The sequence below is a fragment of the Vreelandella boliviensis LC1 genome (assembly GCF_000236035.1).
Classification (GTDB): Bacteria; Pseudomonadota; Gammaproteobacteria; order Pseudomonadales; family Halomonadaceae; genus Vreelandella; species Vreelandella boliviensis.
On sequence record NZ_JH393257.1, the window covers coordinates 392,706 to 450,376 of the forward strand.

General features: G+C 53.7%; 48 protein-coding genes and 1 pseudogene (2 of these 49 cut by a window edge). 16 read left to right on the forward strand and 33 right to left on the reverse strand.

Features of this window, described 5'->3' with window-relative positions:
- From KUC_RS01705 to KUC_RS01720, 5 genes and pseudogenes are all read right to left on the reverse strand, one after another.
- On the reverse strand, positions 1–640 hold the 5' portion of the coding sequence (locus tag KUC_RS01705; protein ID WP_007111338.1) for a metallophosphoesterase. Its footprint begins 122 nt before the window's first position; only the first 640 of its 762 coding nucleotides appear in the window; its start codon is at positions 638–640; its stop codon lies off the left edge, out of view.
- 56 nt (positions 641–696) lie between these two features.
- Positions 697–1,047: pseudogene (locus KUC_RS19840) on the reverse strand (thiamine pyrophosphate-dependent enzyme).
- Positions 998–1,384, reverse strand: coding sequence for a thiamine pyrophosphate-binding protein (locus KUC_RS19845; protein WP_007111341.1), 387 nt, complete (start codon positions 1,382–1,384; stop codon positions 998–1,000). The pseudogene KUC_RS19840 and the gene KUC_RS19845 overlap by 50 nt, the downstream one beginning before the upstream one ends.
- A gap of 796 nt (positions 1,385–2,180) precedes the next feature.
- Positions 2,181–2,732, reverse strand: coding sequence for a spermidine N1-acetyltransferase (gene speG / locus KUC_RS01715; protein WP_007111343.1), 552 nt, complete (start codon positions 2,730–2,732; stop codon positions 2,181–2,183).
- Positions 2,733–2,808: 76 nt separating this feature from the next.
- Entirely contained in the window at positions 2,809–4,029 is a 1,221-nt protein-coding gene (locus KUC_RS01720; RefSeq protein ID WP_007111344.1) for an NAD(P)/FAD-dependent oxidoreductase, read from the reverse strand.
- A 114-nt stretch (positions 4,030–4,143) separates the two neighbouring features.
- Between KUC_RS01720 and ltaE the strand changes: the two genes are divergently transcribed.
- Entirely contained in the window at positions 4,144–5,151 is a 1,008-nt protein-coding gene (gene ltaE, locus KUC_RS01725) for a low-specificity L-threonine aldolase (RefSeq protein ID WP_007111345.1), read from the forward strand.
- A gap of 3 nt (positions 5,152–5,154) precedes the next feature.
- Here ltaE and KUC_RS01730 read toward each other — a convergent pair whose 3' ends face one another.
- The 13 genes from KUC_RS01730 to KUC_RS01790 form a co-directional block, all read right to left on the reverse strand.
- Positions 5,155–5,760 carry a LysE/ArgO family amino acid transporter gene (locus KUC_RS01730; RefSeq protein WP_007111346.1) on the reverse strand — a complete coding sequence of 202 codons (606 nt, stop codon included), beginning with the start codon at positions 5,758–5,760 and terminating at the stop codon, positions 5,155–5,157.
- A 154-nt stretch (positions 5,761–5,914) separates the two neighbouring features.
- Positions 5,915–6,799: an ABC transporter substrate-binding protein gene (locus KUC_RS01735; protein ID WP_007111347.1), complete on the reverse strand. Its 885-nt coding sequence runs from the start codon at positions 6,797–6,799 to the stop codon at positions 5,915–5,917.
- 63 nt (positions 6,800–6,862) lie between these two features.
- On the reverse strand, positions 6,863–9,325 hold the full coding sequence (locus tag KUC_RS01740) for a TonB-dependent siderophore receptor (RefSeq protein ID WP_007111348.1): 2,463 nt from the start codon (positions 9,323–9,325) through the stop codon (positions 6,863–6,865).
- Between the two features lie 94 nt (positions 9,326–9,419).
- Positions 9,420–10,424 (reverse strand): FecR domain-containing protein, encoded by a 1,005-nt coding sequence (locus tag KUC_RS01745; RefSeq protein WP_244264718.1) that lies wholly within the window; start codon positions 10,422–10,424, stop codon positions 9,420–9,422.
- A gap of 15 nt (positions 10,425–10,439) precedes the next feature.
- Positions 10,440–10,958: a sigma-70 family RNA polymerase sigma factor gene (locus KUC_RS01750; RefSeq protein ID WP_007111350.1), complete on the reverse strand. Its 519-nt coding sequence runs from the start codon at positions 10,956–10,958 to the stop codon at positions 10,440–10,442.
- 134 nt (positions 10,959–11,092) lie between these two features.
- Positions 11,093–11,980 (reverse strand): ABC transporter substrate-binding protein, encoded by an 888-nt coding sequence (locus KUC_RS01755; RefSeq protein ID WP_007111351.1) that lies wholly within the window; start codon positions 11,978–11,980, stop codon positions 11,093–11,095.
- A gap of 84 nt (positions 11,981–12,064) precedes the next feature.
- A complete protein-coding gene (locus KUC_RS01760; protein ID WP_007111352.1) occupies positions 12,065–14,476 on the reverse strand; it encodes a TonB-dependent siderophore receptor in 2,412 nt (803 codons plus the stop codon).
- Between the two features lie 87 nt (positions 14,477–14,563).
- A complete protein-coding gene (locus KUC_RS01765; protein ID WP_007111353.1) occupies positions 14,564–15,547 on the reverse strand; it encodes a FecR domain-containing protein in 984 nt (327 codons plus the stop codon).
- A 3-nt stretch (positions 15,548–15,550) separates the two neighbouring features.
- Positions 15,551–16,081: a sigma-70 family RNA polymerase sigma factor gene (locus tag KUC_RS01770; RefSeq protein ID WP_007111354.1), complete on the reverse strand. Its 531-nt coding sequence runs from the start codon at positions 16,079–16,081 to the stop codon at positions 15,551–15,553.
- Positions 16,082–16,328: 247 nt separating this feature from the next.
- Positions 16,329–17,243: an ABC transporter substrate-binding protein gene (locus KUC_RS01775; protein ID WP_007111356.1), complete on the reverse strand. Its 915-nt coding sequence runs from the start codon at positions 17,241–17,243 to the stop codon at positions 16,329–16,331.
- Between the two features lie 147 nt (positions 17,244–17,390).
- Entirely contained in the window at positions 17,391–19,820 is a 2,430-nt protein-coding gene (locus tag KUC_RS01780) for a TonB-dependent siderophore receptor (RefSeq protein ID WP_141243395.1), read from the reverse strand.
- Between the two features lie 109 nt (positions 19,821–19,929).
- On the reverse strand, positions 19,930–20,949 hold the full coding sequence (locus KUC_RS01785; RefSeq protein ID WP_007111358.1) for a FecR domain-containing protein: 1,020 nt from the start codon (positions 20,947–20,949) through the stop codon (positions 19,930–19,932).
- Positions 20,950–21,504: a sigma-70 family RNA polymerase sigma factor gene (locus KUC_RS01790; RefSeq protein WP_040479203.1), complete on the reverse strand. Its 555-nt coding sequence runs from the start codon at positions 21,502–21,504 to the stop codon at positions 20,950–20,952.
- Between the two features lie 364 nt (positions 21,505–21,868).
- On the opposite strand from KUC_RS01790, the gene gad reads away from it, so the two are divergent.
- Both gad and KUC_RS01800 read left to right on the forward strand, forming a co-directional pair.
- Positions 21,869–23,251 carry a glutamate decarboxylase gene (gene gad, locus KUC_RS01795; protein ID WP_007111360.1) on the forward strand — a complete coding sequence of 461 codons (1,383 nt, stop codon included), beginning with the start codon at positions 21,869–21,871 and terminating at the stop codon, positions 23,249–23,251.
- Entirely contained in the window at positions 23,244–25,142 is a 1,899-nt protein-coding gene (locus tag KUC_RS01800; protein WP_141243394.1) for an aspartate:alanine exchanger family transporter, read from the forward strand. Before gad ends, KUC_RS01800 begins: the two co-directional genes overlap by 8 nt.
- A gap of 29 nt (positions 25,143–25,171) precedes the next feature.
- Here the strand turns inward: KUC_RS01800 and KUC_RS01805 are convergent, their stop codons facing one another.
- The 3 genes from KUC_RS01805 to fhuB are packed head-to-tail and all read right to left on the reverse strand — an operon-like array spanning position 25,172 to position 29,643.
- Positions 25,172–26,830, reverse strand: coding sequence for a multidrug ABC transporter permease/ATP-binding protein (locus tag KUC_RS01805; RefSeq protein ID WP_007111362.1), 1,659 nt, complete (start codon positions 26,828–26,830; stop codon positions 25,172–25,174).
- A gap of 27 nt (positions 26,831–26,857) precedes the next feature.
- Positions 26,858–27,646 (reverse strand): siderophore-iron reductase FhuF, encoded by a 789-nt coding sequence (fhuF, locus tag KUC_RS01810; RefSeq protein ID WP_007111363.1) that lies wholly within the window; start codon positions 27,644–27,646, stop codon positions 26,858–26,860.
- Positions 27,643–29,643, reverse strand: a complete 2,001-nt coding sequence (gene fhuB, locus KUC_RS01815) for a Fe(3+)-hydroxamate ABC transporter permease FhuB (protein WP_007111364.1) — start codon at positions 29,641–29,643, stop codon at positions 27,643–27,645. Before fhuB ends, fhuF begins: the two co-directional genes overlap by 4 nt.
- A gap of 188 nt (positions 29,644–29,831) precedes the next feature.
- Here fhuB and KUC_RS01820 point away from each other — a divergent pair, with 188 nt between their 5' ends.
- From KUC_RS01820 to KUC_RS01840, 5 genes are all read left to right on the forward strand, one after another.
- Positions 29,832–30,776 carry a siderophore-interacting protein gene (locus tag KUC_RS01820; RefSeq protein ID WP_040479205.1) on the forward strand — a complete coding sequence of 315 codons (945 nt, stop codon included), beginning with the start codon at positions 29,832–29,834 and terminating at the stop codon, positions 30,774–30,776.
- Positions 30,769–31,386 carry a cytochrome b gene (locus KUC_RS01825; RefSeq protein WP_007111366.1) on the forward strand — a complete coding sequence of 206 codons (618 nt, stop codon included), beginning with the start codon at positions 30,769–30,771 and terminating at the stop codon, positions 31,384–31,386. The genes KUC_RS01820 and KUC_RS01825 overlap by 8 nt, the downstream gene beginning before the upstream one ends.
- Before the next feature lie 309 nt (positions 31,387–31,695).
- Positions 31,696–32,058, forward strand: coding sequence for an alpha/beta hydrolase fold domain-containing protein (locus KUC_RS01830; RefSeq protein ID WP_338036214.1), 363 nt, complete (start codon positions 31,696–31,698; stop codon positions 32,056–32,058).
- A gap of 160 nt (positions 32,059–32,218) precedes the next feature.
- Entirely contained in the window at positions 32,219–34,423 is a 2,205-nt protein-coding gene (locus KUC_RS01835; RefSeq protein WP_007111369.1) for a TonB-dependent siderophore receptor, read from the forward strand.
- A 200-nt stretch (positions 34,424–34,623) separates the two neighbouring features.
- On the forward strand, positions 34,624–35,472 hold the full coding sequence (locus tag KUC_RS01840; protein WP_083825732.1) for an ABC transporter substrate-binding protein: 849 nt from the start codon (positions 34,624–34,626) through the stop codon (positions 35,470–35,472).
- A 65-nt stretch (positions 35,473–35,537) separates the two neighbouring features.
- On the opposite strand, the gene KUC_RS01845 is transcribed toward KUC_RS01840, so the two are convergent.
- Positions 35,538–36,176 carry a thioesterase domain-containing protein gene (locus KUC_RS01845; protein WP_083825733.1) on the reverse strand — a complete coding sequence of 213 codons (639 nt, stop codon included), beginning with the start codon at positions 36,174–36,176 and terminating at the stop codon, positions 35,538–35,540.
- Positions 36,177–36,314: 138 nt separating this feature from the next.
- Here KUC_RS01845 and KUC_RS01850 point away from each other — a divergent pair, with 138 nt between their 5' ends.
- The 4 genes from KUC_RS01850 (at position 36,315) to KUC_RS01865 (ending at position 42,120) form a co-directional block, all read left to right on the forward strand.
- Complete coding sequence (locus KUC_RS01850; RefSeq protein WP_007111372.1) at positions 36,315–38,495, forward strand: TonB-dependent siderophore receptor; 2,181 nt, start codon at positions 36,315–36,317, stop codon at positions 38,493–38,495.
- Positions 38,495–39,499, forward strand: a complete 1,005-nt coding sequence (locus KUC_RS01855; RefSeq protein WP_244264771.1) for an ABC transporter substrate-binding protein — start codon at positions 38,495–38,497, stop codon at positions 39,497–39,499. Before KUC_RS01850 ends, KUC_RS01855 begins: the two co-directional genes overlap by 1 nt.
- Before the next feature lie 143 nt (positions 39,500–39,642).
- Positions 39,643–41,214 carry a PD-(D/E)XK nuclease domain-containing ATP-binding protein gene (locus KUC_RS01860; protein WP_007111375.1) on the forward strand — a complete coding sequence of 524 codons (1,572 nt, stop codon included), beginning with the start codon at positions 39,643–39,645 and terminating at the stop codon, positions 41,212–41,214.
- Positions 41,215–41,322: 108 nt separating this feature from the next.
- The gene (locus KUC_RS01865) at positions 41,323–42,120 is read left to right on the forward strand and encodes an inositol monophosphatase family protein (RefSeq protein ID WP_007111376.1); all 798 of its coding nucleotides are present in this window, start codon (positions 41,323–41,325) and stop codon (positions 42,118–42,120) included.
- A 75-nt stretch (positions 42,121–42,195) separates the two neighbouring features.
- Here KUC_RS01865 and ykgO read toward each other — a convergent pair whose 3' ends face one another.
- Together ykgO and KUC_RS01870 are read right to left on the reverse strand one after the other, a co-directional pair.
- The gene (ykgO, locus tag KUC_RS19195; RefSeq protein ID WP_007111377.1) at positions 42,196–42,336 is read right to left on the reverse strand and encodes a type B 50S ribosomal protein L36; all 141 of its coding nucleotides are present in this window, start codon (positions 42,334–42,336) and stop codon (positions 42,196–42,198) included.
- 11 nt (positions 42,337–42,347) lie between these two features.
- Positions 42,348–42,617 carry a type B 50S ribosomal protein L31 gene (locus KUC_RS01870; protein ID WP_007111378.1) on the reverse strand — a complete coding sequence of 90 codons (270 nt, stop codon included), beginning with the start codon at positions 42,615–42,617 and terminating at the stop codon, positions 42,348–42,350.
- A gap of 257 nt (positions 42,618–42,874) precedes the next feature.
- On the opposite strand from KUC_RS01870, the gene KUC_RS01875 reads away from it, so the two are divergent.
- Positions 42,875–43,642, forward strand: a complete 768-nt coding sequence (locus tag KUC_RS01875) for an ABC transporter ATP-binding protein (protein ID WP_007111379.1) — start codon at positions 42,875–42,877, stop codon at positions 43,640–43,642.
- A 123-nt stretch (positions 43,643–43,765) separates the two neighbouring features.
- On the opposite strand, the gene KUC_RS01880 is transcribed toward KUC_RS01875, so the two are convergent.
- The 5 genes from KUC_RS01880 to KUC_RS01900 form a co-directional block, all read right to left on the reverse strand.
- Positions 43,766–45,418 carry a multidrug ABC transporter permease/ATP-binding protein gene (locus KUC_RS01880; protein ID WP_007111380.1) on the reverse strand — a complete coding sequence of 551 codons (1,653 nt, stop codon included), beginning with the start codon at positions 45,416–45,418 and terminating at the stop codon, positions 43,766–43,768.
- Positions 45,419–45,573: 155 nt separating this feature from the next.
- Positions 45,574–46,662 carry a DUF1513 domain-containing protein gene (locus tag KUC_RS01885; protein ID WP_007111381.1) on the reverse strand — a complete coding sequence of 363 codons (1,089 nt, stop codon included), beginning with the start codon at positions 46,660–46,662 and terminating at the stop codon, positions 45,574–45,576.
- A 3-nt stretch (positions 46,663–46,665) separates the two neighbouring features.
- Entirely contained in the window at positions 46,666–47,691 is a 1,026-nt protein-coding gene (locus KUC_RS01890) for an imelysin family protein (protein WP_007111382.1), read from the reverse strand.
- 23 nt (positions 47,692–47,714) lie between these two features.
- Positions 47,715–49,169, reverse strand: a complete 1,455-nt coding sequence (locus tag KUC_RS01895; protein ID WP_040479209.1) for a di-heme oxidoreductase family protein — start codon at positions 49,167–49,169, stop codon at positions 47,715–47,717.
- 93 nt (positions 49,170–49,262) lie between these two features.
- The gene (locus tag KUC_RS01900) at positions 49,263–50,573 is read right to left on the reverse strand and encodes an imelysin family protein (RefSeq protein ID WP_007111384.1); all 1,311 of its coding nucleotides are present in this window, start codon (positions 50,571–50,573) and stop codon (positions 49,263–49,265) included.
- 206 nt (positions 50,574–50,779) lie between these two features.
- Here KUC_RS01900 and KUC_RS01905 point away from each other — a divergent pair, with 206 nt between their 5' ends.
- Both KUC_RS01905 and KUC_RS01910 read left to right on the forward strand, forming a co-directional pair.
- Entirely contained in the window at positions 50,780–51,646 is an 867-nt protein-coding gene (locus tag KUC_RS01905) for a LysR family transcriptional regulator ArgP (protein WP_007111385.1), read from the forward strand.
- A 204-nt stretch (positions 51,647–51,850) separates the two neighbouring features.
- A complete protein-coding gene (locus tag KUC_RS01910; protein WP_007111386.1) occupies positions 51,851–53,656 on the forward strand; it encodes a diguanylate cyclase in 1,806 nt (601 codons plus the stop codon).
- A gap of 22 nt (positions 53,657–53,678) precedes the next feature.
- Here the strand turns inward: KUC_RS01910 and KUC_RS01915 are convergent, their stop codons facing one another.
- The 3 genes from KUC_RS01915 to KUC_RS01925 all read right to left on the reverse strand — a co-directional run bounded on the left by KUC_RS01915 (position 53,679) and on the right by KUC_RS01925 (position 55,432).
- Entirely contained in the window at positions 53,679–54,236 is a 558-nt protein-coding gene (locus KUC_RS01915; RefSeq protein WP_040479212.1) for a cytochrome b, read from the reverse strand.
- A 98-nt stretch (positions 54,237–54,334) separates the two neighbouring features.
- A complete protein-coding gene (locus KUC_RS01920) occupies positions 54,335–54,529 on the reverse strand; it encodes a tautomerase family protein (RefSeq protein WP_007111388.1) in 195 nt (64 codons plus the stop codon).
- Between the two features lie 30 nt (positions 54,530–54,559).
- Positions 54,560–55,432 (reverse strand): LysR substrate-binding domain-containing protein, encoded by an 873-nt coding sequence (locus KUC_RS01925; protein ID WP_007111389.1) that lies wholly within the window; start codon positions 55,430–55,432, stop codon positions 54,560–54,562.
- Positions 55,433–55,533: 101 nt separating this feature from the next.
- Here KUC_RS01925 and KUC_RS01930 point away from each other — a divergent pair, with 101 nt between their 5' ends.
- Positions 55,534–56,412, forward strand: coding sequence for a DMT family transporter (locus KUC_RS01930; RefSeq protein WP_040479215.1), 879 nt, complete (start codon positions 55,534–55,536; stop codon positions 56,410–56,412).
- A 130-nt stretch (positions 56,413–56,542) separates the two neighbouring features.
- On the opposite strand, the gene KUC_RS01935 is transcribed toward KUC_RS01930, so the two are convergent.
- On the reverse strand, positions 56,543–57,671 hold the 3' portion of the coding sequence (locus tag KUC_RS01935; protein ID WP_007111391.1) for a hypothetical protein. The gene runs 317 nt beyond the window's last position; 1,129 of the gene's 1,446 nt are visible here — the last part of the coding sequence; the start codon falls outside the window, past its right edge — the gene reads right to left on this strand; it ends in the stop codon at positions 56,543–56,545.

Here is a 57,671-nt window from a genome sequence, read left to right on the forward strand (position 1 = left end):
CGTGCACCCATATATTCATCTTGCCCATTAAATGGGGCAAATGGGAGGCAAACGCGGGGGATAACGCGTCGCCCAGGTATTGGCCAGGAATACAGTCGTGCAGCGGAGCATGATGACTAACCACCACCTTAGGGCCATCAAACGGCTGGGAAAGCTCGTTTTCAAGCCAAGCGAGTGCTTCAGCGTGCACTTGCTGGCTCGCCTGTGGTGTAAACGTAACGCCAGGCGAGGTTTGAACGATTTTAAAGTCGGGCATGTAGCGCAGCGCCTTAGACTCAGTATCGGCGGGGTTTTGGGTCGGGTCACCGGCGTACAGCGCAAAGTCAGTCCATAGCGTAGTGCCGTAGAAGCGCACGCCATTGAGGGTCACGGCACGATTATCCAAAAGCTCAATGTCGAGCCGCTCGGCTTCGAGCGCCAGCTCATCACGTAGCAGCGGCATGCAGGTACCGTAGAATTCATGGTTGCCTGGCACATAGATAATCGGCGTGCTCGGAAAGCGGTGACGCGCCCAGGCAAGGCCTTCGCACTTTCGGTGTATATCTCCCGCTAGAACTAATACATCGGCATCCCTCTCAGGCAGCTCGCGGTTACCGTCGAAAAACTCCAGGTGCAGGTCAGACAAAATACGCAGACGCATAGGACTCCTCGTAGAGACATTACTAAACCGCGATCTAATCAAACCCCGTCGCAGCGTCAACCCAAGCAGGGGCCGGGGAAGGCCAGCCAGTCGTCAATAGCATCTTCAAGCCGATCTTCGCGCTCCACGCGCTTTCCCCATAACCCCATGGCTTGTGCCACACAGCCAAGATCAGGATTTTCCAACTTCGTGTAAGTATCCAGTAACCCTTCTACTTTCTGTTCCAACTCTACAAAACTCAATGGGCTATTTTTATACACCATGATTTTAAGCGGAATGCGCCGCTACACCAGAGTGAGTAAGTCGCCCATTAACATGGTAAGGCCACCGTCGCCGCACATAGCAATGACCTGGCGTTTAGGATAAGCCAGTTGAATTCCCATTGCCTGGGGATAGGCGTTCGCCATGGTGCAAACTTGCTAAGGTACGCCGCTGCCCCAGAGAGCGAATGTGTCGCAACATCCATACGTTCACACTGCCTGTGTCAGCAGTAAAAATGGTGATATTGCCGCCCTTATTAAGCTGATGTACGGCGGGCACCAACGCTAACCCCTGGGTGAGGTAAGCTTCTCCTCCAGCCGCAAACCCACCGACTTCCTCATGTCGAACGCCTATCCACTCTGGGTCACTTTGTCGCAGGGCATCCGTGAAGTGGTTCAGCGTATCTCCCACCACTTCATAACAGCGCTTTGCGCCAGCGTTCTGGAGAGTTTCTACCATAATTTCAGCAACATTCGTGCTCATTAGCGATTCCTTTCGCAAGCGCGTAAAAAGTGATTAGTCACCCTGTAGCCTAGCTGGTTAATGCCAAGAGTGCGCTCCAATCGCCCCCAAACCGCGACGCCTCACCACAATTATGCTGCACTGCAACAAAAATAGACTACAATGATAATGTAGTCCCAATAGGAGGACCGCATAATGACTTGTTTAATTCCCCCCCCTGCACACGATAATGAAGTTCTAGAGTTCTGGAGCTTGAATGCTCAGTGGCATCGTGCCGCAGCTGAAGCGCTGAAAGCCTACCTAGGCTAAATCAGGTGCTTTTCTACCCTCAAGACCAAAAACAAATCACCGAAGCCGGAATATTTTCCGGCTTTTTATGCTTATGAAAACCTTTTCCATTCAAAGACCTAATATTGTTCTACAGGCATATGTAAGCCATAGCTTACAAAAAATGGCAAATCACCTACATCGTTAGTACTAGCCCTGGCCGTCGAAAGCTCTTAATATCTCACAACAGCTAAATTGCTGCTTTGCACAACACAGGCTGTGTAAAATATAAGCTTTTACAACATTAGTATTTTAAACAGGTCTCAACGAATACCCTGACCCCCTGAAAGAGGAGTAGATGCCATGCAACACTTAGTCACCCCAACACAAGCGTTGGAAGTAGATGTTATGGAAGTATGGGCGCAGCGTGCACGCCAGCAGCGTGCGGCACTTGACGCTATCAAGGCTTACCTGAGTTAAGCATAGAACCGGCTTGCTGTTTCTGTCCTATCCAACGCCTCGTCTCACCGAGGCGTTTTTTTAGTTAGTTTTACAGCCAGTTGGTTTCGGGGGCTTCGGTGGTGTCTAACTGGCCAAGATAGGTGTCTTGCAAGATATACATCCGCTTTACATCGCGGTATTTACCATTGATAAAGAACTCCTGCACCAAATGGCCCTCTTCAATAAAACGACTCTCCTCGTAAAGATGAATCGCTTTGACATTCTCTACCGCCACAATGAGGTATACCTTATGCAGGTTTAGGATTGTGAACGAATAGTGCAGCGCTTGGCGGATTAAGGAGCGGGCAAATCCTTTACCTTGGTGATCTGGGGTAATAATGATTTGAAACTCGGCACTGCGATGGATGTAGTCGATCTCAATCAGTTCTACCAGACCAATCGCATTACCATGGCTATCTTCGGCGACAAAGCGCCGTTCGGCGTTGTCATGGATATGTTTGTTATACAGTTCCTCCAGCTCATCAAATGACTCGTAAGGCTCTTCAAACCAGTACGACATAATGCTCTGGTTATTGTTTAGTTCATGAACAAAGCGCAAGTCGTTGCGCTCCAATGCACGCAAATAAAGTTGGTGGCCCATTACCCGCTATCCTTATGAATATCCGTTAAGATATACGCGTTTTAAGCTTGTCCGCTACCCAATTCTTACATTTAGGTTAGGACATTTTGGCCAGGCGTCTAAATGAAAACAGCTCAGCCAAGGGGTGCTCTCTCCCCTCAATAAGCGCTCGCAGCAGTTTGGCGCCTATCATGCTATAGCTGATCCCGTTGCCGCCATAGGCCATAGCAAAATGTACGCGTGGGCTCTGAGCTTCATAAGGGCCGAAAAAAGGCAATCCATCGCTGGTTTCAGCAAAGGTGCCGCCCCAGGAGAAGGTAGGGTTGATATCGAGTTTAGGCCACAGCGCCTCTACCTTGCGTGCCAGCCCTTCGGCTTTCTCCTCTACCCGAGCGTCGCGGCGCTTGGGAATATCTTCATCGTCATCGTCGCCACCCACGAGAAGGCGTCTATCGCGGGTAGTACGCATATAAAGGTAAGGCCGCGCTGACTCCCACACCATGGTGCTGCGAAGCTTACCTAGGGATTCTGGCGGTAACGGGTCAGTGATAAGCGCATAACTACTGCGATTGAATGCCACCGGTTCGGGCAGCCAAGTTTGCGACTCATACCCTGCGGCCATCACCACATACTGGCAACGTAGCTTGGCACCATTGGCTAGCGTGAGCGTGACGCCCTGATCGTCCGGCGTCATCGCCTTCATTTGCGTGCGGTCATATACTTCTCCCCCACGTTCGACAACTCTGGAAAACAGCTGATAAGCCATGCGATAAGGGTCAATAGTGGCGGCTAGCTGAGTAAGAATAGCGCCAGGTGCCTCAAAACCGTACTCCGCCAAAATAGCCTCGTGCTCAAGCCATTCGGCTTCAAACCCGTGTTTTTGGCGCAGTGCTAACTCCTCCTTAAGCGGCGCGACATCCTCTTCGCTACTGGCGTAGTAAAGGCTTTGCTGACGCTCAAAATCCACATCACCCATGCTGGCTGCTAAGGTTTCAAGCTCGCCGATGGCATCTGCGCAAGCACGGTAGGCGAGTACTGCATCAGCCTCCCCGTAGCGCTTAGCCAAGTCGGTCATATGGGTATCAATTTCGTATTGCAACAAAGCCGTGCTAGCGGCTGAGCTTCCCCAGCCCACATCCCTCCGTTCAAGCACTACCACATGATGGTCATGCTTGCTTAGTTCATCAGCAATCAACGCACCCGTGATGCCGCCACCGATCACAACAACCTCGCATTGGTGATCACGAGTCAGTTGAGGAAAAGTTTTCAACAGACCATTTTTGACCGCCCAAAAGGGATAACCACTTTTCAGATCCATCTGTTTGCCTTTGTTTGAGAGACTTGCAGTATGCTGTTAACCATAGATGGTTCCCCAGAACTTGCTTGAGAAAACGCTTCTGAGTGACTGCCCCACACAATAAAGGAGATGTGCATGATTGATTTACGCAGTGATACGGTGACCCGTCCGACCTCTGCAATGAAAGACGCCATGATGGCCGCCCCGGTTGGCGATGATGTGTGGGGCGATGATCCAACGGTCAACGCGTTTCAAAACAATTTAGCCGAGCAGGCAGGTAAACAAGCGGCGCTGCTGTTTCCTAGCGGCACGCAAAGTAACTTAGTGGCGCTAATGGCCCACTGCGAGCGTGGCGATGAGTACATCGTTGGGCAGTCGGCCCATACCTATCGTTATGAAGGCGGTGGCGCGGCGGTGTTAGGCAGCATTCAGCCACAACCTATTGAAAACGCCGCCGATGGCAGCTTGCCGCTGGAGAAAATCAGCGCTGCGATTAAAGCCGTTGATTTTCACTTTGCGCGCACCAAGTTGTTGGCACTGGAGAACACCATTGGCGGCAAAGTCCTGCCCGCAGACTACGTATTGAAAGCCACCGAACTGGCCCGGGAACGGGGATTGGCAACGCACTTGGACGGCGCGCGGCTATTCAATGCCGCTGTTGCTACCGACACCTCACTCAAGCAACTGTGCCTGCCGTTTGACAGCGTGTCGCTATGCTTTTCAAAAGGCATGGGCTCGCCTATTGGCTCGGCCCTGGTGGGCTCTCAAGCATTGATCGACCGTGCACGACGCTGGCGTAAAGTGGTGGGTGGCGGCATGCGCCAATCCGGTATTATCGCCGCCGCCTGCCAGTATGCGTTGGACCATCACGTGGCGGACTTAGCCGACGATCACCGTCGTGCAGCGCGACTGGCAGAAGGCTTGGCTAAGTTGCCCGGTGTCGAGATCACCTCTCAAGCAACCAACATGGTATTTGCCCACTTCCCCGACGAACATATTCAGCCCCTCTCTTCATGGCTCAAAGAGCACGGCATTTTGATCGAGCTACTCTACGCCACGCGTTTTGTTACCCATCGCGATATTAATGATGCGGATATCGACAAGGTTATCGCGGTGATGGAAGCCTACTTTAGTCGCCACTGACGACTAGCTGGCACTGAGCGCGAGATGCACAGCGATGCCGGCCATCATCAAACCAATCAAGCCGTCGATAATGCGCCACGCGATGGGCTTCGAGAGCCAAGGTGATAGCGCAGCACCGCCCCAGGCCAGCAGGCTAAACCACAGTATGGAAGCAGTAGAGGCCCCCGCCACGAACACACCGGCGCTCTCCTGCTGAGCGCCAACGGCGGGTATCAGCAGCAGCGTGTCCAGGTACACCTGTGGGTTGAGTATGGTGACCGCAAGGGTGGCGAAAATCACTTTGCTTAAACTGCGCGCTTTGCCCGCTTCCGCACTTAGCCCCTGCCGACCGCTGAAGGCCCTAAACAACGCCTGGGCCGCCAGCCAGCTTAAAAACACCACGCCCACCCAACGCATGACTTCCAACGCGCTGGGCATCGTCAGCAGAAAAGCACTCACCCCAAACATACCCGCCGTAAGCAGGATAATATCCGCGCTCATGCAAAGCCCCGCCGACCACCAGTGGTACTCCCGGCGAATCGCCAAGCCTAATATGTAGGCGTTCTGCGCCCCAATCGCCATGATAATACCGCCACACACCACCAGACCGGTGATATAACTCTCCCACATTGCCCAGCTCCCAGTGCCAGAATAAGCGTCGTGTTGATCAAACGTGGCACTAAGGTAACGGGCAGTGTGGATAACTAAAAATCCTCCTACTAATGGGGTATTAGTTTTTCTTATTCTGAAACCATTTATCAATGTCGTAAAAGCGCATTTCGTATCAGCGTTGCGATGAAGCAGTGGGTTGAGGCTCAGCCGGTGTTTCCAGTGCCTCAACAAGTGACTCGGCGAAGCGGAGGGCGGAGGGAAGAGCCCCTATTGGCCAATAATTAGCTGGTAGGTAGCTAATTTTTTCTTCTCGTTGACTAATTAGTATTTGCCAGATAGCACTGCTCTCCAAGCGTTCGCCAATCCTCTCTTGATAAGCAGGACTCTCAATGATAACTAAATGTCCTTCTGATCTAGCTAACACATCAATAGTTACGACTGAAAGCCCGATGTCACTCGTGGGCTGATCCCAAGCGTTAGTTAACCCCAGTTGATCAATAACGCCTTGTAATAAACTGTTCTTCCCATAAACCCAGGCATGGCGGTCATCTCTGAATTGAGCAATAATAATTGGAGTTTCATTTTCATCTACCTTACCCCTCATTATAGCTATTTTTCTGTTTGCCTGAGTCGTCGCATTTAAGGCTTCTGTGTGTAAATTGAGTTGTTCCGCAATCTCAAACGTAAAATCGATAGTTGATTGCCATGGATCATTCTCAAGAGGGTAAAGAGAAATATTCATCGTGGGTGCTAGCGATGATATATGCTGCATTAAAATCGGATTACCTCCCACAATAAGTGTTGGATTATAGTCTGCAATTAGCTCTAGGTTTGGCATAGGTTTTAAACCAACTTCAATGGCATCTCCTATTATAACCTCGTTTCCAGTCCAGGCTTGATAGTTTCTGAGCTGAGCAATTGCTATAGGCGTCACGCCCAGCATATCAAGAGTTTCAGCGACAGCCCAGTCAGAGGCAACAACTGATGGCTTTTCATAACTTAATGCGAATTCTGAAAAAAAATAAAAAACAAATATAAATATGATTTTTTCTACCATAATATTCTTAAAACTCGAAATATTAACTAAAAAGCCCCGAAATTAAATTTCCGGGGCTTCGCTTTACCAAGCGTAAGATATCGTTCCTATAACATTCCTTCCAACACCGTACTTACATGAGTCTCCGAAATACCCACAGTCACTTATATACTCTTTGTCGGTGACGTTGTTTGCGTTAATCTGCACATGCCAGCCATCAAAGCTAGCATCGACTCGTGAAAAGTCATAGTTCAATGATGCGTCAAAAAGTGTCGTAGAGGGAAGTGAGTTTTCATTAGCGCTATCATAGTAACTAGAGCCTATATAGCGCACTCCAGCACCAAGCCCTAAGCCGTTTAAAATGCCGTCGTTGAACTGATAATTAGCCCATAAGTTTGCCATATTTTCAGGCGTTCCTGTTGGTCTTTTTCCTAGATCATCTTCGTTGCTTTCAGTGACTTCTTGATCGAGATAGGTATAGCTGGCTACGAGGTCAACGCCAACGGGTAGACTCGCTCTTGCCTCAAGCTCAAGACCTCTGGAGCGCCATTCGCCTGTCTGCTGATTAAAGCCAGGATTATCTAAGTCAGCCGTTGTAACATTCTGGCGAGTAAGGTCAAAAATTGAACCTGTAATAGAAAAATTGCCATCGTTAGAGAGATATTTTATACCAGTCTCATATTGCTGGGCTGTTTCTGGCTCGAAAGTCACACCATCAGCACCTTGGCCTACAATTGGCAAGAATGATGTAGAGTAACTAATGTAGGGTGTTAGACCATTTTCTGCGATGTAAGCAAGCCCTGCTCGATATGTAAACTCGTTGTCGTTTGCTTTATTTTCAGTATTTTCGACTCGATCACGATTAGTTTGACTGCTCCAATCATGACGACCAGCAAGCGTCACAGCCCAACGATCATTAATTTTTATTTGATCTTGCAGATATACACCTGTTTGCTCTAGCTCTTGTGAAGCGCTAGCTGAGGCTGACTTTTCTGGAGCGTCCGTTCCATAAACAGGATTAAATATATCCAAAGAATTAAGGCCCTGGACTGAGTAGTAAGTAAGGTCGTTATTGGCTCTTTGCCAGTCCACACCTACTAATATTTTCTGATCAAATCCTTGAGACCCGACATCAAATTGTATTTGGCTATCAGTTGTAATAGCGTCAATTTTTTCATCGCGTGCTAGCCCAAACCGGGGAATCGTGCGTAGGTCATCCATTATTTGACCAGCATAAATGTTTGTAATATCTGTTTCTGCTTCTCTATAACGTGTGTTTTGTCGAATTGTTACTATGTCGTTAAGCTCATGCTCAAATAAGCTAGCTACCGAAAAATAATTTTGTTCGAAGTTGTCAGTATCAGGCTCACCGACATAACGTGAACGTGGAATTTGACCATTAGGGTTGCTGTCTAGTGTGCCAAGCCTAGGAAGTACGATATAAGAACCAATCGTATCAATTTCTTTATATTCAGCTAGTAGAGTGAGAGATGTTTTATCATTTGGTGTCCAAGAGAGACTAGGTGCGAGATAAGTGCGATCATTTTTTGTATAGTCGATCTCTGCATTCGCATCTCTTAGCAAACCAACAAAACGATATTTTAAATTTCCCTGTTCATCTAATGGACCGCTTACATCAGTATTGACCTGATGGTAGTCGTTACTACCTGCAGATACTCGTACTTCACCTTGAGGGGCGTCGGTGGGTTTTTTACTGACTAGATTGACAATCCCGCCAGGGCCGCCTTGTCCATAAAGAACTGAGGATGGCCCCTTCAAGACTTCAATACGTTCTAGCCCATAGGGCTCTGAGACGGTTCGACCCTGGTTATTAAACCCTGTTAGCCTTAAACCATCGTGAAAAAAGTACTCTGTTCCGCCAAAACCACGTATGGAGATAAAGTCACGTCGAGGATCTAGTCCATTAGAGTGGCCAATAACGCCCGCTGTATAGCTCAGCGTATCTCCGATTGATTGCGCGCCCCGTGCTTCGACTTCATCTCGAGTAATAACAGATATTGATTGCGGTACTTCGTTAAGAGGTGTATCGGTTTTAGTGCCTGTCGCGCTGCGCGTTGCCACGTAGCCATCTACTGGCCCTGTGGCCGTCTCACGCATCCAATCCGCTTCCACACGCACCGTCGACAGCTCTACATCCGTGGGCCGCTCTTCCAACTGATAACTACCATCGCCACGGCGCACTGCGCGCAAGCCGGTGCCAGCCAACAGGCGCTGCAAGCCGTCATTTACTCCATATTGACCCTGAATTCCGCTGGTTTGTTTACCAGCGGTCAAGGTAGCATCGAAGGCAATCTCAATACCTGCACTCACCGCAAAGCGATTAAGGGCGGTGTCGAGGCGCCCTGCTTCGATTGAATAGGTTTGCTGGGCGGCGACGCCCTGCCCTGTGGCTTGTTGGGCAAGCGCCGTGGCGGGCAATCCGCCTGCCAGGGCGCTTGCCAGCAGGCTGTATTTAATAACTTGCGGAATGGCTCGCGCCAGAGGCGTACGGATAAAAAAGTGAGAGTGCGCTTGCTGCGTCGTCATGAAGATCCCCGTTGAGTGATGCATTTTTTATGTCTACATCACCTCTTCCGAACGAGAACGAGAATCCCTCAATATTTTGCAGACAATTTTTCTTTTAACTTTTATCATCACGGCGAGACTTCACGGTCACCCATAGCGGCGTGCGGTAAACCACTTCCAGCGACAAGGCATCGGCCAGGCTGGCCAGGGCGCGGTCGGTGTCTTGCAGCGAGAACACGCCGCTTACCCGCCGGTTGGCCACCTCAGGCGCGCAGCGCACCACCCCATGGCGATAGCGAGCCAACACCTCGACCACCTCGATAACCCGCATGCTCTCAGCCACTAACCGCCCCTGAAAGCGGGCGATTTCGGTAGGGTCGAGCGGCTCCGGTGGCATCACCCGACTTGCACTCATCTCGGCCTGCTGGCCAGCATCCAGCGTTGTCCGTTCGTCGCTTCCCCGCCGCTCCAGAGCCACCCGCCCCTCGTAAACCGCCACGTGGGTGCTGCCTGCCTGTTGTTGCACGCTGAAGCGGGTGCCCAGCGGATAGGAAAGTCCCTCACGCGTCAACACGCTGAATACACGGGCATCTGTGGTTTTGGCCGTGGTAATCAGCACGCCACCACGCACAAGGTGAATGCGCCGTTGATCAGCGTCGAAGCTGATATTGATGGCGGTATCAGTATCCAGGTGCAGTTGGGTGCCGTCGCTCAACGTCACATCGCGCATCTCGCCAATGCCGGTCGCGTAGTCGGCGAACTGACGCTGCCATTGAGGCGTACGCGGCAGACCAAACCCCAGGCCGCCCGCGAGCAGTGCAACGCCGCCCCATTGGACCAAATGACGCCTGGAGAGCGGCGAGGAAACCTCGAATAACTCACTGCGGGCCGCATGGCTCGGCAGTGTTCCCAGACGACCATCGATTGCCTGCAACTGCTGCCAAGCACGCTCGTGTTCCGGAGCGGCTTGGCGCCATTGCAAGCAAGCATCGCGCTGGTCGTCGGTGGCGTCGTCGCTCCATAGCCGTGCCATCCACAGGCTGGCTTGCTCCAAAACGGCGGGATCTATGGTTTCTCGAGAAGGAAGCTCTTTGGATACATCGGTGGACGGGCGGCTCATGGCATTCACTTACGATTAAGGTTCATGCATGGCGTGATGGCATACCAGCAGCGCCTTGGCGATGTACTTTTCGACCGAGGAGACCGAAACGCCCAAGGTGTCGGCAATTTGTTGATAGCTCTGCCCATCTAGGCGGCACATTAAAAAGGCTCGGCGTGGCTTTTCAGACAGCCCATGCAGAAGTACATCGATCTCGACCAATGCCTCGATAGTGATCGCTTGCTCCTCTGGAGAAGGCGATAACGTCTCCGGGAGCTGGCTGAGAGTTTCCAGATAGGCGGTTTCGATCCGCCGACGGCGGTAATGATCGACCATCAGGCCTTTGGCGATCTGGGTCAGAAAACGCCGCGACTGATCCGGCGCTGGCGTGGTGCCCCTCGCCAGTATGCGTAGGTAGGTATCGTGAGCAAGATCCGCAGCGGTATGGGAACAGCCCAGCTTGGCGCTCAACCAGCGCCGCAGCCAACTGTGATGATTGTGATAGAGCGCGTCGAAAGGAGCCTCGCGCCTAGCCTGCTGCTTTATCGATACCATCGCCCGTTGCCATTGATTGCCTGTGAAAAATGCCCCTCAAAAAGAGAGGGCAAAACCAGACGCAAACAATAAGTGATAATACGTATCATTACAAACGTATTAGTGGTATCGAGTTACTTCAGGAACCGGTGATATTAGGGCTCAGCGGGCGCTTCCAGTGCCTCGACCAGAAGCTCGGCGAACCGGAGGGCTGAGAAGAACCCTCCCCATGGCCAATAATTTGCTTCTATACTGACCGGCGTATCATTCAGCCAATGTTGCCATAGCCCCGACGTTGGCAATGCTGAATCAGTGAGATATTTAGAGTAAGCCGGGCGGAGCAGGATAAACCTTCCCTCTAATTGAAATGCCTCTGAGATGGTTAATATACTGAAACCCCATTCGTTAGTAGGCCCTTGCCAAGCATTCTCCAAGCCAAGCCGAGTGAGAACCATATCTTCCAGGCTCCCAGCCCCATAGAGTCGCAGATGACGGTCGTCTAAAATTTCTGCGACAAATAGAGACTTATCAGACCTTTCAATCTGTGCCGCAATTTCTGACATTCTGGCTTCTACAGAGTCAATTAATTCTTCGGCCTGCTGTTGCTGACCGCTAAGTTCCCCCACTTCTTTAGTCAACTGTTCAAGGTTCTGCCAAATATTTAAGTTTTCACCAAATAAGGGGATTTTTATTACATCAGCAATGTGGGAAAGCTTACCCTCTAGATTCAAGTGGGCCGGAGGCGAGATTAGAATTGCATCGGGCTCCAATGACGCTAGGTATTCAAAGTTGGGCTGAAACCTTTGCCCGAGTTCTCGAGTGTAAGGCAATAAGGGCTCCCGGTAGAAGCGCCTATATTGTGCCAAGCCCGCCATTGCTAAAGGCGGCTGATGCAAAGCCGAAAGTGTATCAGCAATAGCATAGTCAAAAACGACTAGCTTTTTGGACTCTTCAGCATTAGCGAATGAAACGAATAGTGGTGAAAGCATAACCAGGAAGAAAATTATACGGCCTGATGGTAGTAAATTACCCATATAGATCATCAATATACTTTCTTTCTATTTTGGCTTTTATAATACGAAGGCAGGCGGTGAGGCCGCCTGCCTTTGTCTCTCTTGGTAATGACATTACCACTGATAACTTACTGAGCCTACAATGCTTCTCGGCTCGCCATAGTAGCAGCCATAAGTGCAGGACTCGATATAGGTTTTGTCAGTGAGATTGGTGGCATTCAATGCATACACCCAGGATCCAGTTTCATAACTCACGCGCGTATCGACAAGTGTGAACGACGGCACTTCTCCCTCTAACCAGGTCGCTCGGGTTGGGCCAACGTAACGAACGCCAACTCCTACCTTCAGCCCTGGCAGACCGAAATCGCCAAAACGATAGTCGCCCCATAAAGAGAACTGATTATAGGGCGTATTAGCTGTTCTCTTGCCCACCTGATCTGGCGTAACAGGGCTGCTTTTCGTTGTACGCGCATCAGTGTAAGCATAGGCCGCGACCAAGTTGGTATTGGGGCCGATCGCTGTCTTCGCTTCCAACTCAACACCGCGTGAACGCACTTCGCCTATCTGTGTCTGGAAGCTAGTGTTCACCGGGTCGGTGACGCTAACGTTTTCCTGTGTCAGCTCGTAAGCGGTGGCGGTAAGCATGGTATCCCAGCCATCCGGCTGAAAGCGAACGCCCAATTCATATTGTTCGCCTCGCGTGGGCTCGAACCGATTGCCATTACGGTCTGTGCCGCTGGTGGGTTCAAACGACTGGCTGTAGCTGATAAAGGGCGCTAAACCGTTATCGGCAAGATAGACGCCCCCTACACGGCCGGTGAAGGCATTGTTCGTACTGCGGGTCCACTCGGTGGGGCCGAAATAGGGAGAGTACTCGCTCTCAGTCCAGTCTTGACGTCCTCCCAACATGAGAACCCACTTGTCGGCGATTTTCATCTGATTTTGAGCATACAAGCCAACCTGCTCGCTGCGTTGCTTGGATGACCATGCAAAAGGCACTCGATCACCTAGCTCACCGCTACCGTAAACAGGATCAAAGAGATCAAGCGGTGGCGCTGTGCGGTTGTAGCGCTCGGTTTCGTGCCGTTGTCGTATGTAGTCTATTCCGATCAAACTGGTGTTGGTGGTATTGCCAGCCTCCCAGTCATATTGCAAGGAGGTATCTGAGGTCAAGCCTGATGACGCATCGCGTCGATCTTGAGCGCTCCTTGCATAAATCCGCTGATCGATACTTTGACCGAGACCCATCTGAGGAAAATCTCGATCGGATCGGAAAGTACGCAGACTATGACGGAGGTGGAGGCTGTTAGAGAGATCGTGCTCAAACAAGTAGCCGATCGAATAGCGCTCGTTATCGTACTCATCATAGCCGGGCTCCCCAGTAAATCGCTCCCGGGGAATTTGACCATTCGGGTTAGGAAGAATAGTGCCGCTGGTGGGTAGCCCATAAACATAGGCCGTTTGATCGCGCTGATACTCGCTCAGCAGAGTGAGCGAGGTATCTTCGTTTGGCTGCCACTTAAGGGCTGGGGCAATATAGGTGCGATCATCCGGCACATGGTCGATAAAAGTATTGCTATCCCGGTGCAGCATGGTTAAGCGGTATGACCACACGCCATCCTCATCTAGAGCATCAGAGAAATCAGCAGAGATCTGGCGACGATCGAAACTGCCCGCCTCGATATTTACCTCGCGCAGGGGCTCGATGGTCGGGCGTTTACTCACAGCATTGAGCATACCACCAGGAGAAGCCACTCCATAAAGAATAGAGGACGGGCCCTTTAATACTTCCAATCGTTCCAGACCATAAAGCTCTTGCTGGCCATCATAAAGATTCGCTTGGTACTTACTGCCGTCACGGTAGGATCTATCAACGGTGAACCCGCGGACTCTTAGTGATTCAGTGCTACGGTCGGCGCCTTCCTGCCTTGATATACCAGGAGTATAGCTCAGGGCTTCAGTGAAATTCCGAGCCCCATAGTTTTGAAACTCCTCACTACTTACAATCGAGATGGACTGCGGCGTTTCAATAATCGGTGTATCGGTTTTGGTGCCTGTTGCGCTCCGGGTGGCAGCGATACCCTGCACTGGCCCGTAGGCTGTCTCCTGCATCCAGTCGGCTTCCACCCGTAACAGTGCGAGATCCACATCATCAGGCCGCTCCACTAACCGATAACTACCATCGGCTTCCTTAACCAGAGACAAACCACTCCCGCTGAGCAGTGCCCGCAATCCACCTTCGACATTGTAGTCACCAGATAGCCCGCGGGTTTGCTTACCCTGGGTCAGGCTGGCATCAAAGTAGATAACCACGCCGGAATCGGCGGCGAAACGACTGAGGGCGTTGCCCAAGTCACCGGCAGGCACTTCAAAATGCTGCGCACTTTGCTGGGCTGGTTGCTGCGATGGCTGCTGGGCGTGGGCGGTCAGTGGCAGCAGCACGCCGGGCAGTGATAGCGCGGTACACAGCATTGCACCGCTAACCGCATTGGCGAGCCGGGATTTTGTAAACTTAGTGTTGTGCATGGGTTCCCCTCTGGTTAGCAACAAAAAAGTGCCTCTTTAACCAGTAAGTCGAACGGGGAAACCAAAAGGTACCGCCATGGACAAAAATTATTTTTCCTCGTCCACCGTCACCCAGTAACGCGTGCGGAAATTGACCGATACCGGGAAGGATTTACCCAGCGCATGCAATGCCTGATCGGTATCGTCTACCCTGAAAGCGCCGGTAATACGGAAATTAGCCACGCTGGGGGCGCAGCGTAAAACGCCTGTGCGGTAGCGGCCCAGCTCGGCAAGAAATGCATCCAGAGGCATGTTTTGCACCACCAGCATCTGGTTAGTCCAGGCGTCATCGGTGGGTGCCAGGCTTGTCAGTGGGGACGCCGTGTCGGCGGTAAAGGTGAGCTGATGGCCAGCAGGGCACTGGTTTTGAGCCCCCGAGTGAGTAGTCACTTCCACACTGTGCTCGAACACAGCGACCTGGGTTTCCGCTTCTAACATCCGCACCGAGAACCGCGTGCCTAAGGCGCGCACCCTACCCTGCGGCGTTTGCACAATGAAGGGCCGCGGGTTCTCGTTACTATCGCTGGCGGTGGTTATCATGATTTCGCCTCCGCGTAATATCACCAGGCGCTCGTTGGCACTAAAGTGGATATCCACAGCCGAAGCGGTGTTCAGTATCAGGGTGGTGCCATCCGCCAGCGTTAGCTGTTTGATCTCGCCAGTGGCGGGGGGGGGGTCCGCCAGCCATTGCTCTACGGTGGTGTGGCGGTAGGCGGCCACGCCCAGAGTTCCCGTGCCCAGCACCAGTGCCAGACCTTTCAACACACTACGACGGCTCACACTGAAGTGCTGTTCGGCACGCTCCAGTGTGTTTAGTGCCAGGTGGCCCGGCACTCTACCAAGCCGGGCCTGCAGTTGGTCTACCCGCTGCCAGGCCCACTGATGCATTGGGTCGCTGTCTAGCCACTGCTGCAGGGCCTGCTCGTCTGCTGGCCCTGCCTCTTCTGAACACAAGCGTGCATACCATTGCGCGGCCGCTTGCAGTGCCTCCCGCCGAGACTGTGCCAGTTCATGGGGGGCTGTGACAGTCAAAGGTTACAGCTCCGCTTCCAGCGCATAGAGCAAACAAGACTCGGTGGCCTTGGCCATGTATTTTTTGACTGAACTGAGCGATACACCCAGCTCCTGGGCAATATCCACGTAACGCATACCCTGTAACTGCGATAACAAGAAGGCTCGCCGTACGTTACTCCCCAGGCCGCTGAGCATGGCATCCAGCTCGTGCAGGGTTTCCAACATGATGGCCTGCTCTTCTGGCGAAATGGCAACCGGTTCCGGCTGATGGGCCAGACTTTCCCAATAAGCTTTTTCCAATGCGTGGCGGCGGAAATGATCGATTAAAACCCGATTGGCGATGGTCGTCAGAAAACTGCGTGGCTCTCGGATAGCTTCAACCTGGCGTTCGGCATCGCTGCGCCCCAGAATGCGCACAAAGGTATCCTGGGCAAAATCCGCCGCCTGCTGCGAACAGCCCAAACGACCACGCAGCCAGCCAAGAAGCCAGCGGTAATGCTCGGAATAGAGGGTATGTACCTGCTCGCGCAGTGGGTAATTCCCAGACGACATGGCTACCTTCTGGCCTCAATATGATGTAAATGATAATTATTGCCATCATATTGGGTGCCCCAGGAGGATACAAGCCCTTGATATTGATTCCTGGCGTTACGGATATGAAAGATTGCGAGGCAGCCTACTCCCCTTCCCACGCTAAAAATGCTCTAGAAAAGCGAAAAGCAGGCACCTCCGGCAAGTGATAGCGTTCATCACAATATACGTATTAGCAGTATCAAATTCCTGAAGAGAAACCGCCGCGTTAGGGGGCAGCGGGTGTTTCCAGTGCTTCAACCAGAGCCTCGGCGAAGCGGAGGGCTGAGGGGTGAACGCCGGCTATCCAAAAAGTCGATGGCAAAACGACATTATCACCCCGCTGAACGCTGGGAAGATAACGCCACATACCACTCGTTTCGATATTGTTTTCTATGCCTGCGGGGAATGCACTTTCCATCACGACCAGTCTCGCGTCTTCGAGATGAACCTTGAAGAGTTCCCTGATACTTACCAGTGAGCGTCCCCACTGGTCGGTCTCTCCTGTCCATGCATTGCGAAGGCCCAACCGATCTAGCACTCCCTGAAATATACTGTTATCACCGTATACGCGAACATATTGCTCAGTTATTAACTGGACGACTAATAAAGGAGGCTGAGGAGTCAACTCATGTTTAAGGGATTCCAAGTTAGATTGAGTATCCATAATCAACTTTTCTGCTGCAGCTCTTCGCCCTGAAAGCTGACCCAGCTCAAGAACAAAAGCATCGAATCTTGACCATATATCCTCGCCAGTATTTCTAGTGTAAGGGTAAAATTTAATTAAGCTTGAAGTTGAAATATTATCTAGTACGGTTTTCATCCGAGTATGACGAGGTGCAAGAAGCATTCGATGGGGATTAATACTACTAAGCAGCTCTAGGTTGGGAAATGATGGTGTTCCAATATCAGTGATGTCAGCATGTGCATATTCATTGCCGGTCCATGTGTGAAACACCGCAATATTACCCATAAGAACAGAACCAGGAGGTCTGAGTGCGATAAGTGCTTCCGCAGTAGTCCAATCGAAAACCGCAATGGATGATGGTGCTGAAGCAGCCAGTGATGAACTAGTGTTCAAGGAAAGTAACAGCACGAAAGGAAGAGTACGCAAGAATCTAGGAATAGATTGGATAAGAAGCATAGCAAACTCCTTTAATGAAATATAGTGGAAGATATATTGGCAACCGGCACTTTCATAACCTTATTTGTTGAATAAACTCAGCCCCACTAAGGTGAGGCTGAGTAAAATGCTTGCTCAGAAACATGTTGAGCACTGCTATGCTGGCTTTTAGAAGTCATACTTCATTGTTATCATGAAGTTGCGTGGAGTACCGTAATAGTTGTGCCTAGTAATTCCTCGAACTGAAGAGTAATACTCTTTATCAGTCAGGTTGTTGCCATTTAGAGAGATGTCCAAGTTCTCATTGACGCGATAACCAGCCATGGCTGAAACAGTGGTATAGCCCCCTTGTTCGATACGAAAACCTAAGCTTTCGGCATAAACACTGCTTACCGTATTTATCCCGGCACCCACGCGCCAGCCCTGATTAGGATCATCGCTAAAGCGGTAGCGTGACCACAGGTTGAAGTTATGTTCCGGCGTATCCGGCGAAAGTGTAAGGCCCTCTGAGTTAGCATCTCTTACGTATTCAGTTTGTGTATAGGCATAACCCGCACTCAGATCCCAACGGGGCATTAGCTGACCGCTGACCTCCAGCTCAAGGCCCTCACTCTTGGCTTCGCCAATCGGAATTGAAAAACCTGGGTTATTAGGGTCCGTATAGGCACGATTGGTGTCTTCAATACGAAAAACTGCAGCATGCCAGTTTAAGTCGCCCCCAGCATGGGAACCCTTAATGCCGAACTCGTACTGCTCTCCTTCTCTTGGATCGATCGGTTCGCCATTGCTGTCTGCCGCCGTTTGTGGCTCAAAAATACCCGTATAACTGGTGTAAAGGTTGAGCTCTTCGTTAAGCCGATAGATCAAGCCAGCGTAGGGAATAAATTCGGTACCACTATCTCCTTCAATAATAAAATTATCCGTTTCCCACCAATTGACTCGACCACCAAGTGCAATAGTGAAATCATCGATAACATTGAAGCGCGCTTGGCCATAAGTAGCGTATTGTTTTGTACTGAACTTCGATCTTCCTGGGGTTGTTTCAAAGCTTGGTTCCGCGCGACCATATTCTGGATCAAACAGATTCTGGGGAAGGTATTTTGGATCGCCGTAGGCCCATTCACTATCCCGATCACTATTCTGGTAACTCGCACCCAACACTGCTTCATGGGTAACTCCAGCCAGTTGAAATGGCGTTCTAACCTGAGCTTGAATGTGATCAGCCTGTTGGACTGTATCCCAAATAATCTGCCGAACCATAAAATCACCGCTATCTCTTTCGACGGTGGTGAGATCCCCCTCGCTGCTTTTCTTCAAACTTGCATCGCGATCCAGCCGGTTGGCCTGAAATGTAATTTCACCGCCGTTTTCGAGGCGATGCTCAAGTTCAAGAAAGTAGCGCTGCGCGTCTCCTGCCTGCTTATCCCAGTCGGACCCGAGGTAGGTAGAGCGGTCTACATTGGGTAATGTGCCATCACCATAGATAGGCAGTCCTGAGTGAGGGCGGAACTCTTCATCTTGTAAAGTGACGCCCACCGACAGTGTCGTGTCGGGGGATAAGTCGAACTCAAGCGTGCCATAGCCTATCTGGTTTTCTGAGTAAACGTGGTCAATAAAAGAGTTCCTATCATCGTAGACACCGACGAAACGACCGCGAACTCGTCCTTCGCTATCTAGTGCGCCGGTAACATCGATAACACTCCGGTAAGCATCATCCGAGCCAGCAGAAAGGGAAACCGAGGCCTGACTTTCTCCTAAGGCGCGCTTGCGCACTAAGTTGATGGTACCGCTGGGTTGGCCAGAGCCATGAAGGATGCCTGCGGGCCCACGAAGCACTTCTATACGATCTAGCAGAGCTGTATCAAATACGCCGGCACTTTGCCAAGCGGAACCGACACTCTGAACTGGGCTACCATCCATAAGAAAGGAGTCGATATTATAGCCACGCGCCTTGATTGTGTACTGGTTACCCCCGTATTCGTTCACAGTGATGCCCGTAACGTTACGCATGGCCTCAGCCAGCGAGGTAGTCCCTTGATCATCCAGACGTTCTCGCGTCACGACGCTGATGGACTGAGGCGTTTCCTTAACTGACTGTGAAAACAATCCGATGCTAGCACTTTCACTTGTATAGGAATCGATGTTCTCGGTCATGCCGTAGGGCAGACGCGCTCCAGTCACCTCAACCGTCGACAAAGCCACCCCATCTGGCCGTTCCTCCAGCCGATAACTGCCATCCCCCTGCCGTACGGCCCTAAGGCTGGTGCCATTCAGCAGCCGTTCGAGCCCTTCGTCTACCCCATACTGGCCCTGCAGGCCAGGGCTCTGGCGCCCTTGTCCCAACTCACCCGCGCCGCTGATAAAAACACCTGCCTCAGAGGCAAAGCGATTAAGTGCCGAACTAACAGGGCCCGCGGGGATATCGTACTGGCGTGTTTGCTGCTGGCTGGTTTGCGCCATGGCGGGTGGTGACAGCAGCGGCGCGGCTAACAAACCAACGGCGGCGAGATGAACCGCCAGCGCGAGGGCGCGGCGGCGCCGTGGGAGCTGACGGGTAACGGCTAACGATGAAGGTAATACAGAGCGTTGTTGCGGCATATCGGTTCCCCTTGCAGATGGTTTTTGGCTGCTTATATAGGGGAATCGAACCCGCACGAAAAAAGGGAACCAGGAAAATTAATTTTTTCCTTTTATTCTTGGCACGTTTTTATTCGCGCCCTGACCCGGCCGCCTCGATCTTGATCCACCAGGGCATCACTTGCCGCACCGTCACCGGCAGCGTGGTCTCGACCATGTGCAAGGTACGCTCCAGGTCATCAAGCGGGAAAGCGCCGAGCAGCGTGAGATCCGCCACCGCCGGGTCGATCTCAAGACGGCCGCGGTGATGCTGGCTCAGCTCCGCGGCGAACGTTTTCAGCGACATATTTTCTGCCAGCAAAACACCGTTGGCCCAGGCAGCCCGGCTACCGTCGGCGGGGTTGAGTTCGCCAATGCCGTTAACGGCGTAGCTGGCCTGTTGCCCCGCGTCGACCACCTGGCGCTGGCTAGCATGGTCGGCATCGCCAAGAGTCTGGATAGCCACCGCGCCCTCAAACACCGCCAGCAGTTCATCGGTTTGGCGTTGGCGCACGCTAAAGCGAGTGCCCAAGGGCGTTAGCCGAGCACTTCGGGTATCTACATAAAAGGGGCGTTCGGGGTCTTTGCCGGTCGTAATCAGCACCTCGCCCGCCACTAGTTGCAGTCGGCGCCGCTGGTGGTCGTAGTCTACGTCCAGCGCCGAGGCGCTGCTTAGCCAAACTTGGGTGCCATCCTCTAATTCAATGCGGGTGATGTCGCCGGTAGCGGTGCGGTAGTCGGCGCCCCAGTACGCGACCCATTTGGGCAATGGTGTCCACTGCCAGGAAAGCCCGATCAACACGGCCGCAAATGCCAGGGTAGAGAGCCCACTCAGCAGGTGCCACCGCCCTCGTCGTCGTTGCCGCGCCGAGCTGATCACCCGGTCGGCGGTCTGCCGCTCCGTCTCATCCAGGTTGGCGGTGAAACGCTGGCTAACGCCTTCCACTTGTTGCCAGGCCCAGCGGTGGGTATCGCTGGCCTCCAGCCACGCCTGCCAATGCTCATATTGGGCTGAAGAGAGCTCGCCTGCCTGCCATTCGGCAAACCACTCGGCGGCCTCTGCCAGCGCGCGGCGCTTGGCGGCTTCATCATGGCTGACGGCAGAGGCCATTTAGAGGCTGGCCTCGAAACCGGCTTCGATCAATGCACATTGCAGCATGGCCTGGGCCATGTACTTCTTGACCATTCGTTCGGAAACGCCGAGTTCTTCAGCAATCTGCCGATAGGGTTTGCCGTGCAGTTGAGAGGCCAGAAAGGCAGTGGCGACCTTTTCAGGCAGTCGCGACAGCATACGGTCTATCTCGCACAGGGTCTCGATGACGATCTGCTGGTGTTCGGCGGAGGGCAAATGCGCCTCAGCGCGGGCAGCCAGCGCCTCTTGCCAAGCCCTTTCGATATCCTGGCGTCGCCAATGATCAACGCACAGCCCTTTAGCCATGCGGCTAAGGTAGGCTCTGGCACCGTCGAAGCTATCCAGATGCCGCGGCGTTTGCAGCAGGCGCACAAAGGCGTCTTGGGCCAGGTCTGCCGCCGATTCGCCGCAGCCCAACCGCCGACTCAGCAACTGCTGCAACCAGGGGTGATGGTGGTGATAGAGCTGACTGAGTGAGTCCCGGCAGCCGGTGTGGTATGCCGTGGTTTCGGCTGATGGGGGTGCCGCCGCCATAAGAAATAGTCCAACGCCATTTTCGAAAATGATTCTTATTCTTTTTCAATTCGAAAGCAGTGTCAATGCCTGTCAAGGTAGTAGAGACAGCATACTCAAACATTTCATGCCAATTGAGATCTGCGACAGAAAATATCGGCAGATTACTCTTAATTAAACTAATCTAATATATAACCGCTTTCCTTTTTGGATTATCAAATTTTACTTAGCATATAAATTTCGTAGGAAGCCTGCCACTAACCTAAAAGATGGCTTTGGGGTGCTAGTACACAGAGCAGTTGGATTTTGTTTGGCTATCAAGTATGCAAATCACCACAGAGCCGCGAATTCACTAACGTACCCTCGAAAAAAAAGGAAATTTAGCATGCCCATTCACCGCATTAATTTAGACGATCAATCGAGCTTACGAGATGTTTATGCAACCAACACTTCAGAAAAGAGCCTACCTAAATTTCGGATACCAGAGCAGCGTACTGAACCGCATGCGGCCTACTCGCTGGTGAGAGATGAGCTTTTATTGGATGGCAATGCTCGACAAAACCTCGCCACGTTCTGCACCACATGGGTGGATGATGAAGTTAAGCAATTGATGACGGATGCCGTCGACAAAAACATGATCGACAAGGATGAGTATCCTCAAACAGCGGAGATCGAGAACCGCTGCGTACATATTCTCGCAGATCTATGGCACGCCCAGAAATCATGGGAAACAGTAGGGTGCTCTACAACAGGTTCAAGCGAAGCAGCAATGTTGGGTGGCCTGGCATTCAAATGGAAGTGGCGCCAGCGCAGGGAAGCAGAAGGTAAAGACACCAGCAAGCCGAACATCGTGACTGGACCTGTGCAAATCTGCTGGAAAAAATTCGCGCGGTATTTCGATGTTGAAATCAGGGAAGTTCCCCTTGAAGGCGATGCTCTTGGCCTGCAGCCAGGGGATCTCCGAAAGTATTGCGATGAGAATACCATCGGTGTCGTTGCTACGCTCGGCGTTACATTCACAGGTATTTATGAACCGGTTGAGGCTTTGGCCTGTGAGTTGGATGCGCTAGAGCGCGATCTAGGATTAGATATCCCAATTCATGTCGATGCTGCATCCGGTGGTTTTATTGCTCCATTTATACAACGTGACTTGGTGTGGGATTTTCAAATTGAACGGGTTCGGTCTATTAATGCATCAGGACATAAGTATGGGCTTGCTCCATTAGGGGTGGGTTGGATTATTTGGGCATCGAAGGAAGACCTGCCCGAAGACCTGATCTTCTACGTTGACTATCTCGGCGGTAACATGCCGACCTTCGCGCTCAACTTTTCCCGTCCAGGCGGTGAGATCATAGCTCAATACTACAATTTCTTGCGCCTCGGCCGCGATGGCTACACAGCCATTCAGCAAGCCTGCTCTGATACGGCGCAGTGGCTGGGAGCTAAACTAGCCAAAATTGGACCCTTCGAAATGGTGTATGACGGGCATGGCGGCTTACCTGCTGTCGCCTACAAACTGACTGACTTAGATCATGGCTTTACCCTTTATGATCTTTCAGAGCGGTTGCGGATGCGTGGTTGGCAGATAGCATCCTACCCCCTGCCATCAAACCGGCAAGAAACCGTCGTTCAACGCATTCTGATCCGCCATGGTGTCAGTCGTGATCTGGCTCACCTTCTTCTTGATGACATGAAGCGAGCGATCAACCATTTAGCGCAGAACCCTGTGCCACACTCGACCGCAAAACCGGGGTTCCACCATGGCTAAGATGCATAAGTGCGATGCAGCACTCAATAACACCTTCGTTTTCAAAGCTTGTTTAACATTAATGTTTGTCGCAGGGCCTGCCGCGGCTCAACGTGAAACGCCCTCCGAGGGGGGGCGCGTGATCGGGCAGATTTTCGATAGAATAGAACCAGTAGCTGAAACAGGACTTCATGGATTTTTTCAGCTATTAGGAAATCAGCCAATTGCATTCATTCTTCTCGTTCTTACTTTTGGCACCCTAGTCGGGAAGTTAAATGTAAAGGATGTCTCGCTCGGCTCTACTGCAGGCACCTTGCTTGTGGGGGTCGTAATATCAATGATCGCTGAGGCTGCCTACGGAATAACCTATTCCATCCCTGGAATTTTATCTTCATTCATGCTCCTGCTTTTCATGTACGCCCTTGGCCTGAAAGTCGGGCCGCAGTTCTTTTCAGGGCTACGCAAGGGAGGTCTTGCCTTTATTGGAATAGGTATCATCGTTTGGGCTTTGAATTGGATCATTTGCTATGTCGGCGCATCTTGGGCAGGGCTGGCCCCAGGCTATGCAACGGGGCTCATTTCGGGCAGCTACACTATTACGGCAATTCTCGGTGTAGGCCAAGGAGCATTAGCTAGTGGCGCCTATGCTCCTCCCCCAGGGATGACCATCGAAGAGGTTGGGGCCAATATGGCCGCAGCCTATGCCATTAGCTATGTGCTGTCGAGTATCGGCATTATCTTGTTGATCCGCTATCTTCCGCGTATTTTCGGCCGTGATGCTAAGGCCGACGCAAAACTTGCTGAGGCCGATTATAGTGGTGGTGCTACGCATCCAGTGCCTGGGGCGCCGGGGGCTTTGACTATAGGGTTCTCTCCGTATGATCTACGCGCTTTTTCCGTAACCCACGACAGCTTTGTAGGACGTAGTCTGTCGCAGTTGATCAACGACTACCCCCAGGTTCCAATCCTGCGTGTAGTGCGCGATGAAGCGGTGTTGGAACTTTCTGCCAACACTATTCTCACCATGAACGATATCGTGACCGTGCGTGCGAATGTGCACGACCTGATTCTCAGGGAAGGTGAACTGATAGGGCCCGAATCCGATAGTCAGCTTGCTCGTAGCGTTCCTTTGGAGGTCGCGGACATTCATGTTGGTTCGCATGCGGTCTCAGGTAAGACTCTCAAAGAACTGGCAAGCCATGGAACTGGAGGTGTTGAGGTACAAGCCCTATTTCGAGGTGGTAACGAACTCCCATTTGGGCCTAAAAGCATCGTACTATTTGGCGATGTGCTACGCTTAACAGGCCCTGACATTGCACTTAAAGCCGCAGCGAAGCAACTTGGCGGTCACGCGATTCTGCCAACCATGAAATCCGAAGTACTTTATCTGGCACTAGCCATGCTGGCGGGGTATCTAGTTGGTATCGTGACTGTCACTGTTTCTGGCATTCCTTTCTCGTTAGGAACCTCGGCAGGGTGCATTCTTGCAGGTGTGGGAGTCAGCTATTTCCGCAGCCGGAACCCTGAATTTGGTGGGCCAGTCCATGAGGGAGCGCGTAGCTTTCTACAGGACTTTGGACTGAATGCATTTGTTGCCGTTCTCTCCGCCAATGTCGGGCCAAAAGTCATCACGGCTTTAGGAGGTGACACAATCTTATGGCTGGCATTGATTGGCACTATCGGTGCGCTGTTGCCGCCACTAATTGCTTTTTGGGTCGGCATTAGATTTTTCGGTCTCAACTCCATTATCGCTGATGGCGCGACTACCGGTGGGCGTAATAGCACACCGGGCCTGAACGCCATTATTGAAGAATCGGGAAGCTCAGTGGCCGCTGTCCCCTACCCTGTGAGCTATGCCCTTACGACCGTACTGGCGCTAATCGGTGGTTACTTATCAATGATTTTATCCTAATAGATCAGCTAGCCAGATAATCGGTACGGCTAGTCGCTCACCCTTGCCACCGCATCGCGACTGGCGGCTTCACGCTGTTCGCCGGTGAGTTCGACCAACTGACCCTGGCGCATTTCCAGCAACCGGTCGGCCTGGTCGAAGTAATGATCATCGTGGCTGATGACCACCAGCGTCTTGCCCAACGCCCTAAGCTCCGGCAGTAGCTCACGGTAGAAGACTCGCCGAAACTGCGGATCCTGGTCGGCCGCCCACTCGTCCAGCAGCAACAGGTCGCGCTGCTCCGCCACGGCCAGCAGCATCGCCAGACGCTTGCGTTGGCCCTGGGAGAGGTTAATGTTGGTGACGCGATTACCGTCAAAGTCGAGCTTGCTGTGCATGCCTAGAGCCGCCAGCCACTCTTCCATTAGCGCCGGGTCGGGTGACTCGCCCGCGGGGCCCATCAAACGGTCAAATAGATGCAGGTCGGTATAAATCGCCGAGAAGTGTTGGCGATAGCGTGTCCAGTCCTCCTCCTGCAGCGGCCTACCATCGACTCGGACAGAGCCGCTTTGCGGCTGGTAAAGCCCTGTTAGAAGCCTCGCCAGGGTCGATTTGCCACTGCCGTTGCCACCAATCAGAAACACCACTTCGCCGCGATTTAAGGTCAGATCGATAGGGCCGATAGCAAAGCCCGGCCGGGATTCCTCATCCGGGTAGCGATAGCTGACCTGCTCCAGGGTTAGCGTCTGCCAGTTGTGGCGCAGCGAAGAGTGGCCGAATGCCTCACGGTGCTCTGCCAGGTCTAAACTGCTGATCTTTTCGAACGCTACCCGGGCGTTAATTAGCGTCGGAAAGGCACCAATGGCCTGCATCAGCGGCCCACGTAGAAACAGTAGCGTGAGTGAGAACGTCGTGGCGACCTGCACCGATGCCCAGCCCAGACCATTGGCCAGGAAGAACGCTAGGCCAATCGCCCCCAGCATCATGATGTTGAACCAGTTCACCGCGCTAAGATGGTAGGTATCACCAAGTATAAAATGGCGCCGACAATCCTTTGCGTTAGGGGTGTAGACATCGCGATACAGCCATTCGGCACGGTCGCGATTGAGCGCCAACTCTTTGCGCCCTTCGATTACCGATTGATAATCCGCGTAGAGGCGATCCTGTATTTCGCGCAGTTTGGCCATATGCCCATAGACCCGCGCCACCAAGCGTATACCAATTAAAATAGTCACGATCACCCAGAGCGCGGTGACCCCCAGCATGGCAGGCGAAAGCCACGCCAGGTAAAGCGTGGCGCCGATCGTCAGCACCCCACCCTGCACCAGTTCCGGCAAGCGTATAAACGCAACGGTCACTGAACTCACGTCGGTGGAGAGGCTCGCCAACAGGCGCGCACTGCCAATCTGCTCGGCGCGTTCGATATTGGTATCCAGAATTCGCTTGATCAACTGCCCCCGCAGCCGGTAGACGAAATGATGACCCAGCGTGGTCAGCGCCAACTGGGATGCCAAGGTAATAACCAGTAGCAGCGCTATCAGCCCCAGGAACTCGGGCAGTATGCGCCAAGGGTCAGTGAAAGTACCCAGCAGCCGTTGATTGATAAAAGCGATGACACCAATGCCCAAGCCAGCGCTTATTAGGCTAAGTACCACCACGGCCACAAACGGCCAGCGGTAATCACGCCATACAATCCTCAACAGCTCCATGACAAGGCTCCTTTGGCGATTCGAAGGTTAGCGCCGACGCTTGGCCGGCTTATTTTCAGGTTTTAGCGGGCAGCCGCCGCAAAGTGGCTCCCCCCGCGGCCGGTATTTGATACAGCACAGCCGCCTCACCCGGGTTGGCGTCTCACCACCCAGTTCCAGATAGCGCACTGGCTGATAAAGCCGATTGCGGCGCCCATCGGGGAGCGTCTTGGTATCGAGATAATCCAGCAGCGGGTCACCCGCGCCGATGAATTCCGGAAGCCGCGAGCAGGTCTTCCCCACGAACTCCACATAGGCGCCAAGGTTGCTCCAAAACACTTTGGTAGAAAGCCCAGAGACCGCTGCAAGCGCCTCAATCAGTGGCGCACAGTGGTCGTCAAAAAGCGTGGTAAAGCGTGTCTGGGGCGCTTGAGAGGAGAGCGGGACGCCACCATGGGGCAACCAGATACGCCCGGTCTGACCTTTATCGCCAAGCGCCAGCCGTAGTTCGTTTATACCCACCGGCAACGCGTAACCGAGGAGCAGATTGGCCACCAGCGTCGGAATCGAGACAATGCTGAAATGATACTTCGACCAGATTGAAGCAACGGCTTTGCGGTCGGCACCTTCACCGTGGCTGCGGCCGTAGCGCGCCAATTGCTCACTCAAGAAGCCTCGATCCAGCAACCCAGAGGTTGCCAGTGTCGGTTCGTCAGGCTGACCAAACGCTGGGGCTTTCAGGTTATCCAGCGGCGGCTGGCGGTACAGCGCTAACAGCGCCTCCGCGGGATCCATCGTTGCTGAAAGCTCACTCGGTTTGGTCGCCACATGACTCATAGCCGCCGCAGTCCCCACATAAAGTAAGCGCCGCCGATCAGGGAGGCGACCAAGCCGGCCGGCATCTCGTATGGGAAAATAATCTGACGGCCGACCCAATCCGCCAGCACCATCAACAGCATACCAATCAACGCCGCGCCCAGCAGATGCTGCCCTGCCCGGGAGAAGCCGACCAAACGCGCCATATGCGGCGCCAGCAAGCCAATAAACGACAGCGGCCCAACCACCAGGGTGGCGCAGGCGGTGAGTAGCGCCACCAGCAATAGCAGCGCCAGGCGGGCACGGTTCAGCGTTACTCCAAGCGCTTTGGCGGTAGGCGCGCCTAATGGCAAGATATCCAGCCAGCGGGTAAAGGGCAGCGTGACCAGCGCCAGTACGGCGGCGATACCGCCGACGACAACGGCATTGGTGATATCCACATAGTAGGTAGAGCCCGCCAGCCAGGCGATCACCTGCTGGCCGCGAGGGTCGCCACCCGCCAGCATCACGCTACGCACCGCATCAAACAGCGCACTGACCGCCACCCCGGTGAGCAGCAAACGTTCGGGGAGATAACCGCTCTTGCGGTTGATACCCACCAGCACCAGCAGCGTTGCGAAAGCCCCTAACGTTCCCACACCAATCAGCATCATATTAGTGGGCGCTGGCAGCAGGAAAATCCCCAGAATCAGCGCAATGGCACAGCCACCGCTGATGCCCAACACTTCAGGGCTGGCCATCGGGTTGGCGGAAAGGCGCTGCAGAATCGTGCCGGCAATCGCCAGCATTAACCCGCTGGCGGCGGCCGCCCTTACCCGCGGCATGCGCCACTGCATCACGTTCCAGTTATCCGGCGCCAGCCAATACCAGCCATCTACGCCCTGGCCAAACAGCAAGCCGAGGATCGTTGCCCCCAGTAACGCGAGGATTAAACCAGTGGCTAAACGTGACGGCGCAGGGTGGCGATGAGCGAAAACACCCGCCCCTTTCGGCGGCTGGTCGCCTTGGAGTTTCAGGCGTGGGATCAGCCACATTAACAGCGGTGCCCCCAGGGCACCGGTAATCGCCCCGGTGGGGATAAAGGCCGCCACCATGCCCCCGAACTGCTGCAGCAGCAGATCCGTGGTGGTCAGCAGCACAGCCCCAAGCAGCGCCGACCACAACAGCCGCGGCCCTAACCGGCGTGCCCCGGCCATGCGCACAATATTGGGCGCTGCCAAGCCGATAAAACCGATGATGCCCACCACGCTGACAATGCTCCCGGTAATAAATACTGCCAGTCCCATGCCCGCAAAACGCAGATAGGTCAGCGAAACCCCCAGGCTCTTGGCGCTGGCATCGTCCAGCTCCAATACTGCCAGAGGGCGCAGCAGAAACCAGGCGGCAACACAGCTAATCGCCAGCCGTGGCCAGAGAATCGCCACACCATCCCAACCGTTTTGCGCCAGCGAGCCCGCGCCCCAAATCAGCAGTCCCGAGAGCGCCTCGTGGTTAAACAGCAGCAACGCAGTGGATAGCGCCCCCAGGTACAAATTAACGACCAGACCTGACAGCACCACCACAATAGGCGCCAGCCCGCGCCGCCACGAGAGCAGGAAAACTAACCCAACCGCCAGCGCGCCACCCAATAAGGCGACCCATTCGCGCCCAGCGACAAGCAGCCCCGGCGCCAGCAAGGTGGCGGTCATCAACGCCAGGTTAGCGCCCGATGCCACCCCTAGGGTGGTGGGCGAGGCCAGCGGGTTGCGCAGCACCTGCTGCATGAGCACGCCTGCCAGCCCCAAGCCGCCCCCGGCCAGCAGCGCGATCGAAAGGCGCGGCCACCAAGCGTAGTAAAGCAGCAACTCATCAACGTTTTCAAAAGAGGGCGCCACTAATGCCTGCAGGCCTAGTGTAAGACCGCCTTGGCCCTCTAGGCCCACCCAAAACAGCACCACCATGGGCAGGCTAAGCAATAGGCAGGCTTTAGCGGGCGACATCCCCCCCATTCGTTGGGCAAATTGCGCGGCGCCTAGCATAGCGAGCCCCCTATTGTAATAACCGAACAGTTCGCCAAAAGAGACGTGATAGGCAGCAGCGTCATTTTCTTAGCCTTACTATTTATAAATGCGAGTTGATGGGAGTTAGTGATTAAATTATTAACAACGATTCTAAATGATAATAATTAGCACTACAATTGACACCTTTATTGATGGAGACAGTGACTATGGCGGCCAAGCAGAGCTACCGGCTTTTCGATATCACCCTCGCCCGGCGCACCCAGGTCAGCGCTTCGCTCGTCAGGTTTACCTTTACGGGCCCAGACGTCGGCCACATGGCGACCTACGCCCCGGATCAGCGTGTCAAGCTATTCTTCCCCGAAGGCGGTGGCAGCCTCGACCCGCTGTTTGAAATCGCCAAGCTGGAGGAGCACGACTGGTACGGCGCCTACCGCGCACTGCCGGATGCCCAAAGGCCCTCAGCTCGCACCTACACCATTCGCGCTCTGCGCCCGGAACAAGCCGAGGTGGATGTGGAGTTCGTACTCCATGGTGACAATGGCCCCGCCTCACGTTGGGCAATACGCGCCCGCCCCGGCGACCGCCTTGCTATGACAGCCCCCGTCGCCAACGCGGATGGCCCAAAACTGGGTTACGAGTGGAAGCCGCCCCAGAACGTGCGCCGGATTCTGATTATCGCCGATGAAACCGCTCTCCCCGCCGCCGCTGGTATTCTGGAAACCCTCGATGACCTGCCTCTCAAACCCAGGGTCGAAGCGCTGTTCGAAGTGCCCCGCAGTGACGATGTTCAGCCGCTGCCCCAAGCCGCCAAGCTGCAGTGGTTGGCCCGCGATGCCGAGCACGGCTGCCAACACGGTGAGCTGCTGATGAGAGCGCTGCGCGATATCGATTTGCATAGGGAAATTCAAGCGCTAGGCGGCACGCCTGCTAACGCTACTACCAGCGCCACGACCAACGACGAAAGCGACGATGAGGACGGCCCACTCTGGGAACCCGCCACTCTGGATGACAGCGCGCCCTTCTACGCCTGGATCGCCGCTGAAACCAAAGTCGCCATGAAGCTGCGTCGCTACTTGGTTAACGAGTGCGGGCTACCCAAACAGTACGTCACCAGCATGGGCTACTGGCGCCAGGGCAAGGCCAATGGGTAAAGGAGCAGCAAACAGCACAGCGCTGCACAGTGATCACATAAGCACGCCAGCCCAAACGCCTATTGGCTGGGGAGACAGCCCCAGCCACTACGGACGAATAAGCCGTGCGCTGCACTGGCTGACCGCCGCGCTGGTCACGCTGCAATTCACCGTGTTGCTTGCTTGGCGGGGAATGGGTGAAAACGCGATTACGCTGTTTTTGGCAAGTATCGGCCCCCACGGCTCGTTAGGGTTTCTGATCCTGATCGTGACCCTCGCGCGTCTTGGCTGGGCATGGGTCAACCGCAAGCAACGTCCTCCACAGCCGACTGGATTAGGTGGTCGCATGGCGCGCCTGGTGCATATCACCTTTTATGGGCTGCTGTTGTGGCTACCCGCTTTCGCCATTCTGCGCCAATACGGTCGCGGCGGCGCACTGCGCTTTTATGGCCTGGAGCTACTGCCCGAAGCGGAGCGCAACATCACCTGGATGATCGCACCCGCCGATCTGCTTCACGGCCCACTCTCGTGGCTGCTATGTGGATTAGTCATCGGCCATATAGCGATGGCACTGATTCACCGCTGCTGGTTCAAGGACAAGGTACTGGCGCGGATGGTGGGGGTAAATTGATAAAATTTTAATCCGCTGCTTAAGAGTCACTAAACGTTAATTCAGCACGGATAGGCGTCAGGGATAATTTTGTCGAGAGTGGACCACTGATATGGCCTCAATGCGATCCGCCACTTGGTAGACCACAATAAAGTTTGGGTGAGCAACAATTTCTCGTGTACCCGGCCAGCGGCCCACTTGGTGTAAGAGCGGCACCCTCTCCACTGGGCTTTGTATGTCAGCGCGTGATAATAACTGGCATCTTCCACGCTGCCAGATTCTGCTCTACCCCTGCACCAGTGTCTGGCAGAACAGCGAGTCTCACCGCCGATACGCACAAGCTACCTGCTGGAAACAGACACCCTGCAGTGGATGTTTGGTCACTATCTCAATAACGATGAGGAACGCCACGACTGGCGTTTTGCGCCACTAGAAGCTGCTGAACTCAAAAACCTACCACCTGCGTTTATCACCCTAGCCGAACATGCCACCTGGTCGACGAAGGCATCGCCCTACGTGAACCGTTTACAGCAAGTGAACGTGGATACCCAACTGACCCTTTACCCCGGCATGGTGCACGACTTCGCACGCCTGGGCAGCATCGCGCCAGATGCCACCGGTCAGGTACGCGCGGATATCGCCAAGGCGCTACGGCAGCATCTCAGCAACCATCCAAACCCAGTAGATGTTTAGTTGTCGCCGCATGGGGTACGGCATGGATCGTACATCTGACGCTTCTTGCCACGGGTAGCATTTTGAGCAACAGAGTGTTGCAAGAGCGTACAAATACAGAACATAATACTAATAATAACAATTACTATTAACATTAAAAATATCATGCAAGGGGATTACTATGCACCAACTTCGTACCGGCCTGCGCAGGCAATTGCTCACCGTGGCCATTGCCAATGCCTGCGCTGCAACGCTATTCGTGGCTCCAGCGGCTTTCGCTCAAGGCACCATGACGCAAGAGGCTGAAAACGACGAAACGATCAATACATTGCCCACCGTCCAGGTAACCGGCGAGTACCTGCGTGATGCTTCGACGGAAGGAACAGGCTCATACACAACTGACTCAATGAATACCGCAACGCGGCTAGGCTTATCCATTCGTGAAACACCGCAATCAGTATCAGTTATCAGCCGACAACTGATTGATGATATGCAGTTAGAATCACTGACGGATGTGGTCAATACAACGACGGGCCTCACTTCAACTCAGCAAGATAGCCAAAGACATGTTTTTTCAGCACGTGGGTTTGAGATTAATAATTATCAAATTGATGGTGTACCAACGGCTTGGGAAAGTGGTTATTCCGCTGGTGAATCACAAATGGACACCATACTTTATGACCGTATAGAAGTAGTTCGTGGTGCGAGCGGTTTAACTTCCGGCGCGGGGGATCCTTCGGCCGCGATTAACCTTGTACGTAAGAAAGCGGATAGTGAGGAATTTACTGGGCATGCCGCTATCAGTGCTGGCAGCTGGGATCGCCATCAGGGTACAGTGGATATTTCAACGCCATTAAATGAAGCTGGAACCGTACGTGGCCGAGTCGTTGGCAGCTATCTCGAAGAAGGTTCTTTTGTTGATTCGCTGGAAAATGAAAAATCTGTTTTTTATGGCACTTTAGCTGCCGATATCACTGATAATACCTTGATGAACATTGGCATCAGCCACCAACGAAACAGGCCCACCGCCTCAACCTGGGGTGGTTTGCCTGTTTGGTTTAGTAATGGAGAAAGAACAGATTGGTCTCGTTCTAAAACGGTCGGCGCAGACTGGACAAGATGGGATTCAGAAGTCACCAACTACTTCGTAAACCTTGAGCATAACTTCGATTCTGGCGCATCGATTTACGCAGCTTATAGCAAAAATATTAATCAAGCTGATTTACCGTTAGTCTATTTGTCCGGTTCTCCAGATAGGCAAACCGGCCTTGGAATGGGCGCATTTCCAGCTTGGTATGAATTTGAACGAGAGCAGGACAACATCGATATCTATGGTAACCTGCCATTTGAATTTTCTGGTCGTGACCATGAGATGACTGTAGGTCTTATGCACAACAATCAGGACTTTACTTCCGAACGTCGTAATGCACTGAATGTTCCCTCAGTTGGAAATTTCTATGCGTGGGATGGCTCTTATCCAGAGCCTGACTGGGGTCAACAAACAACCAATATGAGAAAAGAAACTGAACAACTTGGTGGTTATGGCGCTTTACGCTTATCGCTGGCTGACCCACTGACGCTGATCCTGGGTAGTCGCATTACTAACTGGGACATTGAAGGTATGAAATCAAATGGTGACTTATTTGATTTTAGCCATCATCAGGTAGTCACACCGTATGCTGGCTTAATCTACGACATTAATGATGTCTATTCAGCTTACGTTAGCTATACAGATATTTTCAATCCTCAAGACGCGCAGGATAAAAATGGCAATTATCTTGACCCACTTGAAGGTAAAAACTATGAAACTGGTATAAAAGCGGAGTATTTCGAAGGGCGTCTGAACGCCATGCTATCAGTATTTCGTATTGATCAGGATAACTTGGCACAGCCCGATACGGGATATTTGGTTCCTGGAACCACTAACCAGGCATCATATGCGGCGGAAGGCACCACCAGTGTCGGCTATGAGTTTGAAGTGTCTGGCGCTATTACCGATGATTGGAATCTTATGTTCGGGTGGTCACAGTTCCAGGCCGAAGATGCTGATGGTTCAGCAGTAAATACCGCTCAACCTCGTCGTACCGCAACCTTGTTCACTACCTATAAACTAAATGAATTAACCCTCGGTGGCGGTTTCAATTGGCAAAGTTCCAACTACACAATGGTAACCAACCCTTTGGGAAATAGCGAAGAAGTAAAACAGGGTAGTTATGCACTTGCTCAACTGATGGCCAGATATCAGATGACACCGGAACTAAGCGCTCAGCTGAATATAAACAATCTATTTGATGAGAAGTATTACACCAACAGTGGTGCTTGGTTCGGGCAGTTGGCGTATGGCGCTCCACGTAGCGCAAACTTGACATTAAAATATGACTTCTAAAGCATCAGCATAGCAATATTTAAAATTTTCGTATCAGATGTTTACCCAGCCCTATCTATTTAGGGCTGGGTATTTTAGTAAAAAAACATTGCTGCCAAAAGATAATTTTTTCTAATGCGTGTCTAGGCATCGGCGAGTTATTTTTTAATTTAACACTTTAAACCATAGCAGTCATGATACATGTCTTTAAGGCGCGACACATGAAGTTTTTCACGACCGCACTAGTGTTTCTTACATTCTTCAGCATTGCATATGCTGGCGAAAGACAACCCATTGCTACTTTCGACTGGGCTGTTACAGAAACCCTGAGTATGCTGGACATTGGCTCGCTAGGCGTAACGCAACTGGAAACTTATAACGAGTGGGCAGATAATGGGCTTATCGCAGATGATGCTATAGAGCTGGGCTTTGGCTCAATGCCAAACCTTGAGCTGATATCACACCTAAACCCTTCACTAGTAATAGGGGGTCTTACACGTCTGAATGAAAAACTATCGCATATCGCGCCCACGGAAAATATCTCCCTATTTCCGATTACGGGCGACCCTTGGCAGGCAGTGCAAGACTTCACTCTGGCTTTAGCGGAGCGACTGGGGCACCAAGAGGATGCAAGGCGTCTTATCCTTGAATCTGAACAACAACTTGCTAGGCTCAGCCATAAAATTCCTACAGACCAAGCCCCTCTCCTTATTATCCAATTTAGGGATGATCGTCATGTCTGGATATATGGTGAAGACAGCCTATTTCAAGGCATTTTAGATCAACTTGACCTTACCAATGCATGGAATAAACCAACAAACCATGTAGGGGTTTCCACTGTCAGCATTGATGAACTACCCGCCATTGAAGGGAGGCTGGTTGTTTTGAAGAGCCCTCATTATACCTCCAGCATTGGTGATCGCCTCAACCGTGGCGGGCTATGGCAGGCGTTATTACGTCTACGCGGTGGCAATACTATCTACCTTCCTGTTAATTACTGGACTCTGGGAGGCCTCCCCTCTGCCATGCGTTTCGCCGAGACCTTGGTAGAAACGCTTGAAGATACATAATTTCTTCTCAGTCGCCCCCAATTAGACGGCCGAGAAGAAGGCGGACTACCTGTACAAACCAGCAATCAAACCAGTTCTTGTTCGTCTACTATTGCCTCCCGTTGAGCTACCTCTTGCAGTTTCTCCGCCACCTGCAGCAACAGCGAATCACTGGCAACAATCGAGAAGTGATCCTCAGAAGTTTCAATAGCCCGACGTGGCGCTTGCCCCACTTGATGAGTTAGCGCTTGCCGTTCCTCTTGTGGACGCCCTTCAGACCACAAACAATCCGCCTCACAGCTCAACCTATGCAAGGCATCGGTCTTTAGGGAGAGCCTCTTCAGATGGCGTGCCACACAGAAGGTCCGTGCCAGCTCTTCACCACCCAGAGCGGCATAACCTTCCCGTCCATAGGCCGCATCCGACGCCAGTAGGCGTTCTAGCATAATGGCGAGCTCCGTTTCGCTTGGCTCCTTACGGGGCGCTTCATGAGCACTATTGGCGACCAGTTCAGATGAAATGCTCGGCAAGATGACCGACACAAAGGCCGTAAAATCCTTTCGCCAATCATCTTCGTTCGTCTGGCCGCTACCGGGGATATAAGGATCGACCAGTGCCAATAGGCTCACCTCCTGGGCTTGCTTTTCAAGCCGCGCCGCAACCATTGCCGCCAAGGGACCACCTAGCGACCAGCCCAATAACCGATAGGGCCCCTTAGGCTGCAAGCAATACTTTTTCTAGCATTAGATTTCGGTCACTACACAGCCCCGTGATATTGACTTCACCCATAAGCTATTCATAATACAAATAATAACGATTAATATTCGTAAAAATAGAAAAATACTAACGCAAGGAGAACATTCGTGCACCACCCCACTTTCCGCAAGCGGTGGCTGACAGTCGCCATTGCTGTCGCTACCTCAAGCGCGTCGGCTGTTGTCGTTGCGCAGGACGCTGAGCTGGCACCTTCGTCAAGCAGTGAGTCTTCAACCCCGTTACCTACACTGCAGGTCACGGAAAGTCGTCTTTATGAAGAAGCCAGCGGCCCTGTGCTGGGTATTGCAGCCACCCGCAGCGCGACAGGCACCAAAACCGATACGCCGATCATTGAAACGCCACAGTCCATCTCAGTGGTCAGTAGTCAGGAATTCCGCAATTATGGCGCGCGCAACGTCAATCAAGCGCTGGGCTATACGGCTGGCGTGGCCAGCGCCTATGGCGGGGGAGGTGCTGACACAACCCATGACAGCATGATGATCCGCGGTTTCAGTGTGTATAACAGCTACCGGGATGGCAGCAAATATCAAGCCAATGTCTTCGATGCCCAGCAGGAGCTCTATGGCCTGGAGCGGTTGGAGGTACTCAAGGGGCCCTCGTCAATTCTGTATGGCGTGGCGTCTCCTGGGGGCTTGATCAATGCGGTCAGCAAGCGCCCAACCAGCGAACCCTTGCGCGAAGTTAATCTGCAGGTAGGCAGTTTTGATCGGCGCCAAGTCTCTGCGGACTTTTCCGACTCCCTGGATGAAGATGGCGAGTTTTCTTACCGTTTAACCATGCTGCGCCGCGAAAGCAACACCTTTATCGACCATGTGCCGGATGATCGCACTTACATCGCGCCAGCCTTTAAATGGCAGCCTAATGAGGATACCTCGCTGACCCTACTCAGCGAGTATCAGCGGGACGAGACGACTTATGTCTACGGGCTACCCGCCAGCGGCACCATTCTCCTCAACCCAAACGGCAAGATTCCTCGGGAGCGATTCGTTGGCGAGCCTGGATTCGATGACTACGATAATGAGAGTTACTCCCTCGGCTACCTTTTCGAGCACGACTTCTCCAATCGCCTGAAACTCAGCCACAATTTTCGCAGTTTCCACTCGGATAGAAACTTCGACAACGTCGGTATTGTTCAGCAACCTCAAAGCTCCGCTGGGCGACTTTTTTCCAGAACCGCCCATGATCGCCGCGATGCATCCAGGGCGGTCTCCTCCGATACATCCTTGCAGTACGATTGGGAGGCCGGAGCGACAACCAACACAACTCTGGCCGGTCTTGACTACGTCCGCCAGCGCCACGAAACAGAACGTTACCAGCAGACCGTCCCTGCCCTGGATATCTACAATCCTGTCTATGGGAGTGGACAATTGGGTGAGAGTATCCCCAATCAATATTCCAATGTGAGCCGTAAGGAGCAGGTTGGACTGTATCTTCAGAACCAGATGAAGATTGCCGATAAATGGGTCGTCATGCTGGGCGGGCGTCAGGATTGGACGGATACTGAAGCCTCTCGGTATTTCGACCCTTCTCAAGAGCAGCAGCAGGATGATGAGGCATTCACAGGCCGTGTTGGGTTCGTTTACCTGGCCGATAATGGCTTGGCACCTTTCGCCAGCTTTAGTCAATCTTTTGAGGTGGCAACGGGTACTGATCGCAATGGCGATCAATTCGAGCCCACCCGAGGTGAGCAGTATGAGCTGGGGCTGCGTTTTCAGCCAGAAGGCTGGGACACTATGTTAACCGCCACCGCTTACGAATTGACCCAGGAAAACATGCTAGTCGCTGACCCGGTCGACACCACTTTCCAGACACAAATAGGAGAGGTGCGTTCTCGGGGCGTCGAGCTGGAGGCCAAGACGGAGATCGGCCTCAATGCCAACCTGGTCGCCGCGTATGCCTACACTGATGCCCGGACGACTAAAAGCAGCCCGACCACTCCCGAAAAAGTTGGCGAACGAACCGGTCAGGCACCCTACAACCAGTTCTCGCTATGGGGTGACTATCGCTTCAGTGATTTCGGTCTACCAGGGCTAAAACTGGGTGCGGGTGTACGCTATGTGGGTTCAACGCTTCCTAATGCCTATCTTGATGGCGAAGTGCCTGACTTTACCCTTGTTGACGCCATGGTCAGCTATGAGACGGGCCCATGGCTACTCTCCTTAAATGCGACCAACCTGACCGATAAAACCTATATCGAGTCCTGCACCTATGCGTGTTTCTATGGCGAACCGCGCAGTCTTGTCGGTACGGCGTCCTATCAGTGGTGATGATGGCACTTCTTTATTCACACAACACAGGCTGGATCGTGACATATCAAAATAGGCCTTTTTATCGCCCTGTAAATCATAAATGCATGGCCTTATCGATCACGTTGCTCATCAGCATATGGATGAGCAACGTTTCGATAGCCAGCGATGAAAACAGCGTAGCGCCATTAGCTACGTTTGATTTCGCCATCGCGGAAACCCTCAATGCAATTGGTAACCCTCCTAGATTTCTGTCGGGTCTAGAGGGTTATGAAACATACTCGCGGCAAAATGGCATTATTCCCAATACGACTAACCTGGGTTTTCGTCATCTTCCTAACCTTGAGTTACTTTCAAGCGATCCCCCACAGCATATTCTGATTTCACCGCCCGCCCATGCCAGCTTACTGCCAAGGCTCAGAAAAATTGCTGATGTTATGGAGTATCCACTTTATAAGTATGCCGATGTTGATGGCGGCCATAACGACTGGGAAACGATCGAAGAACTGACGCGTCAGCTTGGCGATTTGGTTGGCAACCCTGCCGCTGCGGAGAATTATATCGAGCAGTCCAACCATCACTTCGCGGCGTTGAAACGACAGCTTAATGATATCGACTCACCTGTTTTGCTGGTGCGCCTGTTGGATGAACGCCATGCCCGTGTTTATGGCGCAGGAAGCGTTGAGGGCATGATGTTAAATAGCCTTGGCCTTCAGAACGCTTGGCAGGGAGACTTAGGCCGATGGGGCATGACAACCGTTAGCGCAACGCCTCTGTTTGATATCGACGCCAAACTGGTATTTCTTGACAGCCCCTATGGCCCGGACGGAGGCGTGAGGCAACTACTCTCGGATGGACAATGGCGACACTTGCCAAGCGTGGAACAGGGCAACTACACGATTATTTCCGTCAACTATTGGTCCTGGGGAGGAATACCTGCTGCCCGGCGTTTTGCCGACAGTCTTGTCAGCCGCCTTATTGAAAGCGATAACATTGATAAAGCTTCTGCCGATACAAGCCAGTGACTCGCGTTTTTACCTAAAGTACTAAACCTCAGCCTTCCGCAATCACTCACACCTTCCGCTGATACTCTCGTCGCTGCCCAGTACAAACCGTAGCCATGCTAGACTGTTGACCATATCGCTGTTTTTTGCCCTGGAGGCCCACCGTGACGGATGCCCATCGCCGTAAGTTACCCATCGGGATTCAGACGTTCTCGGATATCCGCGAGGGCGACTATTATTACGTCGATAAAACTCCGCATATCGAGCGCCTGGTTAACCAGAACAAATACTACTTTCTCTCGCGGCCACGCCGCTTTGGCAAAAGCCTGTTGCTGGACACCCTGCGCTGCCTGTTTGAAGGTCGCCAAACGTTGTTTGAAGGGCTTTATATTCACGATAAGTGGGACTGGCAACAGCGCTACCCCGTGATTCGTATTAGCTTTGCCGATGGCGTGATGCAGAGCCGTGAAGGTCTGGACGAACGTATTCGTGAACAGCTAAGGGTTCAACGCGAGCGGCTCGGCATTACCCAGCACCATAAAACCGATATCCCTGGCGAATTCTCCGCGCTCATCCGCGCCGCCCACCAGCAGAGCGGCCAGCGGGTGGTAGTGCTGATTGACGAATATGATAAGCCGATTCTAGACAATATCCTGGCCCCCGAGCGTGCACGGGAACTGCGCGAGGGTTTAAAGAACCTTTACAGCGTGCTTAAAGACGCTGACCCGCACCTGCACTTTGTACTGCTCACCGGCGTTTCCAAATTCAGTAAGGTCAGCCTTTTCTCAGGATTGAACAACCTCAACGATATCACCCTGGATGCCCCCTTCAGCACGATTTGCGGCTACACCGACGAGGACATCGACACAGTTTTCGCCCCGGAACTACCCGACCTGGATCGCGATGAGATCCGCCAGTGGTACAACGGTTACCGCTGGGGTGACCGTGCGGTAACCTCCGTCTACAACCCCTTCGACGTACTGTTGCTGTTTCAGAAGCGCGAGTTCGGCCCGTACTGGTTTGAGTCTGCAACGCCGACGTTTTTGGTCGACCTTCTTAAGCAACGCGGGGTTTTCACCCCTCGACTGGAGACCTTACAGGCAAAAGCGCAGTTGCTCGGGCGTTTCGATGTGGATGATATCACCACCGAAGGGCTACTGTTCCAAACGGGCTATATCACCATTAAGGATGTGCAGGAGCCCATACTGGGCTATCGCCTCTATACGCTGGGCTTTCCGAACCGGGAGGTGGAAAGCAGCCTCAACGACTTATTGCTGCCGGTATTGGGTATTAACACAAGCGAGGCACAAACCCACCAACTGGCGTTATTCGATATTTTTCAGCGCCATGACCTTGCTGCTTTGGAAGCTCACCTTAAAGCCCTTTATGCGGGCTTGCCTCACGACTGGTACCGCAATAACCCAATCGCTAAGTACGAAGGACATTATGCCAGCGTCTTTTACAGCCACTTCGCGGCCTTGGGGTTGGATGTGACGGTGGAAGATGCCAGCCACCATGGCAAGGTGGATATGAGCGTGGACTTTGGCGGGCATATCTACCTGTTCGAGTTCAAGGTGGTGGAACAACTGCCGGAAGGTAAAGCGCTGGAGCAGATCAAACACAAGGGTTATGCCGATAAACACCGCGCCTCCGGCAAACCCATTCATCTCATCGGCGTGGAGTTTTCCAGCGCCCAGCGCCAGGTTGTGGCGTTTGAGGTGGAGACCTTGGCTTAATTAGCTGGCGATTATCCGCTGTCATCGGCTTGTCATGAATGGTTAGTTACATTGAACAGGTAAGTAACCGCCATGCACTAAACACGATGAATGTTCAGGGGTAACACAATGCTCGACAGCAGCAATGACCTACTCGAAACGGTAAAGCAAGCCGCCTATGAGGCTGGCACCCTGCTGCGCGAGGGGTATTCGCAAAAGGGGCGAATTGCCTTTGAGCAAAAGGGGACGTCAGATTTTGTCAGCTACTACGATACAGCAGCGGAAAACATCATTATCGACTGTATCAGCAGCGCTTTTCCCGATATCGCTTTCTTGGGCGAAGAGAGCGGACTTACACCCACCGATAGCGACTATACCGTCATCATTGACCCACTCGATGGCACCAGCAACTTTCTGCATGGGGTGCCTCACTTCTCTGTCTCAATCGCGGTCACGAAGGGCGAGGAGCTGATCATCGGTGTTGTCTATCAACCGCTGCTTGATGAAATGCTCTGGGCAGGCCAAGGCATCGGCGCCTTCCTTAACGATAAGCCGCTCACCACGCCTGATGCACGGCCGCTAACAGAGATGCTGGTAAGCACCTGCCTGCCCTACCACGCTAAAGGCGACTGCACGACGACCATAAATCAACTCGCCGTGCTAATGCCCCAAGTGGCTGGCATCCGCAGCCCAGGTTCTGCGGCGCTGGAGATCGCCTATCTCAGTCTAGGCCGCTTTGATGCCTTTTGGTCTCAAGGCGCGGCGCTTGAATTTTGGGATATCGCCGCCGGTATAGTGATTGCCCGCGAGGCTGGCTACACCGTCACCGACCTCGCGGGCAAACAGAGCCCTGGTCAATGGAGCAGCATACTCGCGGCACACCCCGAGCGGTATGGCCAACTGCTAGGGTGTTTAAAGGCCTGCTGATAAATAAGCAATATGCTCTTTTAGCACACGCTTTTTTAGCGGACGCAAACCGCCACAGTTGAGCCCACGCCCAGCTTATTTCTTGTTCTTTCCTCCCTGGCGCGCCTTGAAGCGGGGGTTGGCCTTGCAAATAACGTAGAGCCGCCCGCGTCGTTTGACCACTTGGCAACCGGGATGGCGATTTTTGGCGGACTTGAGTGAGCTAAGTACTTGCACGCTATTCCCCCCTATTTGGTGTTAGTCGATTGGCGCGAAACCGCACCGAAACGCTGCTGGAAACGCGCCACCCGACCTTCAGCGGAGACTCTGCGTTGCTCGCCGGTATAGAAAGGGTGAGAAGCGCTAGAAACATCCAGGTCAATCACTGGGTAGGTATTGCCATCTTCCCAGACAATCGTCTGCTTTGAGGTGCAGGTAGAACGGATCCGAAAAGTCGCGCCGCAGCTGGTATCGCGAAACACCACGTAGTCATAGGCAGGATGAATCCCCTTTCGCATGTTCGACTCCTTCAATAAAATTGATATAAGATAACATATCAATTAAACATGATTCTCATTAGCGTGTAAAGACTGGCATTTAGCCATGTTGACTGCCCGAGAAACGCCTTACACAGTGATAGTTCTTATTGATGGGCCGAATTTCCCACAGAGCGCCCCCAGTCTCGGCATAAATTTTTTTATTTTTTTGTTAAAAATGAGAACCATTAGCACTAGAATGGAGGCATTCTTATTAACCCTATCGCCAGGAGTCATTCATGTTCGAGGTCAAAGGCGCTACCTTTGAAATCAATGGCAAGCCGATTTTAAATCCCATCGACCACAGCTTTCATGAGGGCAAAGTTTACGGCCTGATTGGCCATAACGGCTCGGGCAAGTCGACGCTGATCAAGATGATGGCGCAGCAACAGCCGACCAGCCAAGGTGAGATTCACTTTGATCAGCGCCCGCTGAATAATTGGGGAAATCGCGAGTTCGCCCGCCAAGTGGCCTACTTGCCCCAGCATTTGCCCAGCGCTGAAAGCCTTACCGGGCGAGAACTGGTGGCTTTTGGCCGCTACCCTTGGCACGGTCTGCTAGGGCGCCACACCCAAAAAGACAAAGACGCTATTGACCGCGCCATTGCCCTCACCCACACAGAGGCCTTTGCCGACCGTTTGGTCGATACGCTCTCCGGTGGTGAACGTCAGCGGGTGTGGCTGGCCATGCTACTGGCGCAAGGCAGCCGCTTTCTACTCCTTGATGAGCCACTTGCAGCGCTGGATATCGCCCACCAAATCGAAGTGCTGGCACTGATCCGCAAGCTGTGCGATGAACTCAATCTTGGCGTTATTATCGTATTGCACGATATCAATATGGCCTCGCGCTACTGCGACGAACTGATGGCGCTGCACAGCGGCCGCCTGCTGGCCCACGGCGCCCCAAACGATATGATGTGCGACAGCACCCTAGAAGCGATTTATGGATTACCCATGCAGGTCATAAGACACCCCAACGGAGAGCACAATATTGCCGTCGCGCAATGAATCAAGGCATACCAACGCGCTAATGCCTGTGCTATTTAGGGGCAGAGTTTGATACCTGTGGCACCTTTTCGCTGGACGGATGCGGCCTACAAGCGCGCCAAACAGGCCGCCCGTTAAAGCGGTTTAGATATTTATTTGCGCGACAGCATCTTCACTTGCGCGCGCACGCTGCTCGCCTGTTAGCTCGCTTAACTGCCCCTTCGACATCTCCAGCAACCGGTCGGCGTGGACGAAGTAGCTGTCGTCATGGCTGATAGCAAACACGGTTTTACCCATGGCTTTTAAGTGTGGTAACAGCTCGCGGTAGAACAGGCGCCGGAACTGCGGGTCTTGGTCCGCCGCCCACTCGTCAAGCAGCAAGATATCGCGCTTTTCGGCAATCGCCAGCAATAGCGCCAAGCGTTTACGCTGGCCTTGGGAGAGCTGGGTGTTGATAACGCGATCTCCCTCCCACTGCAGTTTGTGCTGCATCTGCAGCCGCTCAAGCCAAGTATCGACAACCTGCGGATCAGCGGGCAGCCCTTCAGGGCCCATGGTCTGATCAAACTGGTGGAAATCGGTAAACACGCTGGCAAAGCGTGCGCGGAATGCTTCCCACTGATCAGCAGTAACCACCTGCCCATCAATCTTGATAGTACCGCTTTGGGGGCGGTATAAACCGGAAAGCAACCTAGCCAGGGTCGATTTACCGCTGCCGTTGCCGCCGATCAGAAACACCTGTTCACCGCGCTCTAGGGTCATATTAAGCGGCCCTACCTGGAAACCCTCGCCTTGGGCAGTGTTGGGGTAGTGGTAAGTGACCTCCTCCAGCTCAAGGCGCTGCCAATCGGCCAGCGTATCGTCTACCGCAAAGCTTGACTGGTACTCGGCTAGCTCCAGGCTGCTCAATTTATCAAAGGCCACTTGAGCACTAATTAAGGTTGGCCAGGCGCCCACCGCCTGAATCAGCGGCGTGCGCAGGAACAGCAGCGTCAGCGCAAACGTTGAGGCTACCGTGGTATTGGCCCAACCCAACCCATTTGAGAGGAAAAACACCACGCCGATGGCGCCCAACATCATAATGTTAGACCAGTTATTAGCGCTTAAATGATAGGTATCGGCGCGGATAATGTGGTGACGATAGTCGCGGGCATTGGCGGTATAACGCTCATCATAGAAGCGTCGGGCACGGTCGCGGTTCAGCGCCAGCTCTTTGCGCCCTTCTATGGCTGCCTGGAAATCTTTATACAAACTGTCTTCGCTTTCACGCACGAGGCGAAAGTGGCGATACACCCGCGATACCAGCACCCAGCCCACGCCCATCGTAAACGCGATCCACAGCACGGTGATCACCACCATTTGCGGCGATAGCCACGCCAAATAGGCCACCGAAGCGAGCGTTAGTACAACGCCTTGAATCAGCTCCGGCAGGCGCACAAAACCAATGGTGATATTGCGCACATCGCTGGACAGGCTGGCAAGCAAGGTGGCGTTGCCCAGCTGCTCCAGGCGCTCAATATCGGTGTCGAGAATCCGCTTCACCAGCCGCGAGCGCAGGTCAAACACAAAGTGGTGCCCAAGCACGGTCAGCGCCAACTGCGTGCTTAGCGTAACCGCCAGTAGCACCGCCAGCAGACCTAGAAATTGCGGCAGCGCGGCCATACTGCCTACTTCAATAAGTCGTTGATTGATAAACGCAATCACCCCCACGCCTAAACCAGCGCTCAGTAGACTTAAAGCAATGGCGCCTAAAAAGGGCCAACGGTAGTGATGAAATACTAAGCGCAGCAGTTCCATGGGACTCCTTGCCTTCCTGTAAAGGGCGCTGAAGTCTATCAGCAGCAGCTCTTGCCAAGAAAGCGTTATGCAACAGGGTTAATCAAGATGGCTAATCGAAATGGATAGTCGAAATGGATAGTCGAAATGGCTAATCAAAATGGTGCTACGTGCTATCAGGTCAGATGGTTATCCCAGCGGAGTTCCAGGCTGGCAAGCAGCTCGGGCGCTGACGTGCCCGGCGTTACACGGTAGAGCCCGCCCTGGCCGGAGGAAACCAGAAAGCCGCCGTTACCATCGCAGCGGGCACCAGCGGCGTCGGGCAGTGCCAGGTTGGCATTCAGACGGCCTTGTTCAGCATCCAGCAGCAGTACCCTGTTGCCGCGGGGTGCGGTAATCAGAACGTTGGCCGAAACACGGCTAAACGCGACGCTAGCAATGTAGTGGTGCAGGCTGGCGGTGACTTCATCGGGCAGCGCCAGCTCTGAAAAGCGCCCGGCGGCATCCAGGCGGCAAATCAACGGATGGGTTTCCCACTCGGGGCCTTCAAACTGGTACCCAGCGACTACCGTGCCGTCCGCTGCCACGTCCAGATGACGGCAGCTTAGCTGGTGGTGCGAAGGCGTGTGACGGGCCAGAATTTCGCCGCTGTGGCGATCCAGCAGCAGCAGCGCCGGGGCCATGGTGTCCAGGTTGAGCTTTACCCGGCCGTAGTCGGGGTGTGTCTGAATGCCGCCCAAACCAATCACCAGGGTGTCACCCTCCGGCATCAGCCGAAGCTCATGGGGGCCAATACCCTCCAGCGGCATGTCGCGCACATGGGCGTAGTCGTTGGCAGCGTCGTAAACCCGCACCAGTCCGGCGCTATCCGCCAGACGGTTGGCGGTGACATACAGGTAGCGCCCACTCAAGTCGAACACGCCATGGCCGTAGAAGTGATAGCCCTCCCCGGCAGCGATGGTGTGGGCGAGTTGGCGGCTGTCGCCATCGATCACGTACATCCGCGTACCGGGGCGGCGGGCAAACAGCACCGCTTGGCGGGAATCAGGCCGCAAACAACCGCCGTGGCAGCGCTCGGGCACCTCAATCATAAAGCGGGTCTGTCCATCCAGCGCCACCCCGGCGATAAAATGCCCGCCGCTGGGATCATCCACCGCGCTAAATAGCCAGTCCACCTCCTCACGGGCGGGCAGCGCCCAACTCAGCGGCGTCAGCGCCATGGCCACGCTGCCCAGACCCACCTTGAGTATCTGGCGTCGCTGCATGGCTTAATCCCCGTCGCTAGAATTAAAGCCGCGTACCAGGCCAAGTTCGCCTGCGATCTCGTTACCCAGCAAATGGCGCAGCTGGCTGATATCAAGGTAAAGCGACTGCAGGCCGCGAAACGCCGCTTCGTCGTCCAGGGCAGGCACCAAGCCCGGCGACAGCTCGCTAGCCTGGGCAAGCGTCTTATCCAACTGATCACGAAACGCTTCGGCGAGGGGCAGCGCATCGGCCTCGCGAAGCAGCGTGGTGAGGCCGGGCAGGAAGCCGGTACGCAGCCCCTCCAGGCTGCTCTCTACCAAACGAACCGTTTTTCCGCTACGCCAGGCTTCGGCTAAGTAGCCGTTGGCAGGTGCGCCTTTGAGGCCCATGGGCTCGCCAAGGCGTTTATCTTCGAGTATTTCGAGGGACTGGATGGCGCTCGCCAGCGTGGTCTCAGTGTAGTCAGCCGTCTCAAGATAGTGCTCGCCAAAGGCCTGCCAGTCGCGATGCAGCGCACTGGTGGTATCCGCGAGATGCGTCGTGATAGCCTGCATCAAGTCGCAGGCGGCAGGCTCGCTTAGGACCTGATCGTCCATGGCGTCGTCATAAAGCAAGTACTCAAGGGCGGGAAAGCCCTGAATCGCCACGCTGTCACTGGCGATATCCTCGACATCCGGCGCGTCGGTTGCTTTCAACCATATGCCCACCTTGCGGCCCACCAGGTTTTTACGATCTGGCCAGAACTGCAGCTGCCAGCCTCGGCTATTTTGCTCGACCGGGCCGAACTGGATAAAGCGCACCGCCTGCCAGGCTTGATAAGCGCTCATCCAGTCATTTTCCAGGCGCTGTCGGAGCGCCTCGTCAGGGCTCTGGCAAAAGCGCGCAGCGCTTGCTTCCAGGCGCTCTGAGGCGGCGCTCAGTTCAGCATACTGAAGTTCCACCGCGCCGTGCCACATTTCCCGCGACGTAGGGGTGTCCGTAGCAAAAGAGAGCGGTGTCGCGAGTAGCGCGCAGGCCAGGAATCCCAGGCGGCGAAGAGAAGCGATCACATAAACTCCTTATCAACAATGAGTTACAAGGATTCAAGGAAACGAACAAGTTCCGCTCGCTGGTCGGCGGGCAATTCGCGATAGGCCTGGGTGGCACTTTCTGCCTCACCCCCGTGCCAGAGAATCGCCTCCTCCAGAGTGCGGGCGCGACCGTCGTGGAGAAAACCCGCTCGGGGATTAATCGTTTGGGCCAGGCCAATACCCCACAGCGGCGGGGTGCGCCATTCGCGGCCATCGGCCTGGAACTCGCTGCGATGATCGGCCAAAGCGTCGCCCAGATCGTGAAGCAGCAGGTCGCTATAGGGCCATACTTCCTGATTTGCTAGCGCCGGACGGGTAGCATCCGCAGCGGTGCGATGACGGGGCGTGTGGCAACTTGCACAGCCCAGCGCGTTAAATCTCTCAGCACCCTGTTTCACTGCTGGGTCACCCATATTGCGGCGCATCGGCACCGCCAGACTGGAGGCGTAGAAAGTGACGAAGTCGGCTATTTCATCGCTGACTTCAGGCGTTCCGCCATTGGGAAAAGCGTCGCACCCCTGGCTCTCCATGCAGTCGGTTTGCGGTACCAGGCTGGAGGTCAACCCCATATCTCCTGCAAAGGCGTGCAAGCCCTGCTGTTCAATGCTGGGCTCGCCAGCTTTCCAGCCGAAACGCCCCATTACCGTGGTGCCACTGCGCGCATCCCAGACCTGATTGGCGCGGCCTGAGATGCCGTCGCCATCCGCGTCATCTGGGTCAGCGGCAGCCATCAAGTCGGCTTCGGGGATTACCTCTAACAGGCCTAGGCCAATCATCGGCGGCGCCAGCCGCGGTGAGGTCTGTAGTGTCTCGGGCAGTTCTCCGTAGGCGGGTTCGGCAATCGAGTAGAGCGGCTCCTGCAGGGTAACGCTAGTGCCATCGGCAAACGTCACCTCCCGGGGGTGATACTCGATCAGCATTTTGGCCTCTGGCTGCGCGCCAGATATCGCCGCCGTTTGTAGCTGCAGGCCATAATTGGGCACGGGAAGCGCACCGCGCTGTTCTAGCGTCGCTGCGTCTGCTTCGCTAGAGGGCAGAGAGAGACGCAGAAAAAGCGCGATAGGGTTTTCATCGCCCGTCGGAGGATGTCCCCGGCCATCTTTTATATGACAGCCCTGACAGCTATTGGTATTGAATAGCGGGCCCAGGCCATCGCGGGCCTCGGTGCTGGCGGGGGCGGCCACCCAGGGGTTACGGAAGAAGCTATTGCCAACGCTGAAATCCAAACGTTTGGTCATCGACATATTACCTAGCGGCAGCGAGTAGGCGTTGTGGTCGAACTGCTCCACCGACCCATCGCCGCCGCTCATGGGCGTCGTTTGGATGGGGGGGTAATCTTGGGTAGGTGACTCGGCAGCCTGCAAGGGCGTTGCCAGCAGGGCCAGCAAGAAACTGCTGTGGGCTAATGTGCAGGGCAGCCACTTGGCTTGGATAATACACCGGGGTAAGCGGTACATGGCGATACCTTGAGAAGGATGATGCTGAATAAAAAGCAACAGAGCCGCTCGATAGTAAAACTATCGGCGGCTCATGGTAGACGCTCGTTCGGTCTAGAACTGGTGACCGGCGTCATCAGGCTGCAAGGAGGTGACGCCCAACTCACCGGCGGCTTTTTCAAGCGATCCGGTTTGTGCCACCAAAGCTAGAATCGCGCCGTTGATCAACTCGCTGCCCTGCTCGTTACCCGGCGCGATCATCATATCGAAGGCCATTGGTGAGCTTTCCGACTCGGCCGCCTGCTTGATGGCATCGAGTCGCGCCATGGTAGCGTCAAGCTGTTCACTTAGGTTGTCGGCAAGCGTTTCATCCTGTTGGGCCAACAGGTCTTGCAGCGAAGGCCCCTCGACCACGCTGCCGTCTAGGCGCTGGTAGCTGCCGGTGTAGATATTCTGAATACCCTGACCGTTGTAGTAGTGAGAGTTGTGGGTATTGTCGCTGAAGCAGTCGTGCTCATCCTCAAACGAGTTGGCTTCAAGCGCGACCTTCAAGCGTTCACCGGCCAGTTCACCCAGGGACAGCGAGCCCATGCCAAACAGCATGCGACGTAGCCCCTCTTGATCGCTTTCCGCCAGCAGCTCCTGGCGATAATTACCTTCAGTTTCCGGTGCCCACTGGGCCACCATCCACTCAAGATCATCAACAAGCAGGTCGGACACCGCGTTCAGGTAAGTGCGGCGGCGATCGCAGTGGCCATGGGTGCAGTCATCACCGGTTTGAAAATCACTCACCGGCCGCTCGCCACTGCCTGCCTCAAAACCATTCAGATCCTGCCCCCAAAGCAGAAACTCAATGGCGTGATAGCCGCTGGCGACGTTGGCTTCCGAGCCGCCAATTTCGTTAAGGTCGGCGAGGAGTTGCGGGGTGATCTTGCTAACATCCAGGGTTTCTCCGCCTACCGTGATGCGCTCGTTGGCAATGATATTAGCGGTGGCGCCTTCGTTGCCCAGTTCATATTGGTAGTCATCGCCTTCAACGTAATCGATCATGCCCTCATCGAGGGGCCAGGCGTTTAGCTGCCCTTCCCAATCGTCCACCACGGCATTGCCGAAGCGAAACACTTCGCTCTGCTGATAAGGAACACGCGCTTGCAGCCAGGCGTGTTTGGCGGCCGCCAGGGTCTCGGCAGTGGGATTGGCCAGCAATTCGTCGATGCGCTCGTTCAATGTCTGGGCGGCACTCAGTGCATCGGCGTAATTGGCATGAGCCAGATCGGCGTAGTGATGAACCACGGCGTCTGCACTAAGAGTATCGCCTGCAGCGGTGTCGGCAGCAGCGTTGTCAACAGCAACTGGGGCAAAAGGCATCAGCGCGCTAAGCGCAACGATGCCTGCAAGAGGGCGACGGAGCATGATGGCGGGCATTACAGTGTCCTTTAGGCTGTGGCGTTACAGGAACTACTAAAATAAGGTGCTAAGGCATCTAGCTAGGATTAGTGTTGCGCCTCAAGCTGGAATGTAATTCATTGCCTTATGAGATTCAATACCATTTAATCTCATAAGAGAGCGCGACAGGGTTTAATCATCTTTTTTTGCTTCACGTCACTTTTTGCTGCCCAAGGAACACCGCCATGCTGGATTACAAACTGCTTCATGCCTTGGCGACCGTAGTGGAGTGCAACGGTTTCGAGCGCGCAGGCGATGTGCTGGGGCTCTCGCAGTCGGCAGTCTCCCAGCGCATCAAGGCACTGGAAGTTCGCCTTGGCCAGCCGGTGCTGGTACGCCACCCTCATCTAGCCCCCACCCCTGCAGGCCAGCGACTGTTGACCCACTACCAGCAAGTACAGCTATTAGAGCGAGACTTGCGGGGCTCCTTACCCACACTGGATGACCAGGCACCGCGCCTGCGTATCGCTATCAATGCGGATAGTTTGGTCACCTGGTGGGCTGAGGCCATCGCGACTATCTGCCAGCAAGAGGGTGTACTGCTGGATCTGGTGATTGAAGACCAGGATGTCGGGCTCAAGCGCCTGCGCGATGGCGATGTAGCAGCCTGCCTGTGCGCCACGCCACAACCGATTGCCGGGGCACGTTGTGTCGCTCTGGGAGAAATGCGCTACCACCCTTTGGCGACACCGGCGTATATCGAGCGCTACTTTCCAGAAGGCCCTTCGGAGGAGAACTTTCAGCGTGCGCCAGCCATCGTCTTCGGTCCTCACGATCAATTGCAGCATCGCTTTCTGGCTCAGTGCGGTTACCACGGCCACTTTCCTTATCACCTATGCCCATCTTCAGAAGGCTTTGTGCGCTTAGCCGCGGCGGGGATCGGTTACGGCATGATGCCGCAACTACAGGTTGGCGAATTAATAGCGAGTGGCCAACTGGCCAGCGTTGCTCCCGGCCATTTTTTGACAGTGCCACTATATTGGCATTTTTGGCGCCATAGCGGCCAACTAATTCAACAACTTACAAAAAATTTAAGCCAAGTTATGACTTAAGCATGAGTTTTTTAAACGCTATTTTTGGCCAAAGCCGACTACACTCAAAAGGCTTATCGTAGGCACAGGGAAATTGAGTTGCTTTTGGGCGGGGTGGCATGCAAACCGCATCTGAGCGCTATGTCGACGAATTAGCGGCCCCCGGTGGGTAAGGGAACCCAGGGAACAGCGAACGGGGTAATAAAATCAAAAAAGCGATGCCCTATGCATGCACGACGTTTAACAACGGGTGTTTACACCGGTTTATTGCTGCTGCTTGCGGTTTATTTTATGCCGTGGGCTCAAGCAAATACACTCCTATCCGCATCGCCGAACCAGGCGAGCTACTCACTTACCCCTTATAACGAGTTCTGGCTAGCCGACGAACAGTCTTTAACGATTAACGATTTACTCAGCCAACAGCGTACTTTTCAGCGAACGCACCAAGCCCAAGATTTAAATTTCGGCTATACCCGGGGTGATGTGTGGCTGCGAACTCAGGTACGCAATGACTCACCGGAACCCCAACGTTGGATAGTGGAGTTTGAATACCCGTTCTTGGATTACGTTACCCTTTATACGCTTCGCCAACAGCATAGCGATGTGCAGCATAGCGGCAGTGCAGTTCCCGTTGAACAGCGCGCGCTCGCTCGCCGTCAGGCAGTTTTCCCTCTAGAACTGGCCGCCCACGAAACCGTCACGCTGTATACCCATGTAGCTGCCTCAGGCAGCAAGATGCTTAGCTATAACTTATTAACGCCAGAAGCATTTTATACCCAGAACGATCGTCATAATTTTTGGCTGGCCACCTACTTCGGCATGCTACTGGCGATGGGCTTATATAATTTACTACTATTTTTTGGCTTAAAAGAGCGCGTATTTCTTCACTACTCGCTATTTGTCGCTGGCTTTGGGCTCGCCATTCTGGCGTTTAACGGCATTGGCACACTCATGTTTTGGAGTTTTCTGGGTGAAAACACGTCACGCCTGGTGGCGCTCGGTTTCACCTTTGCCTCTACCATGGCCACGCTATTTGCGCAGAGTTTTCTTAATACAGAGGCGTACTGCCCACGCTGGCATCAAGTATTAAGCACCTTTCGCAATTACTGTTGGCTGGCCGTCATTGCCTCGCTACTGCTGCCCATTCCTGCGGCCCTTCACCTAATGGATGTGACGGGTTTTATGGCGGCTTTACTGCTCCTGATATGCGGCAGCTACTGCAGCCTACGGCGGGTACCCAGCGCTCGACTGTTCGTGTTTGCGTGGTCGATATTCCTGTTAGGTGCAGGTGTCTTTGCACTACGCAACCTGGGCATACTACCGGCTAATTTTATTACCCTACATGGTATTCAAATTGGCTCCGCGCTAGAAATGTTACTGCTCTCGTTTGCGCTAGCATCGCGCTTCAACAAACTTAAACGGCAAAAAGAGCGGGCTCAAGCCGCTATGTTAACTGCGCTTAAAAAGCAGGAAGCCGCGCTGGAGCAAAAAGTCGCCGCCCGCACTAGAGCGCTGGAGCATTTAGCCAACTGCGATATGCTGACCGGTTTATTAAATCGCCACGGCTTGGCGCGCTGCGCCAAAGAAGCTCTGGAGCGTAATCGCCAATATAGCCAGCGCCTAGCGTTACTGATGCTCGATCTAGATCGCTTCAAACCTATTAACGACTGCTACGGCCATGAGGCGGGAGATTTTGTATTACAACAAATAGCTAAACGAATCGCCCACCTGGCGCGCACGGGTGACCACTGCGCACGCTTTGGCGGTGATGAATTCATTATTATCATGGAAAATATCGAACCAGACGATACCCTTGAGAATATACAGACCCGTATCGCTGAAGCCATTCGTTCACCGATCAAACTCCCCTGCGGCGAGCGAGTCAGTGTTAGCGTGAGCATTGGGGTAAGCACTTGTCAGGAAACAGACGACGCCACTCTTGAGAGCTTACTGCGAGAAGCCGATAGCCATATGTACGCTGTCAAATCACGCCAAGCAGCAAAGTGCTATCGCTACGGCTCGGCGAGTTAGTCTTTAGCCAATGTATTGGCCGTTAATCAAATAAACTCATACGCTTCATAACGTTATCGCGCTTGATTTTCCAATGGAATATAGCGCCGGCGACGTGCAGTACCACCAAACCTAAAATGACCCACCCCAGGCGCCCATGCCACATAAAGAGTTGCTCAGACAGCTGCTCGCGCTCGCCAATCAACCCTGGCAAATGCCAATTAAAAAACTCCACTGGAAAGCCGCCGCTTGCGGTGGCTGCCCAGCCCAACAAAGGCATAACAACCAGCGCAATGTAGAGCAAATGGTGCACACTTGTACTGGCAATCCGCTCTAAGGTATTTAGGGGCGGTTCATGATCGGGCACCACAAAAGCCAAACGGGTAATAATACGTAGCGTCATTAACAACAGTATCAACACACCCAGCGTCTTATGGCTGGTATACAGTATGTTCGTGAGCATATTGCCGACTAGAGCGACTGTGCGTTCATAGCCCAAAAAGCCTAGCGTTAAACCGCTGGCCAAAGAGAGCAACACCGCGCCAGCCACCAGCCAGTGCAGCACCCGATGCGGGTAGATATAGCGATCCAGTTCGTGCATGTTGAGAGCTCCTAACAGCGAATTCATTTGCTTTCTAGTCTAGTCAGTAACGCTCCCTTGCGCTGATTAAAGCACTACACGACCATCAACGGTAAGCATTACTTAGGCTTTGTGCGACCGATACCTAGTTCACCGCCTTTCGACCAATTCTCACCATTTATCTCTTGAAAAAATACCTGCACGCTTTGCGGATCGGTGCCATACACCTCGGTAAAGGCGGTGGTAATACGTTTTGCCAACTCTCGTTTCTGCTCGACGTCACGGGGGAACTGCTGAATAGTCACAATGGGCATTTAAGACTCTCCTGGGGTTAAAAACCCACTTTATAGCGCTTGTTCGGGCACTGCCAGCTGCTCGCGTATTAACTCTCCCAATCGACGCGCAGGCTCCGAAGGGCGGTGCGGCGCCCGGTGCAGCGCCAATTCAATCATCGGCAGCGCAGGCAGCCCGCTGCTCTCTTCCAGCGGCCTCAGCGCAGGGTTTAGCATGCTGCGAGTCACCACCACAATGGCCAGCCCAGCGGTCACAATCGGCGCCAGCCCTGCCATGGATTGACTGGTATAGGCAACACGCCAGCTACGCCCGGCTGATTGCAAAGCCTGCTCAGCCACTTCACGAAATACGTCTGCCCCCGGTGAATAAAGTGCCAGTGGCAGAGGGTCACTAAGCAGCGGCTGCCGGTTCATACCGACTGCCCACACCAGTGGTTCACGACGGATAACATCACCGCCCGGTGAATTGCGCTGCCGGGTCACCAGGGCGAGATCCAACTCTTTGGCCTTAACCTGCTCAACGAGATGTGCGCTGGTGCCACAGATTACCTTGAGCCCCACGGCGGGGTAGAGCTGATGAAAGTACGCAAATACCGAGGGCAGCAGCGAGGCGTAATCTTCAGGAATGCCGAGGGTCAGATCCCCTGTTACCTGCCGCGCTTGCATATCGCTCCACGCGTCATCGTTAAGCGCTAATAGCCGCCGGGCATGGTTAAGTAAGCGTTCACCTTCTGAGGTAAAGCGTATTCGTCGCCCTTCCCGCTCGTGCAACGTGAGCGATAGCTGCGCCTCTAACCGCTGCAGCTGCATGCTCACGGTGGACTGAGTGTACGCCAACCGTTTCGCGGCCGCGGTCACGCTACCGGTGTCCGCAATCGCCACCAGGGTGCGCAGCAGGGTTAGGTCTAAGGTGGGTGCACGCATATATCACCAAGCTTGATAAAAACGATCATAAAAGATCGATGTTGTGATGCATTGATGATGAGTATGCTGCTCGGCACATGCTCAAATCAAGGAGAACTCTTATGCATCCCGTTCACTCCCCCGCGGTATTCCCACGTTGGTACAGTGTTGGTGCGGCGCTGGTGGCCGTGATGCTTTGGAGTGCGGCACCGCTGCTGGCTGAGTTTGCCAAAGCGACACCGCCCTTGCAGCTAACCGCCGTTACCTTGTTAGCGGGATCATTGGCAACGCTACCGTTAAGCCGCCGCGTTAACGTCGCCGCCTGCGGCGCGGGTTGGCAGCTCAGCGTGTGGGTGGGCATCCCACTTCTCATCTTTGGCGCCGTAAGCACCTACTTTATCGGTATGCGGTTAGCGCCCGCCGCCGAAGCAGCGCTAATTACCTACACTTGGCCCGTGCTGTTTGTGCTGCTCAGCCAATGGAGCCGTTTTGGCCGCCTGCGCATCGCGGGGGTTGTCGGCGCCCTAATTGCGTTTTCAGGCGCGGCGCTACTGTTGGTTCCTCAAGCCATCAGTGGGGGCCTGGGTGGCGCCACCACAGGCTACGCGCTAGCACTGCTGGCCGCATGCTGCTGGGCAATCTATTCATGGTTAAGCCAAGCAGCGCCAGTGGCGTTAACGCCGCTGCTGCCGCGGCTACTGCTCATCGCCTGTGCTATTGCCTTAACCGCGAGCCTGGCACTGGAAGGCACGCTAGCTTTTCCCAGCGGGGAGGCATTGCTGGCAGGTATCGCGCTAGGATTAGGGCCTTACGGAGTGGCCATGGTGGCGTGGGATAAAGCGTTGCGCTGGGGGCACGCTAGCCTTGTAGGTAGTTTGGCGTATGGCGTGCCGATTCTGGCCGCTCTGCTGCTGGTACTGGCAGGCATGAGCGTGCTCGACTGGCGTTTACCCGCCGCGGCAGTACTAGTGGTGGTTGGCTGCCTCAAAGCTGGCCGCTGATGCACGTCACAAAACGTTTATAGCGAAGAGTCGATAGCAAACAAAACTTAAACGCCCTTGTCGCAATCAGCAACAAGGGCGTTGTTAGTTACTTATCTCTTTCTTACCGACTTATAAAATCGCCGAAGCATCAAAGCTCTGGGGGAATATCTGTCGGCGCCATCTCAAGGCTTAGTTCAAATAAGCCGCTACCGGTAGCGCTAAAGCCGCGTGCGCTCACCGTGTAAGTGCCGGGCAGCAACGACTCTTGAAGCCGTGAGTCGGTACCGCCCGCGCCGTCGTCATCGCTGGCGACAAAACCTTGGCCACTAATCTCGATAAAAGTATCAAAATCGGCAGAGCGCATTTCCAACGTGACTAAAGAGCTCTCCGCTACCTCTAGCTGATACGTCAGCGGTTCTCCGCTATACCAACCGTTCAGCGCTTCACCAGGGGTAAGTGTGCCTTCATTGCGCAGATCAACATCTGGCATATCACGCGGCTCCATGGAAAGCGTAAACATGCCGCTGCTCTCGCCATAGGCAGTACGTGCCGTTAACTGATACTCACCGGGGGCAAGAAAATCAGCGATGCTAGCGTCCAGATTGCCGGCACTATCATCATCTTCGCGGTAGTAACCGTTAGGTCCCTCAAGCACCAGATAGGAATCGATGTCACTGGAGCGCATCTCAATTTGGTACATGCCGGCTTCTTCTACCTCTACTTGGTAGCTAAGCTCCTGACCACTAAACCAGCCGTTGAGGGAGTCCTCGGGAGTGAGCGCTCCATCATTGCGTAGCTCACCATCACCCGGTAACTCGTGAGGCTCTACTGAGAGCGTATAAACGCCATTGCCATCACCGTAGGCGCTGCGTGCTGTAAGGGTGTATTCACCCGGCTCCAGGAAATCGGCAATGCGCGCGTCTAAATCACCAGCACTGTCGTCGTCTTCACGAGCGTAACCATTCGGCCCTTTAATCTCCAGGTAGGCGTCGAAGTCGTCAGAGCGCATTTCCAGTTGATAGAGGCCCGCTTCTTCTATGTTCAAGGTGATTTCACGGGCATCCCCTTGCAGCCAACTATCGATTGGCTCACCCACTGTCACGGTGTCGGCATCCGTCAGCTCAACGGTTCGGCTGTCAACGGTAAACGGGCCATAGCTGTGGGCATCGGCTCCGCTAACCACCACCACATAGTCACCGCTCTCCTCAATACGGTGACGAATGATAGGTGCATTATCGAGTAGCTGAAGCTGGTCGTCATAAAGCGCCAAAACGCCC

Bases quoted from the DNA above. Each gene is read 5' to 3' on its own strand.
- KUC_RS01785 (WP_007111358.1), bottom strand. From the start codon at position 20,949: ATGGCCTCTGCCGTCAGCCATGATGAAGCCGCCAAGCGCCGCGCGCTG.
- KUC_RS01760 (WP_007111352.1), bottom strand. From the start codon at position 14,476: ATGCACAACACTAAGTTTACAAAATCCCGGCTCGCCAATGCGGTTAGC.
- ltaE (WP_007111345.1), top strand. From the start codon at position 4,144: ATGATTGATTTACGCAGTGATACGGTGACCCGTCCGACCTCTGCAATG.
- KUC_RS01745 (WP_244264718.1), bottom strand. From the start codon at position 10,424: ATGAGCCGCCCGTCCACCGATGTATCCAAAGAGCTTCCTTCTCGAGAA.
- KUC_RS01905 (WP_007111385.1), top strand. From the start codon at position 50,780: ATGCTGGATTACAAACTGCTTCATGCCTTGGCGACCGTAGTGGAGTGC.
- KUC_RS01930 (WP_040479215.1), top strand. From the start codon at position 55,534: ATGCATCCCGTTCACTCCCCCGCGGTATTCCCACGTTGGTACAGTGTT.
- KUC_RS01900 (WP_007111384.1), bottom strand. From the start codon at position 50,573: ATGCCCGCCATCATGCTCCGTCGCCCTCTTGCAGGCATCGTTGCGCTT.
- KUC_RS01920 (WP_007111388.1), bottom strand. From the start codon at position 54,529: ATGCCCATTGTGACTATTCAGCAGTTCCCCCGTGACGTCGAGCAGAAA.
- KUC_RS01835 (WP_007111369.1), top strand. From the start codon at position 32,219: ATGCACCAACTTCGTACCGGCCTGCGCAGGCAATTGCTCACCGTGGCC.
- KUC_RS01805 (WP_007111362.1), bottom strand. From the start codon at position 26,830: ATGGAGCTGTTGAGGATTGTATGGCGTGATTACCGCTGGCCGTTTGTG.
- KUC_RS01915 (WP_040479212.1), bottom strand. From the start codon at position 54,236: ATGCACGAACTGGATCGCTATATCTACCCGCATCGGGTGCTGCACTGG.
- KUC_RS01755 (WP_007111351.1), bottom strand. From the start codon at position 11,980: ATGATCTATATGGGTAATTTACTACCATCAGGCCGTATAATTTTCTTC.
- speG (WP_007111343.1), bottom strand. From the start codon at position 2,732: ATGGGCCACCAACTTTATTTGCGTGCATTGGAGCGCAACGACTTGCGC.
- gad (WP_007111360.1), top strand. From the start codon at position 21,869: ATGCCCATTCACCGCATTAATTTAGACGATCAATCGAGCTTACGAGAT.
- KUC_RS19845 (WP_007111341.1), bottom strand. From the start codon at position 1,384: ATGAGCACGAATGTTGCTGAAATTATGGTAGAAACTCTCCAGAACGCT.
- KUC_RS01870 (WP_007111378.1), bottom strand. From the start codon at position 42,617: ATGCGAAAGGGGATTCATCCTGCCTATGACTACGTGGTGTTTCGCGAT.
- KUC_RS01925 (WP_007111389.1), bottom strand. From the start codon at position 55,432: ATGCGTGCACCCACCTTAGACCTAACCCTGCTGCGCACCCTGGTGGCG.
- KUC_RS01825 (WP_007111366.1), top strand. From the start codon at position 30,769: ATGGGTAAAGGAGCAGCAAACAGCACAGCGCTGCACAGTGATCACATA.
- KUC_RS01750 (WP_007111350.1), bottom strand. From the start codon at position 10,958: ATGGTATCGATAAAGCAGCAGGCTAGGCGCGAGGCTCCTTTCGACGCG.
- KUC_RS01865 (WP_007111376.1), top strand. From the start codon at position 41,323: ATGCTCGACAGCAGCAATGACCTACTCGAAACGGTAAAGCAAGCCGCC.
- KUC_RS01910 (WP_007111386.1), top strand. From the start codon at position 51,851: ATGCATGCACGACGTTTAACAACGGGTGTTTACACCGGTTTATTGCTG.
- KUC_RS01735 (WP_007111347.1), bottom strand. From the start codon at position 6,799: ATGGTAGAAAAAATCATATTTATATTTGTTTTTTATTTTTTTTCAGAA.
- KUC_RS01895 (WP_040479209.1), bottom strand. From the start codon at position 49,169: ATGTACCGCTTACCCCGGTGTATTATCCAAGCCAAGTGGCTGCCCTGC.
- KUC_RS01855 (WP_244264771.1), top strand. From the start codon at position 38,495: ATGATGGCACTTCTTTATTCACACAACACAGGCTGGATCGTGACATAT.
- KUC_RS01780 (WP_141243395.1), bottom strand. From the start codon at position 19,820: ATGCCGCAACAACGCTCTGTATTACCTTCATCGTTAGCCGTTACCCGT.
- KUC_RS01875 (WP_007111379.1), top strand. From the start codon at position 42,875: ATGTTCGAGGTCAAAGGCGCTACCTTTGAAATCAATGGCAAGCCGATT.
- KUC_RS01730 (WP_007111346.1), bottom strand. From the start codon at position 5,760: ATGTGGGAGAGTTATATCACCGGTCTGGTGGTGTGTGGCGGTATTATC.
- KUC_RS01790 (WP_040479203.1), bottom strand. From the start codon at position 21,504: ATGGCGGCGGCACCCCCATCAGCCGAAACCACGGCATACCACACCGGC.
- KUC_RS01800 (WP_141243394.1), top strand. From the start codon at position 23,244: ATGGCTAAGATGCATAAGTGCGATGCAGCACTCAATAACACCTTCGTT.
- KUC_RS01885 (WP_007111381.1), bottom strand. From the start codon at position 46,662: ATGCAGCGACGCCAGATACTCAAGGTGGGTCTGGGCAGCGTGGCCATG.
- KUC_RS01740 (WP_007111348.1), bottom strand. From the start codon at position 9,325: ATGACGACGCAGCAAGCGCACTCTCACTTTTTTATCCGTACGCCTCTG.
- KUC_RS01880 (WP_007111380.1), bottom strand. From the start codon at position 45,418: ATGGAACTGCTGCGCTTAGTATTTCATCACTACCGTTGGCCCTTTTTA.
- KUC_RS01770 (WP_007111354.1), bottom strand. From the start codon at position 16,081: ATGTCGTCTGGGAATTACCCACTGCGCGAGCAGGTACATACCCTCTAT.
- KUC_RS01720 (WP_007111344.1), bottom strand. From the start codon at position 4,029: ATGGATCTGAAAAGTGGTTATCCCTTTTGGGCGGTCAAAAATGGTCTG.
- fhuF (WP_007111363.1), bottom strand. From the start codon at position 27,646: ATGAGTCATGTGGCGACCAAACCGAGTGAGCTTTCAGCAACGATGGAT.
- KUC_RS01775 (WP_007111356.1), bottom strand. From the start codon at position 17,243: ATGCTTCTTATCCAATCTATTCCTAGATTCTTGCGTACTCTTCCTTTC.
- KUC_RS01840 (WP_083825732.1), top strand. From the start codon at position 34,624: ATGAAGTTTTTCACGACCGCACTAGTGTTTCTTACATTCTTCAGCATT.
- KUC_RS01820 (WP_040479205.1), top strand. From the start codon at position 29,832: ATGGCGGCCAAGCAGAGCTACCGGCTTTTCGATATCACCCTCGCCCGG.
- fhuB (WP_007111364.1), bottom strand. From the start codon at position 29,643: ATGCTAGGCGCCGCGCAATTTGCCCAACGAATGGGGGGGATGTCGCCC.